57 protein-coding genes (2 of these 57 cut by a window edge) are annotated in these 57,671 nt (G+C 42.0%); 23 read left to right on the top strand and 34 right to left on the bottom strand.

What is annotated here, in order from left to right; genetic code table 11:
- The 4 genes from ACEYW6_RS02890 to ACEYW6_RS02875 form a co-directional block, all read right to left on the bottom strand.
- Nucleotides 1-195, bottom strand: the 5' end (the start) of a protein-coding gene (locus ACEYW6_RS02890; protein WP_412978547.1) for a PEP-CTERM sorting domain-containing protein. 453 nt of this gene lie to the left of the window's left edge; the window shows 195 of its 648 coding nt (coding positions 1-195); its start codon is at nt 193-195; its stop codon lies off the left edge, out of view.
- A 387-nt stretch (nt 196-582) separates the two neighbouring features.
- Nucleotides 583-2,235 (bottom strand): NAD(P)/FAD-dependent oxidoreductase, encoded by a 1,653-nt coding sequence (locus ACEYW6_RS02885; RefSeq protein ID WP_412978546.1) that lies wholly within the window; start codon nt 2,233-2,235, stop codon nt 583-585.
- Nucleotides 2,236-2,259: 24 nt separating this feature from the next.
- Nucleotides 2,260-3,285: a S66 peptidase family protein gene (locus ACEYW6_RS02880; protein ID WP_412978545.1), complete on the bottom strand. Its 1,026-nt coding sequence runs from the start codon at nt 3,283-3,285 to the stop codon at nt 2,260-2,262.
- A 115-nt stretch (nt 3,286-3,400) separates the two neighbouring features.
- Nucleotides 3,401-5,842, bottom strand: coding sequence for a dynamin family protein (locus ACEYW6_RS02875; protein WP_412978544.1), 2,442 nt, complete (start codon nt 5,840-5,842; stop codon nt 3,401-3,403).
- A 630-nt stretch (nt 5,843-6,472) separates the two neighbouring features.
- On the opposite strand from ACEYW6_RS02875, the gene ACEYW6_RS02870 reads away from it, so the two are divergent.
- On the top strand, nt 6,473-7,030 hold the full coding sequence (locus tag ACEYW6_RS02870; RefSeq protein ID WP_412978543.1) for an HPP family protein: 558 nt from the start codon (nt 6,473-6,475) through the stop codon (nt 7,028-7,030).
- Between the two features lie 150 nt (nt 7,031-7,180).
- Here ACEYW6_RS02870 and sppA read toward each other — a convergent pair whose 3' ends face one another.
- Both sppA and fni read right to left on the bottom strand, forming a co-directional pair.
- Nucleotides 7,181-9,016: a signal peptide peptidase SppA gene (gene sppA / locus ACEYW6_RS02865; RefSeq protein ID WP_412978542.1), complete on the bottom strand. Its 1,836-nt coding sequence runs from the start codon at nt 9,014-9,016 to the stop codon at nt 7,181-7,183.
- Between the two features lie 89 nt (nt 9,017-9,105).
- A complete protein-coding gene (gene fni / locus ACEYW6_RS02860) occupies nt 9,106-10,155 on the bottom strand; it encodes a type 2 isopentenyl-diphosphate Delta-isomerase (RefSeq protein ID WP_412978541.1) in 1,050 nt (349 codons plus the stop codon).
- 153 nt (nt 10,156-10,308) lie between these two features.
- Here fni and ACEYW6_RS02855 point away from each other — a divergent pair, with 153 nt between their 5' ends.
- Nucleotides 10,309-10,896 carry a Uma2 family endonuclease gene (locus tag ACEYW6_RS02855; RefSeq protein ID WP_412978540.1) on the top strand — a complete coding sequence of 196 codons (588 nt, stop codon included), beginning with the start codon at nt 10,309-10,311 and terminating at the stop codon, nt 10,894-10,896.
- A 54-nt stretch (nt 10,897-10,950) separates the two neighbouring features.
- Here ACEYW6_RS02855 and ACEYW6_RS02850 read toward each other — a convergent pair whose 3' ends face one another.
- From ACEYW6_RS02850 to ACEYW6_RS02835, 4 genes are all read right to left on the bottom strand, one after another.
- Nucleotides 10,951-11,331, bottom strand: coding sequence for a DUF6632 domain-containing protein (locus tag ACEYW6_RS02850; RefSeq protein ID WP_412978539.1), 381 nt, complete (start codon nt 11,329-11,331; stop codon nt 10,951-10,953).
- Between the two features lie 222 nt (nt 11,332-11,553).
- Complete coding sequence (locus tag ACEYW6_RS02845; protein WP_163929055.1) at nt 11,554-11,928, bottom strand: group I truncated hemoglobin; 375 nt, start codon at nt 11,926-11,928, stop codon at nt 11,554-11,556.
- Nucleotides 11,929-12,416: 488 nt separating this feature from the next.
- Entirely contained in the window at nt 12,417-12,809 is a 393-nt protein-coding gene (locus ACEYW6_RS02840; RefSeq protein WP_412978538.1) for a hypothetical protein, read from the bottom strand.
- A gap of 660 nt (nt 12,810-13,469) precedes the next feature.
- A complete protein-coding gene (locus ACEYW6_RS02835) occupies nt 13,470-13,727 on the bottom strand; it encodes a hypothetical protein (protein ID WP_412978537.1) in 258 nt (85 codons plus the stop codon).
- 204 nt (nt 13,728-13,931) lie between these two features.
- Between ACEYW6_RS02835 and ACEYW6_RS02830 the strand changes: the two genes are divergently transcribed.
- Nucleotides 13,932-16,814 (top strand): HEAT repeat domain-containing protein, encoded by a 2,883-nt coding sequence (locus ACEYW6_RS02830; RefSeq protein ID WP_412978536.1) that lies wholly within the window; start codon nt 13,932-13,934, stop codon nt 16,812-16,814.
- Between the two features lie 101 nt (nt 16,815-16,915).
- Here ACEYW6_RS02830 and ACEYW6_RS02825 read toward each other — a convergent pair whose 3' ends face one another.
- Complete coding sequence (locus ACEYW6_RS02825; protein ID WP_412978535.1) at nt 16,916-17,119, bottom strand: hypothetical protein; 204 nt, start codon at nt 17,117-17,119, stop codon at nt 16,916-16,918.
- 57 nt (nt 17,120-17,176) lie between these two features.
- On the opposite strand from ACEYW6_RS02825, the gene ACEYW6_RS02820 reads away from it, so the two are divergent.
- Nucleotides 17,177-17,827, top strand: a complete 651-nt coding sequence (locus ACEYW6_RS02820; RefSeq protein ID WP_412978534.1) for a transposase — start codon at nt 17,177-17,179, stop codon at nt 17,825-17,827.
- Nucleotides 17,828-17,931: 104 nt separating this feature from the next.
- Here the strand turns inward: ACEYW6_RS02820 and ACEYW6_RS02815 are convergent, their stop codons facing one another.
- On the bottom strand, nt 17,932-19,446 hold the full coding sequence (locus ACEYW6_RS02815) for a phenylacetate--CoA ligase family protein (RefSeq protein ID WP_412978533.1): 1,515 nt from the start codon (nt 19,444-19,446) through the stop codon (nt 17,932-17,934).
- 229 nt (nt 19,447-19,675) lie between these two features.
- On the opposite strand from ACEYW6_RS02815, the gene ACEYW6_RS02810 reads away from it, so the two are divergent.
- Together ACEYW6_RS02810 and ACEYW6_RS02805 are read left to right on the top strand one after the other, a co-directional pair.
- Nucleotides 19,676-21,376 (top strand): protein kinase domain-containing protein, encoded by a 1,701-nt coding sequence (locus tag ACEYW6_RS02810; RefSeq protein ID WP_412978532.1) that lies wholly within the window; start codon nt 19,676-19,678, stop codon nt 21,374-21,376.
- 50 nt (nt 21,377-21,426) lie between these two features.
- Nucleotides 21,427-23,613, top strand: a complete 2,187-nt coding sequence (locus ACEYW6_RS02805; RefSeq protein ID WP_412978531.1) for a protein kinase domain-containing protein — start codon at nt 21,427-21,429, stop codon at nt 23,611-23,613.
- A 236-nt stretch (nt 23,614-23,849) separates the two neighbouring features.
- Here ACEYW6_RS02805 and ACEYW6_RS02800 read toward each other — a convergent pair whose 3' ends face one another.
- Complete coding sequence (locus tag ACEYW6_RS02800) at nt 23,850-24,452, bottom strand: hypothetical protein (RefSeq protein WP_412978530.1); 603 nt, start codon at nt 24,450-24,452, stop codon at nt 23,850-23,852.
- 98 nt (nt 24,453-24,550) lie between these two features.
- Nucleotides 24,551-25,120: a DUF6658 family protein gene (locus ACEYW6_RS02795; RefSeq protein ID WP_412978529.1), complete on the bottom strand. Its 570-nt coding sequence runs from the start codon at nt 25,118-25,120 to the stop codon at nt 24,551-24,553.
- Between the two features lie 349 nt (nt 25,121-25,469).
- On the opposite strand from ACEYW6_RS02795, the gene ACEYW6_RS02790 reads away from it, so the two are divergent.
- Nucleotides 25,470-26,390 (top strand): lysylphosphatidylglycerol synthase domain-containing protein, encoded by a 921-nt coding sequence (locus ACEYW6_RS02790; RefSeq protein ID WP_412978528.1) that lies wholly within the window; start codon nt 25,470-25,472, stop codon nt 26,388-26,390.
- On the opposite strand, the gene ACEYW6_RS02785 is transcribed toward ACEYW6_RS02790, so the two are convergent.
- Nucleotides 26,385-27,722 (bottom strand): hypothetical protein, encoded by a 1,338-nt coding sequence (locus ACEYW6_RS02785; protein WP_412978527.1) that lies wholly within the window; start codon nt 27,720-27,722, stop codon nt 26,385-26,387. The two genes, ACEYW6_RS02790 and ACEYW6_RS02785, sit on opposite strands and share 6 nt — an antisense overlap.
- A 1,352-nt stretch (nt 27,723-29,074) precedes the next feature.
- Between ACEYW6_RS02785 and ndhL the strand changes: the two genes are divergently transcribed.
- The 4 genes from ndhL to ACEYW6_RS02765 all read left to right on the top strand — a co-directional run bounded on the left by ndhL (nt 29,075) and on the right by ACEYW6_RS02765 (nt 31,451).
- Nucleotides 29,075-29,287, top strand: coding sequence for an NAD(P)H-quinone oxidoreductase subunit L (gene ndhL / locus ACEYW6_RS02780; RefSeq protein ID WP_190727800.1), 213 nt, complete (start codon nt 29,075-29,077; stop codon nt 29,285-29,287).
- Between the two features lie 24 nt (nt 29,288-29,311).
- Nucleotides 29,312-29,623 carry a DUF3007 family protein gene (locus ACEYW6_RS02775; protein ID WP_190891582.1) on the top strand — a complete coding sequence of 104 codons (312 nt, stop codon included), beginning with the start codon at nt 29,312-29,314 and terminating at the stop codon, nt 29,621-29,623.
- Between the two features lie 92 nt (nt 29,624-29,715).
- Nucleotides 29,716-30,543: a tryptophan synthase subunit alpha gene (gene trpA / locus ACEYW6_RS02770; protein WP_412978526.1), complete on the top strand. Its 828-nt coding sequence runs from the start codon at nt 29,716-29,718 to the stop codon at nt 30,541-30,543.
- A gap of 242 nt (nt 30,544-30,785) precedes the next feature.
- Nucleotides 30,786-31,451, top strand: coding sequence for a heterocyst differentiation related protein (locus ACEYW6_RS02765; protein WP_412978525.1), 666 nt, complete (start codon nt 30,786-30,788; stop codon nt 31,449-31,451).
- Nucleotides 31,452-31,605: 154 nt separating this feature from the next.
- Here the strand turns inward: ACEYW6_RS02765 and ACEYW6_RS02760 are convergent, their stop codons facing one another.
- Nucleotides 31,606-33,510 carry a protein kinase domain-containing protein gene (locus tag ACEYW6_RS02760; protein ID WP_412978524.1) on the bottom strand — a complete coding sequence of 635 codons (1,905 nt, stop codon included), beginning with the start codon at nt 33,508-33,510 and terminating at the stop codon, nt 31,606-31,608.
- Nucleotides 33,511-33,673: 163 nt separating this feature from the next.
- Between ACEYW6_RS02760 and ACEYW6_RS02755 the strand changes: the two genes are divergently transcribed.
- Together ACEYW6_RS02755 and ACEYW6_RS02750 are read left to right on the top strand one after the other, a co-directional pair.
- The gene (locus tag ACEYW6_RS02755) at nt 33,674-34,162 is read left to right on the top strand and encodes a hypothetical protein (protein WP_412978523.1); all 489 of its coding nucleotides are present in this window, start codon (nt 33,674-33,676) and stop codon (nt 34,160-34,162) included.
- A 132-nt stretch (nt 34,163-34,294) separates the two neighbouring features.
- Complete coding sequence (locus ACEYW6_RS02750; RefSeq protein WP_190891592.1) at nt 34,295-34,603, top strand: hypothetical protein; 309 nt, start codon at nt 34,295-34,297, stop codon at nt 34,601-34,603.
- Between the two features lie 167 nt (nt 34,604-34,770).
- On the opposite strand, the gene ACEYW6_RS02745 is transcribed toward ACEYW6_RS02750, so the two are convergent.
- Entirely contained in the window at nt 34,771-34,980 is a 210-nt protein-coding gene (locus ACEYW6_RS02745) for a hypothetical protein (protein ID WP_190891594.1), read from the bottom strand.
- A 448-nt stretch (nt 34,981-35,428) separates the two neighbouring features.
- Here ACEYW6_RS02745 and ACEYW6_RS02740 point away from each other — a divergent pair, with 448 nt between their 5' ends.
- Both ACEYW6_RS02740 and trxA read left to right on the top strand, forming a co-directional pair.
- Nucleotides 35,429-35,740, top strand: a complete 312-nt coding sequence (locus ACEYW6_RS02740) for a hypothetical protein (RefSeq protein ID WP_412978522.1) — start codon at nt 35,429-35,431, stop codon at nt 35,738-35,740.
- A gap of 282 nt (nt 35,741-36,022) precedes the next feature.
- Nucleotides 36,023-36,361 (top strand): thioredoxin, encoded by a 339-nt coding sequence (gene trxA / locus ACEYW6_RS02735; RefSeq protein ID WP_412978521.1) that lies wholly within the window; start codon nt 36,023-36,025, stop codon nt 36,359-36,361.
- 193 nt (nt 36,362-36,554) lie between these two features.
- On the opposite strand, the gene ACEYW6_RS02730 is transcribed toward trxA, so the two are convergent.
- The 4 genes from ACEYW6_RS02730 to ACEYW6_RS02715 all read right to left on the bottom strand — a co-directional run bounded on the left by ACEYW6_RS02730 (nt 36,555) and on the right by ACEYW6_RS02715 (nt 41,088).
- Complete coding sequence (locus ACEYW6_RS02730; protein ID WP_412978520.1) at nt 36,555-37,079, bottom strand: dihydrofolate reductase family protein; 525 nt, start codon at nt 37,077-37,079, stop codon at nt 36,555-36,557.
- 140 nt (nt 37,080-37,219) lie between these two features.
- Nucleotides 37,220-37,474: a TIGR03643 family protein gene (locus ACEYW6_RS02725; RefSeq protein WP_196513697.1), complete on the bottom strand. Its 255-nt coding sequence runs from the start codon at nt 37,472-37,474 to the stop codon at nt 37,220-37,222.
- Between the two features lie 39 nt (nt 37,475-37,513).
- Nucleotides 37,514-39,313 carry an ABC transporter ATP-binding protein gene (locus ACEYW6_RS02720; protein WP_412978519.1) on the bottom strand — a complete coding sequence of 600 codons (1,800 nt, stop codon included), beginning with the start codon at nt 39,311-39,313 and terminating at the stop codon, nt 37,514-37,516.
- Entirely contained in the window at nt 39,310-41,088 is a 1,779-nt protein-coding gene (locus tag ACEYW6_RS02715; protein ID WP_412978518.1) for an ABC transporter ATP-binding protein, read from the bottom strand. Before ACEYW6_RS02715 ends, ACEYW6_RS02720 begins: the two co-directional genes overlap by 4 nt.
- Before the next feature lie 135 nt (nt 41,089-41,223).
- Between ACEYW6_RS02715 and ACEYW6_RS02710 the strand changes: the two genes are divergently transcribed.
- Complete coding sequence (locus ACEYW6_RS02710) at nt 41,224-41,409, top strand: hypothetical protein (protein WP_412978517.1); 186 nt, start codon at nt 41,224-41,226, stop codon at nt 41,407-41,409.
- A 22-nt stretch (nt 41,410-41,431) separates the two neighbouring features.
- Nucleotides 41,432-42,493: an L-histidine N(alpha)-methyltransferase gene (locus ACEYW6_RS02705; protein WP_412978516.1), complete on the top strand. Its 1,062-nt coding sequence runs from the start codon at nt 41,432-41,434 to the stop codon at nt 42,491-42,493.
- Nucleotides 42,494-43,069: 576 nt separating this feature from the next.
- Here the strand turns inward: ACEYW6_RS02705 and ACEYW6_RS02700 are convergent.
- The gene (locus ACEYW6_RS02700) at nt 43,070-43,282 is read right to left on the bottom strand and encodes a type II toxin-antitoxin system HicB family antitoxin (RefSeq protein WP_190891608.1); all 213 of its coding nucleotides are present in this window, start codon (nt 43,280-43,282) and stop codon (nt 43,070-43,072) included.
- Nucleotides 43,266-43,532 carry a type II toxin-antitoxin system HicA family toxin gene (locus ACEYW6_RS02695; protein ID WP_190891610.1) on the bottom strand — a complete coding sequence of 89 codons (267 nt, stop codon included), beginning with the start codon at nt 43,530-43,532 and terminating at the stop codon, nt 43,266-43,268. Before ACEYW6_RS02695 ends, ACEYW6_RS02700 begins: the two co-directional genes overlap by 17 nt.
- A gap of 487 nt (nt 43,533-44,019) precedes the next feature.
- Between ACEYW6_RS02695 and ACEYW6_RS02690 the strand changes: the two genes are divergently transcribed.
- A complete protein-coding gene (locus tag ACEYW6_RS02690) occupies nt 44,020-44,790 on the top strand; it encodes a pentapeptide repeat-containing protein (RefSeq protein ID WP_412978515.1) in 771 nt (256 codons plus the stop codon).
- A gap of 71 nt (nt 44,791-44,861) precedes the next feature.
- On the top strand, nt 44,862-45,485 hold the full coding sequence (locus tag ACEYW6_RS02685) for a TenA family protein (protein WP_412978514.1): 624 nt from the start codon (nt 44,862-44,864) through the stop codon (nt 45,483-45,485).
- A gap of 46 nt (nt 45,486-45,531) precedes the next feature.
- On the opposite strand, the gene ACEYW6_RS02680 is transcribed toward ACEYW6_RS02685, so the two are convergent.
- Nucleotides 45,532-45,957, bottom strand: coding sequence for a hypothetical protein (locus ACEYW6_RS02680; protein ID WP_412978513.1), 426 nt, complete (start codon nt 45,955-45,957; stop codon nt 45,532-45,534).
- A gap of 155 nt (nt 45,958-46,112) precedes the next feature.
- On the opposite strand from ACEYW6_RS02680, the gene ACEYW6_RS02675 reads away from it, so the two are divergent.
- The 4 genes from ACEYW6_RS02675 to ACEYW6_RS02660 all read left to right on the top strand — a co-directional run bounded on the left by ACEYW6_RS02675 (nt 46,113) and on the right by ACEYW6_RS02660 (nt 47,698).
- Nucleotides 46,113-46,454 (top strand): hypothetical protein, encoded by a 342-nt coding sequence (locus ACEYW6_RS02675; RefSeq protein ID WP_412978512.1) that lies wholly within the window; start codon nt 46,113-46,115, stop codon nt 46,452-46,454.
- Between the two features lie 246 nt (nt 46,455-46,700).
- Complete coding sequence (locus ACEYW6_RS02670) at nt 46,701-46,850, top strand: hypothetical protein (protein ID WP_412978511.1); 150 nt, start codon at nt 46,701-46,703, stop codon at nt 46,848-46,850.
- Nucleotides 46,851-47,061: 211 nt separating this feature from the next.
- Nucleotides 47,062-47,277 (top strand): hypothetical protein, encoded by a 216-nt coding sequence (locus tag ACEYW6_RS02665; protein ID WP_100899550.1) that lies wholly within the window; start codon nt 47,062-47,064, stop codon nt 47,275-47,277.
- Nucleotides 47,270-47,698: an aspartyl protease family protein gene (locus ACEYW6_RS02660; RefSeq protein WP_412978510.1), complete on the top strand. Its 429-nt coding sequence runs from the start codon at nt 47,270-47,272 to the stop codon at nt 47,696-47,698. The genes ACEYW6_RS02665 and ACEYW6_RS02660 overlap by 8 nt, the downstream gene beginning before the upstream one ends.
- 202 nt (nt 47,699-47,900) lie before the next feature.
- Here the strand turns inward: ACEYW6_RS02660 and ACEYW6_RS02655 are convergent, their stop codons facing one another.
- The 10 genes from ACEYW6_RS02655 to ACEYW6_RS02610 all read right to left on the bottom strand — a co-directional run.
- Nucleotides 47,901-48,236, bottom strand: coding sequence for a type II toxin-antitoxin system HicB family antitoxin (locus ACEYW6_RS02655; RefSeq protein WP_199346326.1), 336 nt, complete (start codon nt 48,234-48,236; stop codon nt 47,901-47,903).
- Nucleotides 48,236-48,496, bottom strand: coding sequence for a type II toxin-antitoxin system HicA family toxin (locus ACEYW6_RS02650; protein ID WP_334848410.1), 261 nt, complete (start codon nt 48,494-48,496; stop codon nt 48,236-48,238). Before ACEYW6_RS02650 ends, ACEYW6_RS02655 begins: the two co-directional genes overlap by 1 nt.
- A gap of 304 nt (nt 48,497-48,800) precedes the next feature.
- Complete coding sequence (locus ACEYW6_RS02645) at nt 48,801-48,959, bottom strand: hypothetical protein (RefSeq protein WP_412978653.1); 159 nt, start codon at nt 48,957-48,959, stop codon at nt 48,801-48,803.
- Nucleotides 48,960-49,093: 134 nt separating this feature from the next.
- Nucleotides 49,094-49,318 (bottom strand): addiction module protein, encoded by a 225-nt coding sequence (locus tag ACEYW6_RS02640; protein WP_412978509.1) that lies wholly within the window; start codon nt 49,316-49,318, stop codon nt 49,094-49,096.
- Nucleotides 49,319-49,480: 162 nt separating this feature from the next.
- Complete coding sequence (locus tag ACEYW6_RS02635) at nt 49,481-50,056, bottom strand: Uma2 family endonuclease (RefSeq protein ID WP_412978508.1); 576 nt, start codon at nt 50,054-50,056, stop codon at nt 49,481-49,483.
- A 204-nt stretch (nt 50,057-50,260) separates the two neighbouring features.
- Nucleotides 50,261-51,268, bottom strand: a complete 1,008-nt coding sequence (locus ACEYW6_RS02630) for a HEPN domain-containing protein (RefSeq protein ID WP_412978507.1) — start codon at nt 51,266-51,268, stop codon at nt 50,261-50,263.
- A gap of 161 nt (nt 51,269-51,429) precedes the next feature.
- Complete coding sequence (locus ACEYW6_RS02625) at nt 51,430-51,741, bottom strand: HigA family addiction module antitoxin (protein WP_412978506.1); 312 nt, start codon at nt 51,739-51,741, stop codon at nt 51,430-51,432.
- A gap of 51 nt (nt 51,742-51,792) precedes the next feature.
- Nucleotides 51,793-55,779, bottom strand: coding sequence for a magnesium chelatase subunit H (locus ACEYW6_RS02620; RefSeq protein ID WP_412978505.1), 3,987 nt, complete (start codon nt 55,777-55,779; stop codon nt 51,793-51,795).
- Between the two features lie 275 nt (nt 55,780-56,054).
- Nucleotides 56,055-57,359: an ABC transporter substrate-binding protein gene (locus ACEYW6_RS02615; RefSeq protein WP_412978504.1), complete on the bottom strand. Its 1,305-nt coding sequence runs from the start codon at nt 57,357-57,359 to the stop codon at nt 56,055-56,057.
- Nucleotides 57,360-57,369: 10 nt separating this feature from the next.
- On the bottom strand, nt 57,370-57,671 hold the end of the coding sequence (locus ACEYW6_RS02610) for a hypothetical protein (RefSeq protein ID WP_412978503.1). Its footprint extends 538 nt past the window's final position; the window shows 302 of its 840 coding nt (coding positions 539-840); its start codon lies beyond the right edge, outside the window; it ends in the stop codon at nt 57,370-57,372.

Genomic DNA, 57,671 nt, shown 5'->3' with positions numbered 1-57,671 from the left:
TGTGTCATTACCAGTATTTGGGCCGTCACAAGCTGTAGCTGAAACTCCTCCAAGTGAAATATCGGCCAGGCTACATATTGCTGAAGAAGTTTGTCCGCCACGGGGTGCAGCATATACTGGTGCAGCAATTGAAGCACAAGCGATTCCAGAAACTAATAAAACTGAAGCTGATATGAAAGAAAAATTCTTTTTCATTTTGGACTCTGCTTGAAACTTCGAACGAGATGTATTGTTATTGATGTAGGTAGTTACTAAATATTTACTTTGGAATAATAGTCCCTACTACGATACTTTGAATCTTATATGTATTTGTTTTTACATACCTGTAATTTGGTGTCATTTTTATCAGATATTTAAACAATTGCCGCTTATTTAATCCCCTGATAAAGTAGTGATTTTATCCTCAGTAAAAACTCTTAAACTTTACATAAACGGCACAACAAGATATCAGCAATGATTAAAATCCAGTAATAAATAACCTAGCCGATTGCTCTTAACTGTTTGTACTTCGTGCTAGGGCAGCTTACCGTAGGTATCCCATTGACTATTTCAGATTTGACGATGCCTACGGCGCTAAACTACTCAATTCCTCAAAATACTTAAAGCCACCCCCTCTGCTACCTTAATCCCATCAATACCAGCCGAGAGAATTCCCCCTGCGTATCCCGCGCCTTCACCAGCCGGATAAAGACCGACTGTATTTAAACTTTGATAATCCTCTTTGCGTTTAATCCGAATCGGTGATGACGTGCGGGTTTCCACCCCAGTCAATACGGCATCATCCATTGCAAATCCTTTAATTTGTTTGTCAAAAGCGGGAAGGGCTTCGCGGATGGCTGCGATCGCATAATCTGGTAAACTCTGACTCAAATCACCCAAATGTACCCCAGGTGTATAAGACGGCTTAACAGTGCCAAATGCTGTCGAGGGGCGATGGTTGAGAAAGTCACCCACCAACTGCCCTGGAGCTTCATAAGTTCCACCGCCCAACTCAAAAGCTTTTTCTTCCAAGCGCCGTTGAAAGTCAATTCCCGCCAAGGCATTTCCCGGATAATCTTCGGGTGTGATACCCACAACGATCGCACTGTTGGCATTGCGCTCATTGCGAGAGTATTGGCTCATCCCATTGGTGACAAGTCGCCCCGGTTCTGATGCGGCTGCAACTACCAAGCCCCCTGGACACATACAGAAACTATAGACGGAACGACCATTTTGGCAGTGGTGAACCAGTTTGTAATCAGCAGCACCTAAAAGCTTATGACCAGCCTGAGCGCCGAAACGACATTGGTCGATGAGAGTCTGGGGATGTTCGACCCGAAAGCCGATGGAAAATGGTTTCGGCTCAATGTAAACCCCACGATCAAATAGCATTTGGAAGGTATCGCGGGCGCTGTGACCCACCGCCAAAACTACATAATCGCTGGCGATATATTCCCCATTAGCGAGGGTGACTCCCCGCACCTGTCCATTTTCGATGTTGATATCTTCAACCCGACTTTCAAAGCGAATTTCGCCGCCGAGGGATTCGATTTTAGCCCGCATACTTTGGACAATTCCCACCAGTTTGAAGGTGCCGATATGCGGTTTGTTGATATAGAGAATTTCCGGTGAGGCTCCCGCATTGACGAGTTCGGTTAGTACCTTGCGCCCATAATGCTGAGGATCTTTGACTTGACTGTAAAGTTTGCCATCGGAAAATGTGCCCGCACCACCTTCGCCAAATTGGGCGTTAGATTCTGGGTTGAAGTCTGATTTTTTCTTCCAAAAGCCAAAGGTATCAGCAGTGCGATCGCGAACTTTTTTGCCACGTTCTAAAATGATGGGACGGAACCCCATTTGTGCGAGCATCAAACCCGCAAACAAGCCACAAGGCCCTGTACCAATTACGATGGGGCGAATCGCCAAATTACTAGGTGCTTGTGCTACTGGGCGATAACTCATGTCTGGCGTGGCCATTACATGGGGATCTTTTTTCAGGCGCTTGAGTAGATGAGTTTCCTGAGTTGTTTCTACATCGAGAATATAAACAAGAGTGATCTCTCCTTTCTTACGCGCATCGTAGCTACGCTTGAAGATAGAATAGCTGATCAATTCTTCGTCCGTGATTTGCAGCTTTTTGAGGATGGCAGACTTGATCTCATCTTCAGGATGATCAAGCGGGAGCTTTACTTCTGTTAGTCGTAACATGGCGAGGAGAAATTCATACTTGTCTATCAAAATCTTAATCAAAATCACTGTGGCGCTGCTGATTTTCGTGGCTCAAACCAGACTAACAGCCGCCTCTAACATTCGTATTGTCCCAAGTTCAGCATCTATTTCCACTTCCACACCGATTGGCAAGGTAAATTTATCTTTAATATGACCAATCATTGAACCATACCAAGCAGGAATACCTAAAGGAAGTATGTGGTCTTGCAATACTTGCATTAAAGTAAATGACGGTTCATCGCCAAGACTACAATTAGTGCATTGCCCAAAGATAAAGCCAGCAATTTGATTAAGTATCCCAGTAGTTTTTAACTGTGTCAGCATCCTATCTAGACGGTAAACATCCTCGCCAATTTCTTCCACAAACAGGATGCTTTTGTTCCAAGAAGGTAGGTAAGGTGAACCTACCATTGCTGATAGCACTGATAAGTTTCCACCCACAAGTTTACCTCTTGCCTTTCCCCGTGCTATTGTCTGCACCCGCACTTCGCTAGGGTTGAGATTTTGCATAGTCACAGTTTCAGCATTAAATAGGATGCGCTTGAAGTAATCCACTGTAAATTGATTCCAGGTAGACGTAGCAACTGGCCCATGAAAAGTAATCATTTGACTACGGGCATTAATTGCCAATAACAGCGTCGTAATATCGCTGTAACCCATGAGAATTTTCGGATGGGAGCGGATCAGCGAGTAGTTGAGTAAAGGTAAAATGCGATTACAACCCCAGCCACCACGCATGGCGATAATTGCTTTTATGGTGCGATCGCTAAACATCAAGTTTACATCCTGGGCGCGATCGCTATCTTTACCCGCTAAATAGCCGTAACGATCTAAAATATGCTTCCCCAGCTTGACTTTTAACCCTAATTGTAAAATTGATTGCTGCGCTGCTTCGATATCTTTAGCGTCAACGATACCCGCAGGCGCGATTAGTCCTACAGTATCGCCTAATTGCAGACGAGGCGGCTTGCGGATGGTGTTTGCGGGTAGTTTACCTTCAGCGGTAAGTGGTGATATCTGGGTGGCTAGAGTAGCGAGTCCACAAGTTGTGAGAAATTCCCGACGCTTGATAGTCATAACCATTAAGTTGGAGATTAGGATTCTAAAAAGTTAGATCCCCGACTTCTTTGAGAAGTCGGGGATCTAAACACTGCTAATTTTCACAAATCAAATCGGATTGTCATATGTAAAATTAAACCTCTTGTACCACATCTGAAATCACAAACCCATTATTAGCAAACTTACCATCAGTGTCAAACGAATCACCAATTACAGGCAAAAGATGGTCATATAATTGCATGGACTGCAAACAATTATTAATACTAGAAGCGGCTGAATTATATGCTGCAATATTTTCTTCGACAACATTCAATAATCGCCGATTATTTGCAATTTTTTCTTCAGCTTCTTGTTGCAGCGTTTTCTCTAAATAAGCACGCGCCTGTGGATATTGCTGCAAAATCTCATCTGCTTGCTGATCTGCCATTGGCAATAACTGAGTTTTCAGGGTTTGGTTGATGGTTTGACGGAAAGATTTACGAATAGTTTGAGAAACTTTGGGTTCAAAATCTAATTTCAATAATTGCCTAATTGCTGGTTCTGCTTCCACGATACTTTCAGCGTCATAACCTTGAGAAGTTTGTAATAAAGTTTGGCGAAATTGATATATAGAAAAAGTGCCTTCATCATAAAATCTCGGACTTTCTCGCACGAAGCGATCGCACTCTACGCTAGCTGCACTCACCAATGCTTGAGTAACTTGTTTTTCTATAGTTCTGATCTCTTGTTCAATGCCGCCATCATGATCTAATAAACGATACAACTGGCGATAATATTCGGACTTGCGAATCTTTTCAATTAACCGCTGGAAATAATTTGCAACTACTTGCTGAGAAGATTCAACTAAAATATCTTCTAATTGATTTGCTAAGTAATAAAATGCCTCCACTAAAATAGCAATTAAAGGTGCGGTAGCGTTGCGAGGATGGCTGATAGTTGCACGCCGATAAGCATAAGCTACAGAAAAAGTATCTAGCAATTCATCTAGACGGCGAATCATGCGTGATTGCAATTGCCTAAAATCTGCTTCAAAAGCATCACAAGAATTATTAATTACATGGTTAACTTCTTCTGTGATATGCTCACTAAATTCTCTACCAATTTGCTGGAGTTGCTGATTTAGGTGTTGCACTTCTTGTGCCTTCATCATCTCAATCTCTTGAGGCTGACTATCTAAATTACGTTGTACACTCTGATAATGTTTTTTCAGTTTAATACAAACATCTTCCAAATCATCAGCAAGATTTTTAAATAATTGTGGACGCTTTTCTTGTGTTAAATAGCGAGTAATAGCTGTGCGAAATTCCTCAGTCCCACTATCTTGAATTAGCTGTTCTATAAGTTCATTGCCCGAATCTCCCAAAATCCGCACATAATTTTGATTTGGAGTTTCATAGCCGTTAACAGAGACACGGAATTTAGTAGAAGATAGTTTTCCTGAATTTACGCAGTAGTTGTTAAACGCATAGACAAATTGTGGTGTTTCTTCTTTACCTTCTAAACCTTTAATACTTTCTGCAAAAACAGAATCTAAACCAAATCTATCTCGTTGGCTTGTCTGTTTAATTTGACTACCGTAAAATCCTAATAATCCACTGGTTTTATAAACCTTATTTGAATTGCTAAATTGCCCACTAATTAAGTTATCTAATCGTTGCCGTAGTTCTGTATTATACCAAGTTTCATCGATGCGATTGAAGATATAAAAAACGCGATCGCGTACTCCCCCATTCTCCCGCATTAATTCCAAAAGTTCTGTTTCTTCTTTTGTCATGTCACCCGCCGAAGCAGGTTTTAGCACACATACCACCGCTGAAGTATCAGGATGTTGAATTTTGGCATAAGTTAGCTGTGCATCTTTCTCTACTGGTGCATCGATACCAGGCGTGTCAATAATTACATTGCCATCTTGTAGCAGAGGATGATTACAGTAATATTCTATTCGCTTCAATACTGCACTATTACTACCACGGCGGGCATATCCAGCTGCTTCTTTGAGATTGGAAAAGTTAAATTGTTCCATTGAATATGTAGCATTATTAACCGTGTTGATGCGATCGCTATTTGCTATATATCCCTCTAGCAACAACATTAACGCCTTCGCCTGCTTTGCACGTTCTGATTTACTCTCACCACCCTCTTGCTGAATAATAGTTTCAGAACCTTGACGTAGCAAGTTAATTACCTCAGCTTGGTTAATATTAGTTACTGTTTTAAATCCTAGCTGCTGACACAAATAAACTGCTTGTTCCCGAATTTCTGCTTCACTTAAAAACGTCAAAACAACACGTTCTTTATCTATTTCTGCATACTCGATTTTGCATTCTGTACCTGTAGCGTGTCCCTCTGCACTGTAGAGTAATTCTCTCTCCAATAATGCATTAATTAGCATTGACTTTCCGGCACTAAACGCACCCGCAAACACAATCTCAAACTTGGGAGAAATCGCCTTGCTTAAGGAAGTTTGTACAGGTGTAATATCTTGGGAACGTAGCGTTGGTTCTTGTTGTAAAAGTTGTAATATAGACTCAACTTGCTCTTTCAAATTTTTGCACTGAAGCGGTAAATCTGACATGTTCAGCATCCTGACAATATTTATGTATATGTTAGTTACATTTGTTGTATTGATGGTTCAGTAGTATTTCTGAGATATTTGATGTGATTTAGTTACTGGATAATCACTTAACCCACAAAGATCGTGTCTGCTTAAAAACTTATTAGGCTGACGCGAAGATAAGTCTGATTACGAAGTTGGCGAGGCCAACTCATCCGCCTTGGTGCAGTTAGTGAGCAAGAAGAAATCAAACAAAGAGTAATTTCAACTAAGCTAATCGTCAGTCATTTTACCGAATGATTAGCTTGCAGTAAGGCCTACCCTACGGGAACGCTTCTCTACGAGAGGCTACGCCAACGCGAACAGCCCTACTTTTATGCCAATACGGTTCAGTAAAACGCTACTTGTACAAAATCGTGGGTTTTTGAGACGCGATAAATCGCCGTCTCTACAAGTGTTTTGGTCTTATCTGAAATGTATTGACTTTTATGCAACTTAAATTGACCCGTTTAGCCTGATTTTTAATAAAACAAAAAATCTGTATATTTGAATACTTTTTAGAGGTTTTTTTGGCAAATGTCATGGTATTGTAACTTTAGCAAAGCCTTGCTTAGTCAATTCAGGGAGTCATGATTATCGAGTGGTTCATTCATGATCGACAGTAAAAAAGTTCGGTTGAAATTAAAAAATTATTGGTTTAAAACCTTTGGCAGATGGCGATCCTGTCCGCTAACCTGTCCAATAGACAGACCTCATCATCGACATGTTTTTTGGAGTTGGATCGGTAGTTTCTTAGCCATAACTGCAACGTCTTACCTTGCTGTAAAAACTAATTCTCCTTTGCTGATGGCTCCTTTTGGTGCTACAAGTGTCTTGATCTTTGGTGTGCCTGACAGTCCTTTGGCTCAACCTCGGAATGTCATTGGGGGTAATCTTTTAGCTGCGATCGTGAGTCTGATAATTCTGCATTTTCTCGGTTCTTCTCCCTTGGCAATGGGAATGGCTGTTTCTACTGCGATTGGAATCATGCAGCTTACCGGAACTCTACACCCACCTTCGGGTGCTGTTGCATTAGTCGTCATGATGACGAAACCGGACTGGCAATTTCTACTAACACCTGCCTTTGAGGGATCGATGATTTTAGTGCTATGCGCTGTGATCTTCAATAATTTAGCGGAAGAAAGGACGTATCCAACACACTGGTTATAGCCAGCAGAGCATCCTTAAGCATCGGACAAAGAACAGTAAGTTGATCGCAGTTCAAATGATTTACGGTTGCTTTGGACTTGGACGTTTCCTCAGTATGATAATACCCTTGCGATCGCACTGACAATGCCCTTGCGATCGCAGCATAAAAAGCTACTCAATCTTCAAGTTGAAAGGTAAGCGAGCATAAACCCCCTGTGGATCGTTCATCTTTTGCAGAATCTCTACTTCCTGTTGCAATTTCTGAAATTCAGTGGTGAGGGGATTGGATTGTTTGAGTTGCGTCCCCTCAATTCCTAAAGCAGTCCGCGCCTCTTCAGTTGCACGCCCAAAAAAGCGTTCTCCGAAACTGCTAGTGCGAGGATATTCTTGCACTTCCCAGTCTTCTCCTAGTTTCGCCTCCTTGACAGCATATGCGATCGCAGTATTCAAGCCGCCAATTTCATCAACCAAACCAATTTCCTTGGCCGCCACACCCGACCAAACCCGTCCTTGGGCAATTTCTGCTACTTTTTGTTCTGGGAGTTTCCGACCTTGAGAAACTTTATTCAGAAACATATTATAAATCCGGTTAACACTGCGCTGATAAAGTGCCAACTCTTGGGGCGACTTCGGACGCGAAACTGTTTGACTATCAGCATAGGTTCCGGTTTTAACCGAATCCCAGGTGATGCCATTATCATTCGCCAGCTTTTCGCCATTAAACAACACCCCAAACACACCTATTGAACCTGTAATGGTATTTGGTTCTGCAAAAATACGGTTTGAGTCGCTAGCAATCCAATAACCACCAGAGGCGGCCATGTCACCCATTGACACTACAACTGGTTTCGCCTCACGAGTTAATTTCACTTCTCGCTGCATGACTTCAGATGCGGTAGCGCTACCACCAGGACTATTAATCCGTAGTACAACAGCTTTCACATCCTTATCTTGTCGTAGTCTGTTGAAGATTTTGGCAAAGCGATCGCCTCCTACTTGCCCATCTTCACCTTTACCATCGACAATCTCGCCCTCAGCATAAACTACGGCAATTTGATTTTTTGAGCTACGTTCTACACCCAAAGATTTGCCGGGAACTTGGGCATAGTTATTCAGGCTAATTTGTCGGAATGTTTTGTCTTCTTTATCGCTATCTGTCAACTTTTTGAGGTCAGTTACCACTTCATCAGGGTATTGTACTTGATCAACTAAACCGCTGGTTTTGGCTTGTGCGGCTTCCAGTAGCGCCTGATTATCTGCGATCGCTTGCAACTGGTTAGGTTCAAGTTTCCGACTTGCGCCCACAGTAGTGCGCCACTCTCCCCAAAGATCATCTAACAATTTCTGAGTTTGTTCGCGGTTTTCTGGACTCAACTTTGTGAGGAGAAACGGTTCAACAGCCCCTTTAAATTTCCCCACTCGCACAACTTGGACACCAATGCCATATTTCTGTAATGCTCCCGCCAAGAACATTGGTTGTGAACTCAAACCGTTGACTTCCATCATTCCTAGAGGATTAAGTACAATGGAATCTGCCACTGAACTAACGTAATATTCCTTTTCACTCCAATCACTGCCATAGGCGACAATCTTTTTCCCAGTAGCGCGAAACTCCTCCAGCGCTTTCCGAATTTCTTTCAGGGAGGCATAGCCGACATTACTAGCTTGGCTTGTGCTTGTTGCATCCAGGTAAATCCCGACAATTCGCGGATCGCGTCGCGCTTTTTCCAAAGTTTCCACAACTTTGCGGAGTGATATTCTTTCTTCATCCACACCTGATATTGTGTTTTGAAACAGTTCACCTGAACTAGGTTCGCTATCAGTAATTTTCATCGACAAGTCAAAAACCAGCATTGACTTATCTTTCACATTTGGCCCAGTATCTTTAGAGGAGCTAGCAGCCAATATCAGCAAGAATAGTCCAGTGGTTCCCAGACCACCGAAAATAATTAGTCCTAGTAAGGTGCCAACTAAACTAGCAAAAGTTTGTTTGATAAAATTACGCATTAGTTATTAGTTATTAGTTATTGGGTATTGGGTATTGGGCATTGGTTATAACCAAAGGACTAATGACTAATGACCAATGACCTGTTTACTTATTCTATGCGCTGTAAACTACCAGAGTGCTGTAACTGATACAAGGTGGCGTTGCCAGTGCAGAATAAGACTGTGGTGATTTCGGCAATTAATACTTCAGCCAGTTCAGCAACTGCTGTTTCTGATGTTGCTGCTGCTTGCAAAAAAGGCATTGCTAAACCAGCTATATCTGCTCCCAAAGCGATCGCAGCCGCGACATCCAATCCATGACGCAAACCTCCTGAAGCAATTAAAGGCACATTTGGAGCGATCGCTCTAATAGTTGTAATGCACTCTGCCGTCGGTAAACCCCAATCGGCAAAAGTCTTCCCTAAGCGACGTTGTAAGGGATTTTCTGCCCGTTCACTTTCCACCTTTGCCCAAGAAGTACCCCCCGCACCAGCCACATCAATTGCTGCTACTCCAGCGTCAATGAGTTTGTTAGCGATCGCTGCTGAAATGCCGTTACCAACTTCCTTCGCAATCACTGGCACTGGCATTTTACTGCACAACTCAGATATTTTGTCAATCAAACCCCGAAAATTAGTATCACCTTTGGGTTGAATGCACTCTTGTAGAGGGTTAATGTGTAAAATCAGGGCATCAGCCTCTAGGATATCAACTACGCGCAGACATTCATCTAAACCGTACTTATAGTTAAGTTGCACAGCGCCTAAGTTTGCAAATAGCAGAACATCGGGCGCATACTTGCGGACAGCAAAAGTATCAGCTACCTGAGGTTTTTCTACTGCTACTCGCTGGGAACCGACACCCATTGCAATTTTGTAGCGTTGCGCGACTTGGGCCAAACGTTGGTTAATCATTGCGGCTTGTTCTGTTCCGCCAGTCATGGAAGAAATTAACAAGGGTGCGCCAAGGTGTTTTCCCAGGAAAGTTGTACTGATATCAATATCGTTGTGGTTGAGTTCGGGTAAGCAAGAATGGGTAAAACGATAGCGTTCCAATCCATTGGTGATTTGATGAGACTGAACATCTTCCTCTAAGCAGATCCGAATGTGATCGGCTTTGCGATTTTGAGTTTGTGCAGAGATGTTGGTGGGGGCGTTCACTGGTGGGTATGGCTAAAAGTATTGGCTTGCGATCGCTATTGTTACATTGTCTGCAACCGTATTTTTATAACAAAAATATTTATTTTCCCTATCTTTAGGGTACGTTACGCTATTGATAACATATCCATTCCCTCATTTTATGAGTTAATTAATATGGTTTTACAAACAGAAAAGCGCTACTACACCCCAGAAGAATATTTGGAATTAGAAGAGAAGGCTGAATATAAAAATGAATACAGAGACGGAGAAATTATACCTATGACAGGGGGGACAACTAACCATAATAAGATTGCAGGTAATTTTTATAAAAGGTTTCCCCTGACTGTGCAAGGACAAGATTATGAGATTTACATAGGGGATGTGAAATTATCAATACCTCGTTATCGCCTTTATACTTATCCTGATATTATAGTCATCAAAGGTAAGCCTATTTACGAGGGAACAGGTACAACAATTATTACGAATCCTTTATTAATTGTTGAAGTCTTATCAACTTCAACTAAAAATTATGACAAAACAGATAAGTTTAAATATTATCGTTCAATTCCAGGTTTTCAAGAATATATTATGATTGACCAATATAGTTTTGCTGTGGAACAATTTGCAAAGCAAGCAGAAAGTCAATGGATTTTTAAAGAGTATGAAGGTGAAGATGCAGTTTTAGTATTAGATTCTATCGAATTTCAAATTACCTTGCGTGATATTTACGAGCGAGTTAATTTTGAGTTGATTGAGGAATAAAGCCCCTTCTTACATTCGAAAGGGGGAAAATTCAAATGATTTGTTATGCCGCGCTCATTCATGCACTGACACTACTTCGCGTGACGCTAGGAAACCAAGGACAATTGCCACCAAGATCAATGCTGGAATGTCGCCAACAAGGTGTCCATGTTCCGCAGGGTCAATCACTGCCTGTACAGCCATGATCAGTGCGTGAACAAAACTCGACCAGACGGTGAACCAGATTAAACTGAGATGCGCTTCTGGTTTTCGAGAAGCCCGTAGTAAAAATACACCGAGCGTCCCATAAATGCCGACGATCATCTGTTCGTATTCGTGTTGACCTGGTTGCCATGACCAGCCCGATGGCCAGATATTCATCAACGGATAGATCAGGAGAAAAGCAATTCCAACAACAACAAGGGCGATTGGCAAGTACCGATGCTGCTCATCCATTACTTCAACCTCACACTATTTTTCCAGGGTAGTTTCTACTAATGGAATACCTATTTTTAATAGTATTCTCACTAGTGACACTTCAACTTAGGAGTGTTAGGAATCTTGATGTTTTTTGTGGTTTAAAGCTGATTCAACACTGAATTGTCTGCAAAGCAATGGGCATCATTCACCCTGAATAATGCCTATTTGTTGCTCATTACAGTCTCAGTTCTGACAAGCTTACCGATTTAAGACGTCGTTCCGATGAGCAGTAGAGCCTACAATTTGCACTACCTCGTCAATTAAGGTTTGGGGAACTTCCATCTCAACCAGTGTCGCAACTAAATCTTCTGCGATCGCATTAAAATGACTATCGGTTAAGCCCATCTCAGCCACTAATTCTTTATGCGCTTCTCTCATAGTACGACCATTCCAGTGCTGGGCACCACCAAAAGCATAGATCATAAAGTCTTTTTGATGCTGCTTCTGTTGCTGCATATTTGTATGAGCAAAAAAGTTTTGAACCCGCTTATCCGCTAGAACCTTTTCATAAAACTTTTCTACAGCTATATCAACTGCTGCTGCGCCACCAAGCTTGTCATACAGTGTACTCATTGAAAATTAATTACTCCACAATTGCATTGACTTCAAATTTGATACGAGGCAGATGGGAGAATCTGAAATTTCAAATTATTTAAAAGATTGGAGCATAAACAAATCAGCAATTTATCTGCTTTGATAGCTCACTTCATTAGAACAAGGGCGATGCCTAACTATTAATTATACGGAAAGGTTCCATATAATCTTTTTATTAATTACGACAAATAGAGGATTACAGCCTCTTTCTGTCATATATATATACATAAATTTTTAGCATAACACCCTATGCAACAGCGTCTAAAAAAGCTGCTCGAACAAGTACAAGATGTTATCCGTCTTAACCACCATTCTTAGGAAACAGAAAAAACTTATATTTACTGGATTAGACGCTATATTCTTTTTTATGATAATCACCATCTTCAAGGATGCAATGCCTGCGGCAGGCTACGCCTACGCAAAATATGGGCATCATTCACCCTGTAATGATGCCTACTTGTTGCTCATTAAGCTGTTTGTGTAGCAGCCGCTTTTGAGTCTGTGGTGGATTTTAACCGGGTGATAGTGGCTTTACGAATGCGATCGCTCTTGCGTACTCCGCCTGTCATTTCATATTCCCGGCTGTCTTTGCCATACTTCAACACCACACCACTGACTAAGCGCTCAGAGGTTTCGCGGATAGTCTTTTCAAGGGTTTCTATTTGTTCCTTTGCTGAGTCAATGGCAGTTAGCATCATATTATACTCGTCAATCTGGTTGCGGAGTTGCCCGGTTAACTCGGTTAAATGGTTTAAACTGATCGAATCACCAAAGTCGAGGCTGGAATTAATCGATTTAAATCCGATTACTCTCTGTTCGGTTTTTTCTAGCACGGTAGAGCTTCTTTTTTGGCGTGGCATCAATGCAGACTTTTTACTAAACTTTATCTTTCTAGAGTGTCTCAATGGGACAGTATAGTGGTTCAGTAAAACTTGCAAAATAAGGTGTTTTTTGTAATAAGATTGGATTGCTGGTTCAGTAATTACACGACAATAGGCTCTTGTTCTGAACGAATAAGCTCGTGTTCTGAACGAATAAGCTCGTGTTCTGAACGAATAAGCTTGTGTTTTGAACGAATAGGCTCGTGTTCTGAACGAATAGGCTCGTATTCTGAACGAATAAGCTCGTGTTCTGAACGAATAAGCTCGTGTTCTGAACGAATAAGCTCGTGTTGTGGACGAACAAGAGAGACGCGATAAATCGCCGTCTCTACAAAGCATTAATTTTGATCAAAAAAACCGATGCGAACCGAATTGCACGCAATCGAGAAACGTGTCACAAATAGACCATATTGTAGAGACGCGATTCATCGCGTCTAATTTTGATCAAAAAACCCGATGCAAATCAAATTGCACGCAATCGAGAAACGTGTCACAAATAGACCATATTGTAGAGACGCGATTCATCGCGTCTTAAACCAAGGATGTATTGCAATCATTATTTCATGCAATTAAACCGGATTCCTGTAACAACCAATATAGCCACAGCCCCTCTTTGCAAGCAAAAAGAGGCTGATGATACTATTGATCCTCAGAACGGCGATGTTTGGGTAACAAGCTCTTCTTGGGTTTTTTATTTTGCAAACTGCTAGCTTGTTTCAGTACTGGAATACACTGGTTAATCATCCAGATTAAAACCTCAATTGGTGAGTCTCCTTGCTGAATGCGGTTTTCGGCATTTACGCCAATTAGCATTGTTTGCAGAATTAGCAAGAAAGCGTAGGCGTAGCCCGTCGTAGACATCGCTTTTTGACTTGCGTTTTGAGGCTTGTTTTTCATTTCCTACCACCTGAATGAGTTGTTGAATACAGCATCTCTTTGGGGTAGTGAACGCAATCAAGGCGGATAAAATCTCGTTAGAATCAGGAATACATGGGTTTGGGGTGGTAAATTCAATTAGGGGTAGCCCCAAACTTTTTGGGATTTGTCTTCGACTGTCATGCCAAAAAAGACTTACGGTGATCAGATAAAAGCACGGGTGATTTGGCAGACTTGCAAGGAAAGAGTGTAGAAAATTATCTGTTGCAAGCTTGGCTGAAGAATGCTTTAGAAGTGGTGCGTGTAAAAGAAGAACAGGAAAACGCTTTAGCAGATTTATTCAATAATAATCATGTGTGGTTGTTGTTGGATGCAGCAGATGAAATGTCTTCACCCCAACCATTAACTGAGATTTCTCAGCAGTTGACGGGATGGGTGAAAAATGCGCGGGTTGTGCTGACTTGTCGTGTGAATGTTTGGGAAGCAAACGCCAACGCTTTAGAAAATTTTGAGACGTATCGGTTACTCAATTTTGAATATCCGAAACAAGTGCAAGAGTTTATTGGGCGTTGGTTTCACAACAAGGATGCAGACAAAGGGGAAAGATTACGGAAGGAATTAGATAAAGCTGAACGTCAGCGCATCCAAGATTTAGTTAAAAATCCTTTGCGGTTAGCGCTGTTGTGTAGCACTTGGCAAGGTTCAGATAAAGGTTTACCGGAAACTAAAGCCGGACTTTATCAGCAGTTTGTGGAAGAGGTTTACAAGTGGAAAGAAAACCGCTTCCCTACCACCGAACAGCAGCAAGAGGAATTAAACGCAGCGTTGGGACGTTTGGCAAAACGGGCAATTGATCAAGAAGCGTCACGGTTTCGGCTACGACATAAGTTGGTGCGTGAGGAATTAGGTGATGCAAAACAGCAAAATTCTTTATTTTCGTTAGCGTTAAAGTTGGGATGGCTAAATGAAGTTGGACTGGCTGCGGAATCACCAAAAGAGAAAGTTTACGCTTTTTACCACACCACATTTGAGGAATATTTTGCAGCGTTGGCAGTTGATGATTGGCACGAGTTTCTGAATCATGTTCCCGACAACCCCGCGCTAGGCGTTTATCGTATTTTTGCACCGCAGTGGAAAGAGGTGATTGTGCTGTGGTTGGGACGTGAGGATGTGGGGAGAGAGGAGAAGGAAGAGTTTATTCAGACGTTGGTGGAATTTGATGATGGGTGCGGAGAATGCAGAGCTATTGATAGAGTCAGAAGGGGATTTTATGAGTTTCGCGCTTATTTTCTCGCTGCTGCGGGAGTTGATGAGTGGAAAAATTCTGTCAACGCAGATGCTATTGTGGCGGAAATCGTTCAATGGGACTGTGGTGAGTTTAAAGTCGAACAAAATGAGCGGGTAGAATTTCTCATACCAATCACACAGGGAGCAAACACAGCAATACCTCAGACAAATCGCATAAAAGCGATAGCTGCCTTGGTAGAGTTAATCAACAAACCACAACTGGATGATTCTACCCGATGGCAAGCAGCATTTAGCTTAGGGCAAATTGGCTCTGGCAACCAAAAAGCGATTGATGCTTTGGTGGAGTTAATCGGCAATCCACAACTGGATGATTCTACCCGAAGGCGAGCGGCATCAAGCTTAGGGCAAATTGGCTCTGGTAATCAAAAAGCGATCGCTGCCTTGGTGGAGTTAATCGGTAAACCACAACTGGATGATGATACCCGATTGCAAGCAGCAGAAAGCTTAGAGCAGATTGACCCTGGGAACCAAAAAGCGATCGCTGCCTTAATCGAGTTAATCGGCAAACCACAATTGGATGATTCTACCCGATGGCAATCGGCAAAAAGCTTAGTGGAAATTGGCTCTGGCAACCAAAAAGCGATTGATGCTTTGGTGGAGTTAATTGGCAAATCACAACTGAATTATTTTAGCCAAATAAAAGTGGCAGAAAGCTTAAAGCAAATTAGCTCTGGCAACCAAAAAGCGATTGATGCTTTAGTGGAGTTAATCGGCAAACCACAACTGGATAATTTTAACCGAACCCTAGCGGCATCTAGCTTAAGAGAAATTGGCTCTGGCAACCAAAAAGCGATTGATGCTTTGGTGGAGTTAATCAGCAAACCACAACTGGATGATTCTATCCGAAGGCAAGCGGCAGAAAGCTTAGGGCAAATTGACTCTGGCAACCAAAAAGCGATTGATGCTTTGGTGGAGTTAATCAGAAAACCACAACTGGATGATTCTATCCGAAGGCAAGCGGCAGAAAGCTTAGGGCAAATTGACCCAGCCAACCAAAAAGCGATTGATGCTTTGGTGGAGTCAATTGTAAAACCACAACTGGATGATGATACCCGATGGCAAGCGGCATCTAGCTTAGGGCAAATTGGCTCTGGCAACCAGAAAGCAATTGATGCTTTGGTGGAGTTAATCGGTAAACCACAACTGGATGATTATACCCGATGGCAAGCGGCATCTAGCTTAGGGCAAATTGGCTCTGGCAACCAAAAAGCGATTGATGCTTTGGTGGAATTAATCGGCAAACCACAACTGAATGATTCTATCCGATGGCAAGCGGCAGAAAGCTTAGGGCAAATTGACCCTGGCAATCAAAAAGCAATTGATGCTTTAGTTAAGTTAATTGGCAAACCACAACCGGATGATTTTACCCAATGGCAAACGGCAGAAAGCTTAGGGCAAATTGACCCTGGCAATCAAAAAGCGATTGATGCTTTAGTTGAGTTAATTGGCAAACCACAGCTGGATGATTCTATCCGAAGGCTAGCGGTATCTACCTTAAGGCAAATTGGCTCTGGCAACCAAAAAGCAATTGATGCTTTGGTAGAGTTAATCCGCAAACCACAACTGGATGATTCTACCCGATGGCAAGCGGCATCTAGCTTAGAGAAAATTATGTTAAGGGAACAGATGCTGAGTGTTGTCACTATGTTGAAGGATTATTTATCACCTGAAACTTACAAAAATGACTTTGAGCAATTTGATAATTGCTACAAAGTTATCTGGGAGTGCGCCCAAAGTATGCCCTATAAGGCTTTTTATCAAGCTTGGCATCAACAAGAGAAAGTGAAAGATGGAGAGTAGGAAAGAAAAATACTTCCTCCAGCCAAAACATAAGCGAAATGTAGAAGCAGCAATCCCTTGTAAAGACGCGATTCATCGCATCTCGTAAGCGTCTCGTAAATCTATCGCGTCCAATCTTTCCGCAATCTAGGGAATGCGATCGCACCTAATAAAACAGATATTGTGAACAGAATGGGAATGCGTAGGCGTAGCCCGCCGCAGGCATCGTTTTTGCGATCGCCCCTTGTAGAGACGCGATTTATCGCGTCTTCTTCCTTCCCGTCATTTACATAGCGCCAATAATTCCGAGTTTTTTGGATTGGCAATTACATCAATGCAAAGCAATAATTGCATAAATTTTTGTATCAATCAAAGATGTAATCATGAATCATTCCGATCCTCAACCAGAAAACAACAAACCTAAATACAAAGGTAAATATCGAGTTGACTCAACCCGTTTGCCAGCATGGAGTTATGCCAGCAATGCCGGATATTTCGTTACTATTTGCACCGACGATAAAAAATGCTTTTTTGGTGAGGTTGTGCAGGGTGAAATGCAGCGATCGCCAATTGGAGAAATTGCTCATAAATTGTGGTGTGAGATTCCTAATCATTTTTCTAATTGCCAGATGTATTCATTTTGCGTCATGCCTAATCATATTCATGGGATTTTGGTTATTAATCAAATACGAGAAGAAGACGTGATGAATCCACGAACACAGGAAGAAGACGCGATGAATCCACAAACACAGGAAGAAGACGCGATGAATCGCGTCTCTACAAGGGGGGATATTCAACGGGGTGGGGTTACTGGGTTATTTAATCCTATGTTGTCTAAAAATTCCCTTTCTAAAATTATTAGGTGGTACAAAGGACGATGTACATTTGAAATTAATCAAATATATGAAAGTTTTGGATGGCAAGAAAGGTTTCATGACAACATAATTCGTGATGAATTTGCCCTCGATCAAATTAGACAATATATTATCAATAACCCAATCAATTGGGAAAACGATGCCTACGGCGGGGCATAGCCCATCGCGAACAACCACCCCATCCCCCTTTGTAGAGACGCGATTCATCGCGTCTTCTTGCTAATTCATCGCGTCTTTCTGTATTTGATTCATCGCGCCTAGTACTATTTACGCGTATAACGATGCTTCACCCCAATGGGAAAATATTCTGCATCCCCCATAGACGCTAATGTAACCTGTGGTGTTTGATACTCTACCGGAACATAATTAGCAAACTCGCTATTTAGACGTAGCAGTTGTGAAAGAATAGAAGATGCGATCGCAAGTCTTCGATCTTCACTACCCTCTACCCCTGCTCCTAACTCCACAACCACAGATAAAAATCGATTCTTGTCAGCATCTTCCTTCACCTGCAACACGAATTTACCCGTCACCCATTCTTGAATTCCTGGTTGCTCTAATCCCACCGTTACATTTTCGGGATAGATATTTGCGCCAAAGTAGGAAACTGTAAAGTTAGAACGACCGAAGACATAAACGAAAGGTAGCTGATGAATACCTCTAGATGATTCTTGAGTGTCAGAACGGAGATTTTCGAGCGGGTTAAATCCCCATTCTGCTAAAAATTGCAGCATGGCATCATAACTAATTATCCCGCCAGTATCTAAAATGTCATAACGCACTAAGGGAATGCCGTTATCTCCCGAAAATAGCAATCCGCCATCTTGAACTTCAAAAAAGCGATTGCAAGGATCGTATTGTACTAGCGTGGGTAAACGCGATTCCCCAAATAAAGCTCTAGCGGCATCGGGATTTTCTGCCAAAAAACGGCGAATGCAGATACTTAACGGTGTTTCATTACCTAAAACTCCCGCATCCGCAGTGCCGTAAAGTGATGCAAAATCATAACAAGGATTTTGTGAACCAACTCTTTCGCCAACTAAACTCCGCCATTCTTCACTAAATACTTCTCCCGCCATAACTAACTTAATCTGATATTGCTGCCACTCCACACCACGGGCGATACCAGTATCAATGACATCTTTTAAAAATGGCGGGTATCCCAATAACACCACTTGTTCAAATGCTGAACCTAATTCTTGGACAACTCGCAAGATTTCTTCTTTATTGTTACCAGGAGTAATTACAGTGATGGGATAACCTTTGCTAGCAAGATAACGACAGCAATTAGTAGTAAACATCCCACCTACCCAAGTGCCCAAAGTGAAACAAATCACAGCTAGGGTACGTCTGGTATCTGCATAGAAACTATCATGAAAAATCTGTTCAAAGCGTGTGGCAATTTGGAGTTCATCTGTGAAAAAACGAGGCCAAAATGTCGGTTTTCCACTGGAACCGGAAGAAGCAGCTATCATGTCGCACGCTTCTAATTGTCCGTTGTGGCACAAGTCAGCTAAGGGATAACGCAGTATATAATTTTGTTTAGCGATCGCTGGGAGTTTCTGAAACTCCTCCAAGGTTTGAATAGTCGCGGGATTAATTTCCCTTTCTGCTAAAAAAGCCTTGTAAGCTGGCACATTAGCCGCCACATCGTGAAATAAACTCAACGCTGCCGAAGTTTGAGTGTTGAGATGCCGTTGCAGTAGCGTTTCTAGGGGGGTAGACAAAAAATCTTCAAATGCTTTAATTACTTGCTGCTGTCTTGATTTGCGGTTCATGACGCTTGTTGTTTATCCTGAAGTAGAACCAACACCGTTAAAATAATTTGTAATTCGTAATTCGTAATTCGTAATGACGCTCTCTACGAGACGCTAGAAGCGTAGCTTGCAACTCTTACAGAGTAAGCGGACTCGCTACCGCTGCGCTAACGTAATTCGTAGGATATCCGAAAATGAGGGTATGCGCGTTGTAGTTACTCAATAAAACCTTAATTTATCCTTCAGCACCATGCAGCTCTATTGCAGTAAACAACACACAAATAATGGTAGTAACCGCTTTTGTACCCATTGTGGTGAGCCATTACCTCTTGGTGTGGGACAGGTTGTGGATAATCGCTATCAAATTATCCGTCATCTAGGGCAGGGCGGCTTTGGACGCACCTATTTGGCTGAGGATATAAGTCAATCCCATCGAACCTGTGTGCTGAAGGAATTTGCACCCCAAGTTCAAGAACATCAAGATTTACAAAAAGCTAAAGAGTTATTTGAGCGAGAAGCCAATGTTCTCAAAAAACTCCAGCATCCACAAATTCCGCGTTTTCACGCCTCGCTACAAGTGAAAATAGGCACTAAAGATTTTTTCTTTCTGGTGCAAGATTATGTGGATGGTGACAATTACTACCAATTATTAGAACAGCGTGAAAATCAAGGAAAAACCTTCAGTGAAGAGGAAATAATCACTTTACTGCAACAAATTTTACCTGTGTTATCCTACATCCACTCACGAGATGTAGTTCACCGTGATATTTCTCCCGACAATTTAATTTGGCGACGTTCTGATAATCTGCCAGTGCTGATTGATTTTGGTGGTGTCAAGCAATTGCCGGCTTCTCAAGGTTTTTGGCGGACTAAGCTGGCTGAAAATAACACTTTGCTAGGTAAAAAAGGCTACGCTCCAGAGGAACAACTACGGCAGGGTAAAGCATTTTTTAGTAGTGATTTATATTCTTTAGCGGTGACATCACTGGTGTTACTCACAGGACAAGAACCGCAAAAATTATACGACAGCTATCAGGGAATTTGGGGTTGGGGAAAGGAAATCCGAGTGAGTCCGCAACTGGAAGCGGTGTTAAAAAAGATGCTGGCTTATAAACCGAGCGATCGCTACCAACGAGCCGAGCAAATCCTCAAAGATTTACCATCGTCAACTGCTAGTAAATCCGCAGGTAATTATATTACCACCAAGATAAAAACTATGGTCGTTGCTCCAGGAAGACAACGCGCCAGCGCTATTGTGAGTAGATTCCAGAACAAAACGCAAGCGATTGCTAAACCAATATCTTTACCTATTTGGATTCGTCCTTTTGTGATGAGTTTAGGGGGGACAGCTTTAGTTGTCTTAACCGGCGCAGGTGCTTGGGCGGTAGTAAATGCGGTGATTCGGAGCGTAACTTCAATTACTATACCTTCAGTTTCATTACCGCAAATTCCCCAGTTTCCAAATCCGATCGGTAAACCAGTCAGCGACAAAGGAAAAAATAGCAACCTCCAGGAAATTATCAGTCGTCGTCAAGAGCTAGAAATTACTGAAGGATTTTTTATACCCTTTGTAGATAATTTATTTTATACAAAAAAACCGGAATTAAAGGGACGTAGCCTCACATCTAAACCTGAAGACGCGGGTTTACGAGATGAATGGTCTGGTATCGCTGATGATTTGTTGGATAAACTAGAACAGGCCAACCTCAGTACAGCAGTTCGTCGCAGATTGGGGAACTATAGTCAAAAAGATTACGATACATGGAGACGACTTGCGCGATCAGGGCAGTTTGGAAACTATACAATTGATCAGCTGACCAAAGACACAAATGAAAAATTTGATCGGTTGTTTCCTGATCAGCAGCGTGGGAAACTGAACCAACAGACTTTTGGTCAAATTTGGTATGCGATCGCAGCTGATCAAGTCAGTAAAGTACAATCTGGCAAGTAACGGGACTGGGCACTGGGGAAGAATAACTAATAACTAATGACTAATAACTAATGACTAAAATATATTGTTCTAAAGGACATGAAAATTCCCCCGGTAGTCGCTTTTGTCTCCAGTGCGGTGAAAAATTGTTGGATACACCCATAAGTTATAGTATCCAACCGGGACTAACTTTAGGCGATCGCTATGTGATTGTACGTCAAATTGGTCAGGGTGGCTTTGGACGCACTTATTTAGCTGAAGATGTCAACCGTTTCCGCGAACTTTGTGTTTTAAAGGAATTTTCCCCCCAAGTTCAAACCGCTTACGTTGTTCAAAAAGCTGAAGAACTGTTTGAGAGAGAAGCAAGTGTTCTTTATAAACTGCAACATCCCCAAATTCCCCGCTTCCGGGAACTGCTTCGCATGAACTTAGGGGGCAAAGAATATCTGTTTTTGGTACAAGATTATGTAGAAGGGGAAACTTACAACTCGTTGTTAGATGCTCGGATAAAGCAAGGTTTGCGCTTTACAGAGGCAGAAGTACGCCAATTGTTGCAGCAAATTTTGCCAGTGTTGGAGTATATCCATTCACTAGGTGTTATTCATCGAGATATTTCTCCCGATAACTTAATGCTTCGCACTGTTGACAAACTGCCAGTGTTGATTGATTTTGGTGGTGTCAAACAAGTAGTAGCAACCGTTGCTTCCCAATATTACCAACCCGGCATAGTTGCATCATCCCCATCACCAACCCTATTGGGTAAGATAGGATTTGCGCCCCCAGAACAGATGCAAACTGGGTTAGTATCTCCCCACAGCGACTTGTATGCAATGGCCGCAACAATGTTGGTTTTACTGACAGGAAAACAACCCCAAGAATTAATTGATACGTACAATCTTACCTGGCAGTGGCAACGGGAAGTTAGCCTGAGTCAAACTTTGGCACAGGTATTAGATAAAATGCTATCTGCTAGACCTAGCGATCGCTATCAATCAGCCCATCAAGTACTCCAAGCCCTTAACCAGCCCCCAGCTAACTTTCCCCCAACTCAATATCCCGCCCCGCCACAACCACAACCCACATCCGCTACCGTTGCCGTCTCTCCACCTCCACCATCCCCCTCATCTCCCTCATATTCCCCATCCCTTCAGCCTACAAGCTGGTGGACACCAACAAAAACCTTCCTAGTAGCGGCTGTACTATTTAGCACAATCGGATTAATTTGGTGGGGAGTCAATAGCAACCGCGATATTGGGGAAGTCGAACCTAATCCTACAGCTAGCCCAATTCCAACCAGTGACCAGCCAACCGATCCTTTAGCGCAATATTCACCAGCCGAACGGCAGCGTAAAGAAAGATTAAGCGATCGCCGTCAACAGTTGGCTATTGACTCTAACTTCTATGTGAACTTGGTGAATCAAGTTTTTTGGGACAGAAATCCTAGTTTACGGGGACGCACTCTCAGTAATGGCCCTGAAGATGAGGGTTTGCGGGCAGAATGGGATAAAACAGCCTCAGAATTGCTAGAAAAACTAGCACCACTGAGTTCCAATACACGCCGACAGTTGGGAACTTACACAACTGCTGAACGCGATCGCTGGAAAGTGGAAGTCAATAAAATTAACGTTGGTAGTCGTTCTTTGTATGATTTAGGAGATGCGGCTTTCTTACGTGTATTCCCTGAGCAGCGGGGTAAAAATTTCCAAGAGCAGCCCATTGGACAAGTTTGGTACGGATTTGTTAGCGATAAACTCAGTGCTATCCTCGCCGGTAGCGCTTTCCAGAAAATTGTCTTTGATCCGGGGGCTACTGGTAAAACAGTCAGCGGTACTCTCCAACCTGGTGGTGGTAAAGTATTCATTGCTGGACTTGCCAAAGAGCAATCTCTAGACTTGAAGCTACAAGCAAATTCCCAAGTTTTGTTATCAGTCTATTCACCCTCTGGCAAAATTCGATTTTTAGAAGATTCTACCCAGCGTAGCTTGTCAACGAAATTACCAGAAAACGGATTTTACGAGTTTGTCGTGGTTTCTACAGCATCAAAAGCAGTAGATTATCAACTCAGCATTACAGCAGAAAATCCCACTCCTGCCCCATCGCCAACACCAACACCAACGCCCACGGAAACACCCACGCCCACAGAAACACCTACCCCAACTCCCATCTCAACGCCCACACCGACACCAACTCCTACACCAACTCCTATAGAAACCGCTACTCCTACACCGACACCAACGCAGGAGACAACGCCGCAGTAGGAAAATACGAAGGTAGAGATTACAGAGTTGCAGGGGAACGTTACCAATCTGTTTTATTCTTAGAGCAGACAAACCACAAACAGAAATAGCGTCTTTAAAATTCGTAATTATTTAACTGAAGAATTGAACCCCACCTAAAACTTATAAAAGCCTGCGTAGGCAGGCTTTTTTTAGGTAGGCCCCAGACTTGAGTCTGTGGGCGCTTTCAGGTTTTGCAAAAGATTGAATGACTAATTTCAATCAACGTCTCTAACTGTTCTCTTTACTGCCTTGCCTGCGTCCTCAGCTGTGCGCTGAACATTTTTACCAGCATCTTCAGCCCCACGCTGAACATTTTTTGTCAAGTCTTCGGCAGCATTTTGGGTATTACCCTTAATATTTTCAATTCCGCGCTGAGTACCCTTAACTACGCCTTCTCGCAATTCATCAGCGGAACTGCCAACATCTTCACCCAGGTTTTTCACTCTTTCACCAAAGGGTGTACCTTGTTTGTAATTTCGGCCATATTGCTCTGGGCTGTCAATTCCCTTCTGCTCAATATTTCTTTGAGCATTTTTTGCCAGCGCATCAGCTCTGTCATTAGCTGCCTTTTCATCTAATCTTCCTCTGGGTTCTACATCACTAAAGTTATTCATTCCACCAGCGGGAGAAGAGAGAGGATAATCTTTTGTAGGATCATATCGTTTGGAATAAGGTGATTGATCCTGAGGCTGTGGTGGCTGTGTTGCTACTCCCGGAGCACCACAAGCTTGTGTCAGGAATAAAAATATTCCTGCTAAAAAAACAGTTAAAACTTTCAAGGGACGAATATTTTTCAGCCAAGTACTTACTTTTTTCATGCTTCTACTCCTTGCATTTTTGTGACTAAGTTAAACTTCAACCAAGATGGCATTTGGAATTAATTTTGTATTCCAAGTATTCAGACAAAATAAGGATTTTATCTGCCTACTGCTGGATTTCTTTGTAATTCAGGTCTAGCACTAGCTTCATCTGCCTTATCTTTCAAAAAGCCAGAAGCTTCTTCAACAGCCTCTTTTACAGTTTCAATCCGATCTTGAACCCGATCTCCAACATTTGGTTCATTCTGAATCAAACCACCGGGTTCAGGCTGACGGAAGTCTTTATCTGTGATGAATGGCAACTCTGCTTCTTTGTTGATTCGACCTGCTGGTGTCTCAGCACCAGGATAGAGTATCTTGGATTCTCTATCTGCTGTAGCAATCAACAATTCCGAACTTGGTTGTAAGCTAGCTTGGTCGCGTCCCTGATTGGCTTTTGGGTTTGCTATTTTCGGATCGGTAGACATTCTATAGTTGGTATACTTGTCTCCACCATTCTTATAAGGATTGTTTGCTCCGCCAGCTTGTACAGCAGGATTTTGTGGATTTGCACCTTGAGCATTTGCCCCACTACAAGCAGTGCTACCTATCAACAAGAGTCCAGCTAAAAAGATAGTTAATATCTGGCGCAATCTTATTTTTTTCAAGAATACTCTCACAGCGTTCACGTAGTCCTCCTTACCAAAATCCAAAATATTAATAAGTTAAGCTTTTGCTGAATCATTGAATTGGTCAGCAAGTTATTGTGCTTGTTTTGGTTCGCTCAGTTTCGATAACCTCTATTAAGGATATGAATAATAAAATGACCTGTACCTCTAGCGCAGGCTACATTTTAATTAGTACATAAATAATATTTTTATCTAACTCTAGAGAGATATAAAATAAAATAATATGCTTTTCGGAAAAAGCACTACATCAACCTGTTTGATACTTGCAAAGCTTTGGATAGGTAGCTGATGTACTGTAATATTTGAGGCATTCAGCCCTTGTTGCTCTAACCGTTAAATTACTAAATTCATGAAGCAATTTTTACGCTGGATAATTTTGGGCGGAACGCTGTTTTTTTTAGCGAAAGCTCTGAAGGATAATTGGATTGAAGTGACTGCTATCCGCATTGATGGGGTAGGATGGGCAATTATAGCGATCGCTACAGGCATCACTTTACTAGCACATACTTGGGCAGGCTGGATTTGGACTTGGATTCTGCAAGAGTTAAATCAACCTATATCATCTTCCCAATTCATCCAGGTTTACCTAAAAACAAACATAGCAAAGTATTTACCAGGTAATATCTGGCATCACTACGGGCGAATTGTAGCCGCCAAAAATGCCAATGTTTCTGCTGGTGCAGCCACCTTAAGCGTTTTGCTAGAACCGCTACTCATGCTAGCGGCTGCTTTAATCATCATTGTCCTATGCAGTAGCCAATTTGCGGCAGCTAACACTACCCTTGTTCAGCAAATATTACAATTGCTGATTTTAGCTGTAATTCTTTGTGCGATTCATCCCTGGTTTTTAAACCCAGTTATTCGCTTTTTGTACAAATTGAAAGCAAAAAAGTCTGTTACCAACACTCAACCAACCGTTCCTTTCAGTCTTAAAAGCTACCCTGTACGACCTTTGTTAGGAGAATTGGGCTTTATGGGATTGCGTGGAACTGGGTTTATATTAACTATGTTCGCCCTGGGTTCGTTGAATGTGAATCAAATTCCTTTGTTATTAGGGGCTTTTAGCTGCGCTTGGTTGTTGGGATTTGTTATTCCGGGTGCGCCTGGTGGGTTAGGTGTGTTTGAAGCGACTGCATATGAACTTTTGCGACACCACTTTCCATCTGCCCTAGTATTTAGTGCGATCGCTCTATATCGCCTCATTAGTATTGTAGCTGAAACTGCGGGTGCTGCTTTCGCTTGGTTAGATGAACGTCTTGCTAAATCATGAATCAGGCGACACTAATTTGTGTCTATCTACCTTCATCTGTGAAAAAACACGATAACCATCAAGATTCAACTGCGGATTACTGTTTTGTTCTTCTTCCATCTTAATCAAGTTATATTCTACGTTTTCTGCATAAATTGCAAATGTAATATTAAAAATTTCGATAAAATTTATTATCCCCTTGCATTCCTCTTCTGGATACTTTTCGTAAAAACGAATCAGATGAGCAATCTTAATCTCTAAATGCTTCCGAGAGTTTTTCGAGATAAAAATAATTTTTAGCAATATAATTACTAATGTTAGAGAATGACCTTGATTAAGTAATAAGATAAATAATGACGAAGGTTCTTTTCCATTTTCTATTGTCAAGCAATCAATTACTCGATTACAAGTTCTCAAGAACAATTCTTTAGTAACAATTTCTTGATTGTAATCTGTTTTCCATAAGGATAATGTATCGGCAAACTTCTGTCTCCAACTCTCTACTGATTCTTGTTTTTCTACAGAAAAAAATAGATATTTTTCGATATTTATTTTAAATTCTTCAAGAGTTTGATTTTGAGTTTGCTTGATAAATATATGGGCAATGTTCTCATGGCTAAACATCCCTCTTTTCAATACAATTGCTTTTATTAAACGCAGAGCATGATCTCCCAAAATACTGGGATTTGTGTAGCGTGTTGTACTTGAGATAGCAGATTGAGAACGAGCAATATACATTGCCAGTTCAAACTTAAATTTGTCTTTTATCTGTTGAGAGAGCTTTCTGGCAGCCTCTTGTTGCTCTTTTGAATTATTCTGGTCAACAGATTGATCAACTAATAGATAAGAAGTGTAGCGATTAGCCCAATGACCTTTAAATGATTCCTCATATTTAGCAGCAAATAATTTTAGTTGTTGGTAGTCTTTGCTGTTTATGAAATTCTCTAGCCAGCTTTTACAAATATTTATCGCTGGAAAATTATTGGTTTTTACTTTCAGGTTTTCACTAGTAAATAAATTAACTAACTCTTGGATATATTTGTCTTTTCGATTGGTTTTCCAAGTATTAATTATTATGTAGATACACCGTTTAAGAGTATTACAGAATTCCTGTTCGTTATCATCTAAAAAAATGCTGTATATTCCAGGTATGGAATAAGAATCTTGTGAATCAAGACCGTCTATAAATAAACCTTTGAATTCCCGTAAAACATCCTCTGGTGGCAATTTTTTGGCAATTTCCACGAAGAAGCTGTAAACCTCATCTTGTGCAATTTGCACATTTAATTGTCTAGAGTTAGACGTAACACAATCGGGATCTTCCTGACTAATTGATAAACTATTAGCGTTCATTCTAGTTATCAGGATAAAAAGGCTTCCTGTTCATATTATTACCAGCTTAACCTTGGTGAACAGTAGTATCAATCTATTCTTCAGAGATTCAGTAATCTTTTTACACAAATTTGATTAACTAAGACTATAAATAAAGTATTAATCACAAGTTGTTTAATACTTTATCAAAAAGCGCAGTGAAATTACTTATAGCGGTTCTCGTTTACGTGAGGTACAGCCGTAGGCGCACGGCATACCCACACATGTCAACTTAAGCTAAAAGCCTTTTCAAATCTCGTTCAAATCTCGTTTCCAGCCTCTGGGCTGGAAATGCAACTTAAAAGCGGCTCTGCCGCCAGCAAGGGAGGCGGCAGCCCCAAGGACGGCATTCCCAGTCTCCGGCTGGGAACGAGACAATATCTAAAAGCTGCTTTTAGACTGGCTTTCACGTTAAGTTGACACCTAATGGGCATACCGTGCCCCTACACCTTGCGATATAATGTTGTACCGCATCTAAATTGGAACCGCTATAGTTTTAACAATCAGAGCCAATACAAAACTATATGGGCGAGTTGATTTACCATTAAATACAACCCGCCCATACGTTATATAGGAGCCTTTTGGCATTTTCAATTTTTAATGGGGGTGGAGGGACTTGAACCCACACGACCTATTACGGTCAACGGATTTTCATTCTCCCGCAGTTTTCACTGCTACCTGATGGCTTTAGCAAAACCAGGTTTTGAGAATTGGACTCTCCCTTTACCCTCGTCTTAACGTTAGGGTAGCTCCCGTCGGGTCTCTGCACCTTCCCTCAATTTTGGATTTTGGATTGAAGACTAATCACAAATCTAAAATCACAAATCTAAAATTTTTGGGCTTGGCTCAGGATTGCCATGTCTGTCGCCAGATTTAGGTTTCCCTGAGTTTGAGAGCTTCCACTTGAGGGATTTCTCCTTCAAGGCTCAGTTATCTAAGTCCGTAGCGTCTACCATTCCGCCACACCCCCGTAGGTTTTTTGCAACTAGTATAACTAGTTATTTTTTGGAGGCAGCAAATACCTCCTCATCTATTCCACCATCAATTGTGTCTTTTGTCCAACTAGATTGAAAATATTTTTTCCAGATTGTGGAATTGTTTTCCAGAGTTGCAAGTTTTCCTTGTTTCCTCGTGATCAATCTGAATGAGTTTTCGATCTTGTGTGACTAGAGCACTAGTTTGCTAGTGAGTTCATGATTATAGCATAATATCACCTTTTATCAGTCAATCTGGATATAGACGAGAAAGTTATGTTAAAAGCGTCATGCCTATACTTTCCTGAGTCTGGCTCTTCAGCCTATGATGGAAAACAGATGCTTAAGACTTGAAAGTTTATGATTGTCGCCCTGCTGTATCTGATTTTGGCTGGAGCTTACCTTCTGGTAATCCCGATTGCTGTCTTACTGTACCTGAAGCAGCGTTGGTATGTAGCTACCTCCATCGAGCGTACCTTTATGTACTTTTTGGTGTTCTTCTTCTTTCCGGGTTTATTGGTTCTATCGCCGTTTCTAAATTTTCGACCGCAACGGCGGCAAATTGAAGTTTAACTAGATTGGTAGGTCATAACTCTCATGCGACGGATTGACGCTATTGGAATTGGCTTAGGCGTTTTTATTGCTGGCGGCTTGGCATATGTAGGATTGCAGCTAGTTGGTTTGGATAATCAGCAAGCTGGTATATGGAGCCAAGTCTTACTAATCAGTGGGTTAGTTGGCTGGTTAGCCACCTACTTTTTCCGCGCGGTGGGACAAAAAATGACCTACCACCAACAGCGGGAACAGTATGAGCAAGACTTTCTGCAAAAGCGGTTAGATGAGCTTACTCCCGAAGAACTAGCACGAATTCAAGCCCAAATAGAACAAGAAGAGCAATCTCAGGTGTAAAGTTATCATTGGTCAGTTGTCGTTTGTCCTGTGTTTGTTACAAATGACCAACGACTAATGACCAATGACCAATGACTAATGACTAATGACTAATGACTGCGATTTCTGATTGCTTTGAAACCCTTGGGCACAATGGTGAGTGCGCTCTAATTCCCTTTATTACTGCTGGCGATCCAGATTTAGAAACAACAGCAAAAGCCTTACAGGTTCTAGATCGTAGTGGAGCCGACATTATAGAACTGGGCATACCCTACTCCGATCCTCTGGCTGATGGCCCAGTAATTCAAGCTGCTGCTACCCGCGCCTTGCAAAGAGGTACGAAATTAGAGCAGGTGCTGGAAATGTTGCAAGGGATTACTCCCAAATTGCGATCGCCGATTATTTTATTTACCTACTACAACCCAATTTTGCACCGGGGGATTGAAAAATTTCTTCAGCAAATTGCTGCTGCTGGGGTTGCAGGATTGGTAATACCTGATTTGCCCTTAGAGGAAGCAGCAGGATTGCTCCAAGCAGCTAGTGAGATGGGAATTGATGTAATCTTGTTGATCGCTCCCACCAGTTCTGCTGAACGGATCGAAGCGATCGCTCATTCTTCTCAAGGATTTATTTATTTAGTCAGCGTCACAGGGGTTACAGGGGTGCGATCGCAACTGGAAAACCGCGTGTCCGATTTACTCAAACAAATTCGTGGTGTTACTGAGAAACCCATCGGTGTAGGCTTTGGCATCTCCGAAGCGGCACAAGCCCGTCAGGTAAAGGAATGGGGCGCAGATGCTGCGATCGTGGGCAGTGCTTTTGTGAAACGGTTAGCAGAAGGTACCCCAGAGCAGGGACTAAATGCGATCGCTGAATTTTGCCAAAGTCTCAAGGCTGCCATCAAGACCAACAACAGCAGCACAAATACTCCTCTTGATTAGAGGGGTAAAGTAGATTAAAAAAGTATAACAGTGTAGTTTTTCTATCCTTGCTTGGTAGACAATTTGACCTTTATAGTCTTGAATATTAACATCAGATATCAAGATGTAAAAAAACTAGCTGATATAGTCGCTTATAGTTTGAGTATTATGTGAAATCAAGTAGGCATAATTTATGAGTGTGAGTGTGAGAGTGAGTCAGTCACAAATGATTATAGTTACGTCGCAATTGAGGAGCACAGGCGATGAGTGAGAGTATGGCGTTTATCGGCGGGGTTGCCGTAGCTGGGCTGGCGGCTCTCGTATTGCTCAAAGGAACAAATACCCCTTTACAGCCTAACTTTGCTGTTGCTCCGCAAATGCCAGGGACTGTAGTAGCGCCGGGAATGCAGCCACAAATGTATCCCTATGGCCCTTATGGGCAACCAATGTATCCCAATCCTAATCAGCCGGCAGTTGCTCCCAATACTGACCAGCGTCTGGAAATGGAGAAGCTGAACACGCAGATGCAGTTGGAGCGTTTAAAAAACGACAATGAACAGCTGAAGTTGCAAAATCAACAACTCCAAGGCCAAGTTCAAAATTTCAATACTCAGCAGCAGTGGCAACAAGCCCAGCAGTATAACCAACAAAAATCAGCAGCACTCCAGCCGCAAAATCCTTCTTGGTGGTCTTCACCCATGCTTTGGGCTGTGGGAGGCGCAACTCTTACTATTGGTGGTGGTGTTGTAGTCGCTGGTGTATTGGCTTTATTCTCACCACGGCAGCGTCCAGCGCGTACTGTACAAGTGATTCACCCCTACCAAGGAAATACGCCGCCCTTGGTTCCAGTCCGTCGTGCTGAGTTTTTGCCTGCTTCGCGGATGGAAGCAAGACGAGTTGAAGCCCAAGAGTACGACGAAATGCACTAATAGGGAAAATCAAACCACAGATAAAAACCTATTTAAAATCTTGTTTCCAGGTTATACCTGGAAATTTTTTGTTGGACTGCTGCTGTGAATTTAAGAAGCGGCAGTCCTCATTGTAGGCATTACCAGCTCTAGCTGGTAACGAGGTAAGCAGTGTTTAAAAGCCACTTTCTGGAGTTTCTGTAGCATTAGGACTCTCTGTAGTAGCAGGTTGGTTAGTATTAGGAAGTTCTTCTTGGGTAGCCTTTTGATTACCTTGATTTTCTGGTTTAGGTAGTGCCTGTTTTGCCAGATTTTCGGCTGCTTGTTTAAATAATGGTTCTATTTTGTTTCGCCAGTATTTAGTATTAGGCAATTTTTCTGGATGGTTTCTATAATCTAAAACTTTATCCCATTTACCATCATCTATTGCTTTATTGATCTCATTAGATAACGCCTCTGCCTTAGCCCAATCTTCCTGCCACTGGGCAATCATTTTGCCTGTCTCTTGAATACCAGAAGCAGCATTTGCTGGAATCGATCTTAAAAGTGCGATCGCTCCAACTATATCTCCTGATTCATACTTCTGTCTTGCTTGTTCTATAATATTGGCACTGTTATCACTAGGCTGCGATCGTTCTGTTTTCCCAGCGTCGGAAGTTGAACCATTTGGCTTTTCTGGTAATGGAGTTACTACATCCCTAGATTTTGGTTTTGCCTTGGGAGTTGGTCGAGTAGCAATCAGGGTACTATCATTTACTGTCTTAATTGCAATACCTTTTTCGCGCAGGCAAGAAGCCCATTCTCCATTATTGGTTATTACATCCGAGTGCGCCCAAGCCAAACGCCCAGAGTTAAGTTTAACTTCTATCCAACCCCGTTTTGTCCGTTTACCAGTCACCTCAAATTTAGTATTATCACCAACTGTTCGCACAATATTATCAGAATTTATCGAACTAGGTTCAGAACGAATATTAGAATTTCCGACGACAACAGCCGAGCATTTATTTGCTAAGGCAGTATCGTTACCTGTAAGATTAAAAGCTAAATTTTTCACATTTGGATATATATTTGCTACCAAGGCAGCTGCACCACCCGCCAATAAGATGCCAATTAATATCGGCCATGGGTCGGATTTACTAGAGTCTTTACGCGCAGGTTTAGCGGGGACAGGATTTGCTGGTGCAACTGCAACAGTTTGCAGCCGAGATACTTGAGGTCGGGATTTGGCAGATTCTTGAGGCGTGGAAAATGCTGGTACAGGATTAATCGCGTCTTTACATGCTTGCAGTGCTTCCGTGGCATTTTGGTAGCGGTCTTTGAAGTGATAACGTACCATCTTGGACAACACTGCTGCCAGTCGATAGTTCACGGTTACTGATTGCTGCCAGATGATTTCGCCCGTGTCCGGGTCTTCTTGCAATTCTGTTGGCGATAATCCTGTTAATGCTTGAATGGCGATGATGCCGAGGGAATAGATATCACTGTTGGGGCGGGGTTTACCTTGCCCTTGTTCTGTAGGCATGTAGCCAGGAGTGCCAATAACTACTGTGGCAGAGGGTTGTGCGCCCACTGTTACCAGTTGTGTACGTAACTGCTTTACTGCCCCAAAGTCTACTAAAACCAACTTATTATCTGAGGCGCGACGGATGATATTATCCGGTTTGATGTCGCGGTGAATCACGCCTTGGCGGTGGACAAATTCGAGAATTTCCAGAACTTCCTGTAACAGTTGAATTACTTGCCTTTCACTCCAGCGCTTACCAGGTATAAGTTCCTCAGCTAGGGTATGTCCTTCAATATATTCTTGTACTAAATAAAATTCTTGGTTTTCGTCAAAGTACGCTAGCAGCCTGGGTATTTGGTCATGGTTGCCCAATTTTTCTAAAGTTTCGGCTTCGCTGTTGAACAGGCGTTTAGCAGTATCAAAAACTCTGGGGTCAGTTCCGGGTTTAAGGTGCTTGACAACGCAAATGGGATTACCGGGCCGCCTAGTATCTTGGGCAATGTAGGTTTGACCAAATCCTCCCATTGCGAGGACTCGAATTACTTGGTAACGATGGTCTAGTAGCTTGCCTATCATGTTCACTCCCCAGAGTTATTACCTAATTTTCCAGCTGGTAATAAATATCTCCAAATTTTCTTCAATGAAATCCGCTATCTTGAGAAAAGATTTAGATTAAAAACGCAGCTTTTTAATAAACGCAGACTGTTTATTTTTCTTTTAGTGCCCCTGTTTACTACCAATGCCACCTAAAATAACAAACTCAGTTGCATGGCAGCAGGCTGAAATCCTCATGCAACCTGCTTTCATTCGCGTTATCGACAATATCCGCAAGTCCCTTGATGAATCTTCCTGGACGGGAACTTACCACGATGTCCTGATTTGGCCGCCTAGCACCACTGATGAAATCAAAGCATTGGTGACTGAGTTGTTGCAAGGAATGGAAACTGCAACACCCCAAGAAGCAGATGAAATCAGAGAAACTCTTGCTCGTTTGCCAATGCCCCATCCAGGATATCATCTACGTTTGCAGCGTCAACAGCAAGAAGCTAGTATCGATTTATGGGAATTGTGTTATCAAGTGTGTTTTATTGAATACACCCCAGAGAAGGAAGTTGCTGTTATTGATACTAGTTTAATTGATGAAGTGGGTGAAGTGGATTGGCTGCATTTGGATGCTAAGGCAAAGGAGTTAGTTGAGCAGGCGTTTGCTAGTTTACCAGAGAGTTGAAGCCCTGAGAATAGAATTATGGGGCTACACAAACTAAACCCACCTGAAGGACAAGAAATTTAAGCTGAAGCAACTCTTTAGTTAGCTTCTACGAAAAAGTAACAGATAAATCGAGGAATAGATGTATCAATCATGTTAAACCTGATATTCAGCGGTTGTATCAAAATAAAACCCTTGGTGGTTTCAACAGCCTTTTTCCTGGCTGTACAGACTGCTGTCAATGCCGAACAACCCCTTCCTAGTTTGACTCCAGCACAAGCTCAACATTTATCCCGTGACTTAATTCCATATAATTCTCAAGACTTTTTTAGGCAAGGCAAAAGTTCGATTGAGAGAGAAATTCAAATTCTTAGGCAAAGGCAAGTGCGCCCAATTAAACCTGTTCTTAAGATTGATTCAGTACCGCAGAAAAAAAGACCATATACCCAACAGAAACCCTAACATCTTACTCTAAGTAAGAATCACCATACTTTTATGACACCTTAGATCGCTAATTCTTGAGCTATAGCACCTAAGCTACACTCTCAGGCATCAGAACCACTATACTCTGGTTCCTATAAACAGAGTTTTTGTGCTTTCAATAAACTTTGCAACACAAATTTACAATCTTAATCGTCTAGCAAACTCATCAACGCTTGGATTTCAACGTCTTGCGGCTCTGATAATTGAGACTGTAACTTTAATAATTCTTTCTGTAATGCTTCCGCTACATGAAGCATGTTAGATTCTTGTGCAATTTTTAGCTGATTTTCTTTAATTTTGATTTGTTTAAGCAAGTTGTTTTCAACATGATTTGAATTGTAATGTTGAGCAATCATAGCTTTATATTTATTATCAATCTATGGAATGCAATTAAATTTACTACCTATGTAGTATTCCACACTTTTAGCATTTTTTAAATATCTGATGATTTAATCTTCATTTAGGGTAATTTTTAGATAATATACATAGGGTTTAAGAATGATTACCGCAAAAACTTAGACTCAAAGCGGTAAAGTACCTAAAGGGAGAGGCTAGCGCCTTCGCAAAGCGTCTCATAGATAAGGGAATTTTCCCCATGAGCGATCGCTGTTAGTGTAGCTTTAGGGAATCAGATGCTCCTGCGTCGCTATCGAACGTCACCCGGAGGGCTTTCCGCAGGCTACCACTGAGACATAGAGAACACGGTGAAATAAAAGTTTGAGTTTTTGCGTAAGTCCTCACACATTAACTTGTCTGTTACTTCACGAGCCTTGTAGATATTTTAAACAATTTTTTGTGGATAGTATGAACTTAAAGTCAATAAAAAAAGACATTTTTACCTTTGTAAAAATTATATCTACAGTGCTTATAACAAGTGCAATTGGATTGGAATCGTGGAATATTTATGCAGTAATAAATAATACTTATTTACCAAGCAGCCTGAATCCCATTTTTTGGATTGAGCGTTTTGCTATGGCAAGCCATTTTATCGAAGGCATCATAGCAGCTTTTTATGCACCTTCAAGAAAAAAGATACCAATAAAGTATGCTACTTATACTTTTTTTGTAGGCACAATTGGGTTATTAGAACTATTTGAGCGAGAGAATGATTATTGAAGTTTCCACGCCTTGAAGGTATGAGATTTTTTGATTAGGTAGCTTGGTAGGGTGCTTAACGCACCTTGCGTAACTGGGATAACACGAAAGACTGATGACTGATGAAGGTTGACGGTTAACAGTCATCAGTCAACAGTTAACGGCGACGAGGCGGCTATCCCGGCCACCCCAAAAAGCAAGTGGGCTTCCCGCCGCCTTGGTGAATCTGACAGCCAGAAAGGGGTATAGTTTGTATAGTTAGCTTTTTGCTGAAATTTTGGTTTGACACCAAGGGATTAAAAAATGTCTACAGAGACTCAACTAGTTGCTTACGTTCAAGAAAGTGAATTTGATACTGTTTTAACTGAAAGTGAAGAGAAAGTCGTTGTTGTCGATTTTACTGCTACTTGGTGTGGGCCTTGCCGCTTGGTCAGTCCGTTAATGGATCAACTTGCCGAGGAATACAAAGGTCGCGCCAAAGTTGTTAAGGTAGATGTTGACAGCAACAAGCCAATTTTCAAGAAATTTGGTCTTCGCAGTATTCCAGCAGTTTTAATTTTCAAAGATGGTAATTTAGAAGAAACTATCGTCGGTGTTTCTCCTTATGAAGACTTCAGCAACGCTGTTCTGAAGCTTCTTTAGCTAATTCGTAATTCGTAATTCGTAATTCGTAATTCGTAATTAAAAAGGGTTTGATATCAAGCCCGGCTAATCATCTATCATTAAAATTTTCTGGAGTCAATCATAATGATAAGTGTTCAACTGAACATGATATGATTCCCCTGGCTCAATGATGGCAGTCGCGTTATTATGAATTATGAATTTTTTAACCCTTCTATTTTCGCCTATAGTGTGCTTGGAGTAAGCCACTGGAATATTGTTTTGAGTTAATCAGCTCTAACTTTTGTTCAGGGCTAGACGGTGGGAAAAGTTGTATACCGCTACCTAAGATAATTGGAATAGTTGAAATAATATATTCGTCAATCAAGCTGTGCTGAAGAAACGAATTGATTAATGCTCCGCCACCAACGAGCCAGATGTTTGCAAAACCTTGAGCCTCTATATTTGCTAAGACCTGCTTCACTGTGTCAGAAACAAACACAACGTCCTCGCGGTCAGATTGGAGATGGCGTTGGGTGAAAACGAAGGATTTCTTCTCCGGATAAGGCCATTGATCAAAACTAAGCCCTACTTCATATGTCTTGCTGCCCAAGACGATAGCATCAATCGATTCGTAGAAAGCAGTGTAACCGTAGTCTTCCCCTTCTATGTCAAAGATTGATAGCCAATCAATTCCTCCATCGCTGCGAGCAATGTAGCCATCCAAACTAGCTGCAATGTAGAGTGTAACTTTCGTCATGATGTTGCTGAATGTGGTAGTTTTCACTCAATTGGTACAAGCGATGCCTGCGGCAATGGAAAGCGCGATCGCAGGCTTATTCCTTCTAGAGCATTTTAGCTTCTAATAGTTCTGAACCATATTTTGATTGAAAACATCAATCACGTTTTTTGATTCTGCGATTTAAAGCGACCTGCAATAAATTCTCGCTTAGATAAATGCTTTGTACTGCGTTTGGTAACTCGCTCTCGCCACATCTGGAAACTAGATTCTTTCATTTCGCGCCTCATTAAGGCAATTACCTGTTTTTCCAGCAACCCAAACTGAGCCTCAATGGCATCAAAAGATGTTCTATCTTCCCACGCCATTTCAATGATGCGATCGACGGTTTGTGAATCGAGGTTAGGTAGCTTCATTCCTTTTCTGGCAATTGATAAATTAGAGCTATATATATTTTACTTTCCGTTTTGAAGAACCATTGTGTCTGCTGCACCCAGTTGCAGGGCATAAAGGTTCGCATATACACCTTGCTGATTGATCAGTTCGGCGTGAGTACCCTGCTCGACAATTTCTCCCTGCTGAATTACTAATACCTGATCTGCCTGAGTAACTGTACTGAGACGGTGGGCAATTACGAAGCTGGTACGACCTTGCAGCAAACGAGCGATCGCAGTTTGTACTAGCGCTTCTGTACGCGTGTCAATGCTGCTGGTGGCTTCATCGAGAATTAGAATTCGGGGGTTAATCAACACCGCACGGGCAATACTGATTAGTTGTCGCTGTCCCTGGCTCAAGGGCGCTCCTCGTTCACCCAATTGAGTTGTATAACCTTGTGGCAGTGAGGTAATGAACTCATGCACATTTGCCAACTGTGCAGCCTCTTCGATATCAGCTTGGGTAGCATGGGCAGCGCCAAAGGCTATGTTTTCGGCGACGGTGCCAGTGAACAGAATATTGTCTTGCAGGACGATGCCAATTTGTCGTCGCAGACTTGCTTGAGTAACGCTACGCACATCAATATCATCAATTTTCACTGCACCGCCAGATACATCATAAAAGCGCAAAATTAAGTTAATAATTGTACTTTTTCCAGAACCGGTCGGCCCTACTAATGCAACCATCTGCCCTGGATAGGCGTGCAAATTCACTCCTTTGAGAACCAATTGATCTGGGTTGTAGCCAAACTTAACATTCTCAAATGTCACCTCGCCCTGAATGGGCGGCATTTCTGTCGCATCGGGTGCGTCTTGGAGTTGTGATGGTTCATCTAGCAATAGAAAGATTCGCTCTAATCCGGCAAAGGCAGATTGAGCTTGGGTGTAAAACTGGCTGAGAATTTGAATCGGGCGGAAGAACTGCTGTACGTAAAGTAAAAAGGATGTCACCACACCCACTGTTGCAGCTCCGGTGACCGCAAGATAGCCACCATAGGCCAGCACGCCTGCTGTTGCGAGTGTGTTGAGAAAATCGATGGAGGGCAAAAAGGCAGAAGTAATTGCCACAGCCTCGACGTTGGCATCACGATTGGCAGCGTTGAGAGTGTCAAATTCTTCAATATTCATCTGTACACGATTAAATGCCTGTGCTTCTCGGACGCTGCCAATATCTTCTTCTAACTTGGCGGAAAGCTCCCCAATGGTTTGTCGGGTGACACGAAATCTGGCTCTTGCCCAACGTGCAAACAAGCTTGTGGTAAAAATCATCAGTGGTACAACCAGATTGCTCAACAAACCGAGTTGCAGGTTGATTGAGAGCATCGCAATGATGATGCCGATCAAACTGAAAGTGTTGCCCAGCATTTGCGCGATCGTCAGACCAAATGCCTGATTTACAGTATTGACATCATTCAGCAGGCGGCTCATTAAATCGCCCGCTTCGCTGCGATCAAAAAAGCTGAGGGGCAAACTTTGGATTTTAATGAAAATATCTTGTCTCAGTTGAGCCAGCAATCGCTGCATAATCCAGCCGACTCGAATAATTTGACCCCGGATTGCTAAAACGCCAAGTCCGTAGTTTAGTGCTAGTAACCCTAATAACAGTAGCAGTCCTTGCAAATTTCCTTGTGCAATCAGACGATCAATCGACCAACCGAGGAAAAATGGCCCAATTGCCTGGGTGACAGCACCAATAAATACTAATGTCAGGGCGATGGGAATTTCTTTGCGATAGAGTCGCAGATATTGCAAAAAGCGTCGCAGGGTGGAAATTTGCTGACTCGCCTGCTCAGATGCAACAATGGGAACTGTGCTTCTCATTTTTTCTCCTTCGGCTTTACTTGAGATTCCAAAATCACACCGTAGAGCGGGCTGGTTTGCATCAATTCCTCGTGGGTGCCTTGTGCCACCAATCGTCCTTTATCCATGAGAAAAATGCGATCGGCATTCTTTACAGTGCTAATGCGTTGAGCTACTACAAAAGTTGTACAAGCTTTTTGGCGCATTAAGCCATCTAGTTCGGCTTGAATCTGGGCAGCTGTTTGGGCATCTACAGCCGAGGTACTATCGTCCAAAATTAGAATACTGTAATCGGTCAGTAGGGTACGAGCGATCGCAATTCGTTGTTTTTGCCCACCAGATAAGCCCACACCCCGTTCACCTACAATCGTCTCGTAGCCATTGGGTAAACCGATAATAAAATCGTGCATTTGGGCAGTTTTTGCAACCTGAATCACCTCATCTAGAGTTGCATCGGGTTTGGCGTAGGCAATATTTTCGCGGATTGTGCCAGAGAAGAGGGTGGTTTCCTGAAATACAATACCAATCCGCGATCTGAGGCTTTTGAGGGTGAAACCTTTGACATCTCGTCCGTCAATGCGAACTGCTCCCCCTGTGACATCGTAAAAGCGGGCAAGCAAGTTCATAATTGTGCTTTTCCCGGAACCAGTCATCCCTAAAACGGCGATTAGCTCTTTAGGCTTTGTTTCAAAGGAAACTTCTTTGAGAGTTTCGGTGCTGGCTCCTGGATAGCGAAAGGAAACATTTTCAAAGGTGATTCTACCAACACAGGTGTCAAATGGGACAGCACCAGGGCAATCACGAATTTCTACCTCCGCATCTACAACTTCGTAGACACGTTCGGCGGAAGCAGCTGATTGAGCGATCGCGGGTGCAGCAAATCCAATCAACAAAATTGGTTGGAGAATCAAGGCTAGGTAGGAGTTAAACGCCACCAGTTCGCCAATGGAGAACCGATTTCCAATCACTTGCGCTCCCCCGTAGCCGAAAACTGCCAGTGTTACCAAGTTACTCACCAAAAAGATAAACGGGAAGGTATTATGGATGGCGCTAATGGTCTTCATGTTTGCCCTGACTAGACCATCATTTAGGGTCGTGTAACGCGACCTTTCGGTTGATTCCCGTACAAACGCTTTCACCACCCGTATTCCTAGTAAGTTCTCTTGCAATACAGCATTAAGGTCGCTTAGTTGCTCTTGTACTTGCCGAAAAAGTTTGTTATTCCGAGTGACGAATTGTGCCATCAACCATGCAGCGATAGGCACTGATGTTAGGGTAATCAGTGCTAGTTCCCAGTTCATCACCAGCAAAATTACCGAAATACTCACCAATGTTACAAGTGAACCAATGACCTGAATTAAGCTAGTGCCAACAAAGGTACGGATCTGCTCAATATCGCTGGTGACACGGGTTAACAGTTGGGAAGTCTGCGCTTGGTCATGATAACTGAAACTGAGATTTTGAATTTTGCTGAAAATTTTGTTTCGCAAGTCATAGGCTACACCCTGAGACACTGCTTCTGCTAGATAGCTTTGTCCAAAGTTAAATACACCACGAGCGATCGCGGCGAGTACCATCCAGGCGGCGCTGTATAGCACAATTTGTAAGTTTTGTTTGATGATGCCCTGATCAATTCCCCACCGAAATAGTTGTGGGGTAACTGCGTTTGCGATCGTCAACAACAACAGGCTGACTAATGCTCCCAGCGAAGTCCATCGGTAAGTGCTTAAACTCTTAAGCACGCGCTGGATTGACTGTATCGACGAAGTTTCCTGGAGTTCTGGTTGCTGAACCACTGGAATTTACCCCTGTATCTTTGGAAAATTATCTCGCACTTTGATTGTAAAAAACCAATTGGCCAGTTGAGAGTGCTCCATATCTCTGTTAAGCTCATCCCACACCTAAAAGGGGATGGAATTTCACGTTGACTGATGACTGTTAACCGTCAACCGTCAACCGTCATCAGTCAACAGTTAACGGCGGCGGGGCGGCTATCCCGGACACCCCAAAAAGCAAGTAGGCTTCCTGCCGTCTTGGTGAAAACTCCGAATTTTGGGACAACGGTATGGGAAAATACCTATTTGGCAAGCATTGCGGCTAATCCATTTAAATATTGAAGAAAACCAAAGAACAAGAATAATGGCTCCAAATTTTCATAGCAATTCCCAACTTCCCTCGGATATGTCAACTGCTATCAATTGCACAGCAAAGCCAAGTTCTGAGTTCTACTCTATTTTTTCTGAAGAAGAAGTTTTAGGGATAATCCATGCATTAGAAGTTAGGCGAGAAATCCCTCTAAAGTATTCTTATAAAGGTAGAGGTGCAAAAATCTGGGACGATTTTTATCTAAAATACATTATTCCTACATGGTATCGAACATCGAATGTAGAAATTGACCTTTTAAAGGACAACTTTAAATACTTGAATGACAATATTCAAAGTGGTAAAAAAGTAAATATTGTAGACGTTGGTGCAGGAAATTCATATCCTGTGAAAAATTTTATTCAAAAACTTAATAAATTGGGAAAGGTTAATAAATATCTTGCTTTAGATATTAGCGAGGAATTGCTTCATTTATCTAGAAATAATTTTACAAAATGGTTTCCTCTTGTCGAGTTCATCAGTTCCACAATTGATATAGAAAATAGTTGTGTACCCAAAGAATTATTTCAAAATGAAACTAGTATTGAAATTGACGACACAGCAAAAATCTTTTTTCACTTAGGTGTTACCATCGGTAATCATCAAAATAGAGATGAGGTACTAAAAAACTTTAGAGATAGCATGGGAAAAAATGACTTTTTGGTGTTCACCAATGAAACTGGTTCTAACTCTAAATGGGATGGAAACGTCAGAGGTGGCTGCAAGTATCACGTAGAAGAAATATATGGATGGGTTAAAAGCAAGATTGGGATTAAGTCTGAAGATTGTGAATTGGTAAGAAAGTATGATTTAAAAACAGATAGTATAGTTGCTAATATGAAACTTCTTCATAATTACACTATAAACTTCAGTCGGATGGGGATAGATAAGAAGATTGAAATCTCTGAAGGTGAAGAAATTACTATTTGGCGACATCATAAGTATGAAATCCCTAAACTTTTGCAAGAACTAGAACGTTCTGGACTGCAACTTCTTCACTATAGTACTGATAAATACAAATCACATATTATGGTGATTTGTAAGGTTGCCAGTAACTAACCTTTTTAATTAGACTTCCTCTGTCATCTGCAAATCAGTAAACCTAAAGCACATTGGTTATAACTCAATACGGTTCAATTAAGCGCTACTGGTATAAAATTTTGGGTTTTCGAGACGCGATAAATCGCCGTCTCTACAATTTTTTTTGGTCTTATCTGAACTGTATTGGGTTATAACTTATACCGTTTCTTGGTGAAGCTGGATATATTTACCTTCCGGCTACGGTGTACACACAAGTCTTTTAACATTGCCCCACAAGCTTTTGATCCACCCAACCCCCCGATAAATTGGGGGGCAAAAGCCCTTCAAAGTCCCCCTTAAAAAGGGGGATTTAGGGGGATCTTCAATGATTTTGATTTTATACAAAGATGTGTGTACACCGTAGCCGATGCCTTGGAGGGACTACAGGGGGTCTTTTTATGTGCGTCTTCATACAGAATTGGTATTACATACAATGATGGCAGCCAATAGAATTTTCTAGGTCTTTTAGCGAAAACTTTTCTCGTCCGAATCTCAAATGGTGTCAAATATTTCTGATGATGCTTAAAAATCAGTTTGACTGAGCTTGTGTATCAATTAAATGTACATCAAACGCGGTCTAGGCTGAGGAATTGAACGCCCTAAATCCTTAGCCGTTTCTATCCATTCCTGCATAACTAATTCTACATTATGCAGGGCTTCTTGATAAGTATCACCGTCAGCAGCGCAGCCGGGTAATTCTGGTACTTCAGCAATAAAGGCTTGATCTAATTCACTCCAGTAGAGAATAATTTCATAGCGAAACATCATTTTTACTTCCTAGCTTATACTTGAGAATTACTGCACGAATTTGTTTAATTTGATAGCTTTTGGCTTTTCCCTTCTTATGTTGCAGATTCAATATTTCCTCAACATCGGCTTTGATAAAAATACGATGATCGCCACGAATCCGTTCATCAAAGCCTAGTGTATATAAGAGTTGCCACAGTTGGGCGAAAGGGATGTCTGTATCAGAAGTCCCAGAGAGGATCTTTTCTAAGAGTTTGTCTTGCTGACTCACGTTTTTATGGCTGTCTTAATGCTTCTATAGTCTCATATTTATTTAAAATCAGGGTATACAGGAGCAAAAAGAGAGATGTGTTACTGAGTCAAAGCATCAAACGTAGACGCATAGCGGCTTGTCGTTAGACATCGCTTCTTTGTAAAATCAAAAAATGCATCTGTGTATATTTGACTTAAAGCACAGCTGTGCGCCCCTACGAGAATATATGTTCATCTGTGGTTAATGATTTTTTCTGTACCTTATCTGTGCGGTAACTGCTATATGTCTAATTATCAAAAAGTACTATAGCAAGGCTAAAGCCTGACTCCTGAGGAACAAAAAATTAGAAGATAGTAAACTTGCACAACCAATGAGTGTTTACTCAAATTTACAAGTGATATAGGCAACTACAGAGGGCAAACTGTTTAGATTGCTCATATCATAGGCTGAGGTATAAATCCATCTCAGTTAACGTTGAATATTGAGTAATAAATATTACACGAATATGAAGAACCAAATTTTAGCCATAGCTGCCTTTTTAACCACGATTAGTTTGACAACAAGCGTACAAGCAGCAAATTCTGAACATGTTAGACAGTTATTGGCTACCAAACAATGTCAAAACTGTGATTTGACTAGTGCAGGTTTAGTGATGGCTGACTTATCTGGAGCCAATTTGAGCGGTGCTAATCTCACAGGTGCTAACCTCAGCCGGGCAAACTTGAGCGGCGCAGATTTGCGGGGTGCAAACTTGAGTGGTGCTAGTTTATTTGGTGTTAACCTGAGCCAAGCTAAATTTAGTGGGGCAAATTTGGCGGGTGCTGATTTGAGAAATGCCTATTTAGCAAATGCAGAACTGGCTGGTGCTTACTTGAATGGGACTAACTTCCAAGGTGCAGTTGGTATACCATCACAGATTGCTTCACCAGAAGAATTTTATACTTTGGGTGTAGCAGAAGCACAAAAAGGCAACCAACAGCAAGCAATTAATTATTTTAATCAAGCGATCGCTATTAAACCAGAATATGCGGGTGCTTATTTAGCTCGTGGTGTTGCTCGTTACCAAGTATTAGATAGACAAGGTGCATTCCAAGATGCCCAAGTTGCTGAAAAATTGTTTACATCCCAAAACAACAGCCTTGGAACGCAAACAGCCCAAGCTTTTATTAAAGAACTGCAAACGCCCGTAAATGAAAAGGTAAGTACTGGTAGCCCCAGTTTTGTTGACTTTTTAGGAAGTCTAGGCTCAGTATTGCTCCAGTTCTTCCCTTTTTAAGAGTTTCCTTTTTGAGGGAGAGAGTTGAAAGAACAAAGGGATAATAGCAGATGACAAATGACAAATAACAAATGACTTTATCTCAGGAATTATGGGCTGCAAATCAAGACTTAGCCCAAGCTTGCCTAGAGCATCCTTTCGTTCAAGGCATTGGCGATGGTACTCTTGAGCAGGTGAAATTTGCTTACTACGTAGGGCAAGATGCTTTTTTCTTAGAAGCTTTTGCCCGTGCGTACAGCATCGCCGCAGCTAAAGCACCAGACTGGTTAGGTTTCACCACATTTCATAACTTAGCTAGTGGAGTTTTAGAAGAACTACGGTTACATAGTGGCTATGCTTCCCAGTGGGGAGTCAATTTGCATTCCGTGGAACCAGGAGCCGCCACCCGCCGCTATACTGACTTTTTGTTAGCAACTGCTTGGGGTGGAGATGTGGGTTTAACTGCTGCGGCGATGTCTCCCTGTATGCGTTTGTATGCCTTTTTGGGAGAACAGTTAGCTGGTAACGGCATTCCTAATCATCAATATGCAGACTGGATTCGTACTTATAGCAGCACAGACTTTCAACCACTAACACAACAATTAGAAAGTTTGGTTGACAATTATGCCGCTACTAATTCTGTTGTGTATTCAACCTACCGTTATGCTATGTTTTGCGAGCGTGACTTTTTTCAGGCTTCGTGGATTTTGGAGTAGCACAGCTAGCTGTGCTACCTTACGAACTTAAAGAATTAAAATAAACTTAGACATTACTCAAGCTGCCTTTGCCGTTAGTTGCAGTTTGGGTAGGTTTTATAGTTGGAACCGCAACAACTGAAGGAGCTTGTGAAATAGATTTTTTACTTGCACTCCGCTTTCTAATTGAGCCGCCTGCCTTTGAATACTCCATGCTATTTCTGCCGTAGATAGTAGCAACTCCAGTAAGCATCCTTTCAGACAGTTCCGAGAGTGCGTTGTCCATCTGAGTTATGGTCTTACGAGATTCATCAAGATTGGACAGAAGCGTATTATGAGCTTCTAGCATGGCACGGGTGTTATCGATAAGGCGGGTGTAAGCTTCAATGCTTAGTCCGTGCCCTAAATCCAGATTCTCGTTAATGGATTTAAGCAGGGCAAGACGGCGTTGAGCTTTGTCTACAGCAGCAGAACCGCGAGTTCTTAGAGACATGGGAGATATTTCTGGAATAGTTCTATTTCAACATACTGGGATGTCTTTCTACGTGATAAGAGTAGTTTTGTGGATTTAATTACAACGCAATAATTGGGAGTTAATCTGTGTTTATACCCATCTGTATATTGTTTCAGGGTAAACACAATTAGCAAATGCGATCGCCAAACAAGCAAATGCGATCGCTAAACAAGCAAATGCGATCGCTAAACAAGCAAATGCGATCGCTAAACAAGCAAATGCGATCGCCAAACAAGCAAATGCGATCGCCAAACAAGCAAATGCGATCGCCAAACAAGCAAATGCGATCGCCAAACAAGCAAATGCGATCGCCAAACAAGCAAATGCGATCGCCAAACAAGCAAATGCTGTCGCCGAATAAGCAAATGCGATCGCCGAATAAGCAAATGCGATCGCTCAACAAGCAAATGCGATCGCCAAACAAGCAAATGCGATCGCCTTGGCTAGTCAACGATGGCAATCTCCTGAATCAATAGTCAGTGAAGCTGTTAGGCTATATCTCGAAACCCAATTGCTAGAAACAGTGAAGTGAAGTACACCCGTAGGGGCACGGCACTGCCGTGCCCCTACACCTCGTGATGTAATGTTGTACTGCATCTGAATGGGAACCGCTATAATGCTGTGTCTGACCCATTAATTGGCTTATTTGCAGGAACACCTGATTTGGCTACAAACTCAGAAGATATTCTCCAACAAGAGATTACTGAAAAATCTGGTTGGACGTGGAAAAAACCTTAGCAGTAGCTGATACGGGTTTTGTTGTAGCATTGTTGAACCGTTCAGATGCAATGCACAGCGTTGTTTCAACATTATATATACAACAAAAACAAATTTTGTTACCACAAACAGTATTAGCAGAATTAGATTATTAAGAGTGTGCGATCGCAATGGTTATTCTGATAAACAAGCAGATATCAAGCCTGTCTACGTTTATTTATAAAATTAAAGATTATTAGCTGCTTGAATTGTCTCACCTGTAAGTCGCAGACGTGATTATTCTAGTTGTAGCTTGGGGTAAACGCAGTTAAACCCAACGAATAAACTATGATCAAGAAGCAGACTTGATTTACTAGAGTGCTTTGCATGGTTTCAGCAGAATTAATCTCCACTTTGCGAGAACTTAGTCGAGCAGATAAGTTTTATATTATGCAGGTTTTAATCTCAGAGTTAGCCCAACAGGAAACCGAGCTGATTAAGCCCGATCAGTCCTATCCTGTGTGGTCGCCTTATGATGCAGTTGAAGCAGCAGATACTATGTTAAAAGTGCTAGAAGCTGCTAAAACTCAAGACCATGCGTAACGCACAACGGTATTCCTTTATCCCGATTGATGTTGCATTGGGCGAAGCCAGTTTCCGCCCCTATCTACCCCTTACTTTGATCTACCAGCAAAGTTCTGCGATCGCATCCGGTTTGTTGGATACTGGAGCAAGCGTAAATGTGCTTCCTTATTCGGTAGGAGTTGAGCTTGGGTATGTGTGGGAACAGCAGACAACTCTATTGAGTTTGACAGGTAATTTAGCTCAATACGAGGCGCGTGTCGTGGTTCTTCAAGCAGTAGTTGGGCAATTTGAAGCTGTACAACTTGTATTTGCATGGACACAGGCTACAAACGTACCTTTGATTTTGGGGCAAGTTAACTTCTTTATGGAGTTTGATGTTTGTTTCTACCGTTCACATTTACAGTTTGAGATCAGCCCTAAATCGTTAGCCTCAGAGTAGTGGACGGAAACCTTTGTGGGGGTCATTCTAAAGAGCGATCGCCTTACAGAAAACTTCAGAAATAAAGCGATCGTCTGTTGTGTATGTTGCGTAGGCGTAGCCCGTCGTAGACATCGCACTTCGTATTTTAAACTTAAATATTTCCATAAAAATGCCGAAGGTAAATGCACTTTAGCGAAAAAAATATTTAGAATGATTGGCTCTAAGTGTTGATTACTTTATCCGCAGCACCAGTTAAGATTTCATCCATCCAAGCATTTATGCTTTTACCAGCCTTTTTAGCAGCAATAAATATTTTGCGGTGGTGTTCTGGAGTTGTGCGGAATGGAAGTTTACCAGAGAATGGTTTATCAGGCTCCTCTCCTAGTTCTTCACAGAAAGCAAGATAATCATCAACAGAAATTTGAAATTCTTGACGCGCTTCGTCTACAGTTTTTGCCTTAAAGGTAATTACGTCATTAATATCTAGGACTTGGCCAAAAAGTATTCCAGCTTCTACATCTACTTCTATACTAGCTGTGTATCCTTTATAAGTCATCATATTTCAATTCCTGCCTTAATTAAAAATTCTCTAACAGATTTGACTGCTCCTTTATCTGTCTCATTTTGAGGATGCGGTTCGTGAAAAACAGCTTTCAAATCATTTAATTTCACACGAACCCGCGAACCTCTACCTTGAGTAATATCAGCACCGAGAGCTATAAATAAACTTTCAATATCTTTCCAAAGAATATTAGATGGTACAGGATTTGTAAAAATTAACTCTAAAATCTGACGTTGTTTGTTATTGAGATCCATTTAACTAATACAATTGCAGCCATCTTACAGTTAAGTTGAATATAACCACAGATATAATGATATCATATTATGATATCGTTGAAAATATAGAAGCGTAGGCGTAGCTGGGGTATAGTACATCTGCAAAATTTCCCAAAGTGCGATCGCCTATTGCAAAAGAGTGAGCGATCGCCTTCCAGAAAACCTCAAAAACTAAGCGATCGCCTGTTGTGGAAGAGTAAGTGCGATCGCCTTTCAGAAAATCTCAGAAACAAAGCGTATACGCATAGCAGCTTGTCGCTAGACATCGCTCGTAATTATAGTGTTAGGTTCGCGTCTGCCACGATTTTGGATCTCTGCGACCATGAAAAATTGCTGTTACTATTACTCGACTCGACACAATCCGATAGTACACAGCATAGGGAAATCGTCGCACTACTGCTCGTCGAATATCAGCGTAGACAATTACATAGGATTCTGGCATCTGAGAAATTCGATTCACCGTTTCGTCTACACAGTCTAAAAACTCGTCACCCAGACCGGGTTTCTAGCTCTCGTACCAACTGTGCGCCTCATTGAGTTCTTCTCGAACCTCTGGGCGAAATACCAGGAAATAATTCATTGCTGTCCCTTAATTGATGCTTTGATTTCCTCCCAAGTCAGCACATTATCTGGATTTGAATCGTAGTCAGCAGTTCGACGATCAAGCTCTCGCTTTTGTGCATCGGTTAAATCAGGATAAACTTGCTCTGCTGCGATGCTATCCCAAATTGCTTGTACAATACGGATTCTATCTTCAATACTGAGAGTTGCGATTTCGTTCAAAGTAGCTGTGATATCCATATTGATTAACTTGGAGTGAGGAAGCAACTGGTACACCTTAAATATAGCGGACAAGATTTTGTCTATCAAATCAAACGCTGCATTTGCTTTGATGCCCAACAGTGCGATCGCCTTGCAGAAAACCTCAACAATAAAGCGATCGCACTTCGTATGTTAATCATTTCACCAGATATCTTCAAAATCAAGCACAAACCCAGGCAGTATATCTTCTGCTGATAAACTAGCAGGAGATTGCAGCACTTCAACATCTTTACCAGAGCGGTAAATTTCTACTTGCCGAGTTTCTAAATCAATTAACCAACCTAATCTAGCACCATTGTGTCGGTACTCTTGCATTTTATTTTGTAGCCTTTTTAAACAATCAGTATCAGAACGCAATTCCACTACAAAATCAGGACATACAGGTGGAAATCTCTCTTTTTGCTCCTGTGTGAGAGAATGCCATCTGTCACGTCTTAACCAAGATGCGTCAGGAGAACGAACTGCCCCATTTGGAAAAATAAACCCAACCGAAGAGCCAAAAGCTATACCTAGTGACTCATCACGATTCCAGACTCCAAGTTGAGCAGTTAAATTAGCATTGCGGTTGCTGGTTAAACCTCCGACTAGAGGCATTAGTAGCAATGTGCCATCAGCATTACGTTCAAATCTAATTAATTCATTTATCTGACATAACTGGAAGAATTGCTCATCTGTTATTTGAAGAACAGGAGCAAAGTTGATAGTTAACGCATCCATAGAAAAATTTCAACTTGAATATTCCCATAAAATTTAATATAGAAGCGATCACTGATTCCATGATGGCATTGCAGGTGATCGCCTTGTAGAAAACCTCAAAAACAAGGCGATCGCTTGTTGTGGAAGAGTGGAGGGTTAGCGTAGCTTACTGGAGGCTTTCAACCGTCCACTACAACTAAATTGTTAGGCCGCCTATTCTGTATTTTAGAAATTAAAACCATTTATATGGTTGTTTTCAATTATATTGTTGTTTCCAAATTGCTTATCAATATAGTCTACGAGCTTTCGAGCCTCCGCCACTAATTCTTCTATATTCTTCTGAGTAAGTGTTATTTCTTCTCCGTCCTTTGACTTCCCGTTACGATGCACAAAATCATGTCTCTTCTTAATTGCTTTAAAAAGCTCCTTCAAATCTTCTGGAAATTCTATATCAAAAGTGTCTTTGTACATTGGTTTAACCTTTTCCAGGTTATGCCACACTTGTGATGAAAGATATTTCTTAACTTCATCATCAATCTTATCAACCTTAACAAATAACTCATTTAAAGAGAATTTATATTTTGCAAATTCTGGATTCGACTCAACAAATTTTCTAATCAGTACACGATCCTTTAGAACGGTATTAATAAAAGCATCTGATAAAAAAGTCTCTAAAGCGGTAATCGCATTGATATAGAGCAATCTAAACAAATATTGCTGTACCTCATCCTTATCAAGTGTTATCATTTGATGTAAAGGTTCTAATTTGTTGGCAGTTACTTCAGCGTGAAGTAAAGCTTCAATTTTTTCTAAATCTTTTTGAAAAGTTTTATGAAAATCAGTATTAGATAGAATTATTGAAGAATAGTATTCATCATAATCATTAGGCGGGTAGAAGTCAGCTTCTAGTATTTCGTACTCAGATATCTCCCAATTTGCGTCTTCTTTAACGGCTTTGCCGTGGATCTCTGCTAAAATCGAGGTTCCTAGAATTGATGTTTCCTCATCTGGCGTAGCATCTAAATAAATATCAGCAGAAAAACTGATTTTTTTAGGTTCTATAAACCAAGCCTCAGCAATTTCGTAGGTATCAAGTCCCCAACCTATTGAACCGCTATTAGATATTAAACCTGTTATTGTATCATCATTCATTAACTCTGAAGCCACATCAGAACCAGTATTTGCAAGCAATTCATCAATAATTTCTATTGCTAGTGGGTCTAAATTTGTCATTAATCTTGTTTTTTTATTTAGTTAGCAAATCGCTTCAATATTTAAAATAAACGCCTGTAAAACATCTTCTACTGACAAAGTAACAAGCGATTTCAACACTTCAACTTCTTGTCATTGCTGATAAATCTCCACTTGCCAAAAATAATTATTCACAATTTCTTCTAAACCAATGTCATGACTTGCTCGTATTCTTCTTTATGGCTTTGCAAAGCATCCCAAAGATCAACTTTTTGCTGAAGATTAAGCCAAAGTCTTGGCCCATTTCCTAAAGCTTTACCAAGACGTATTGCTATATCTACTGTAATTGCTCTTTGACCATTAATAATTTCTTCAATTGTTTGATTATATACGCCTAAAATTTCTGCAAAATTTGCGGTATTAATATCTAAATCATCTAAAATATCTGCAATTACTTCGCCAGGATGTATTGGTCTTACTAATCTATCATCAGTAATATCTTGCCAATTATCCATAATTCACCTTATCTCATTGTTAAGGCAGGCATAAAGCCTGCCCATGTAATTCTAGTCTATCCCTTCAATCCGGTCTTCAACTTCTTGGTACAACTCGCGCAGACGATCTAAATTATCCTCGCTAGTCTCCCAATAACCGCGTCCATTCACTTCCAACAAAGTTGATACAATCTTGCGGAAAGAATGGGGATTAAGGTTCAACAACCGTTTCTGCATTTCTTCATCTTTGATGAAGGTTTCGTTAGTATCCTCGTAAATCCAGTTATCCACAGCGCCGGCTGTCGCACTCCAACCTGTTGTATTCACCAATCGCTTGGAGAGTTCGCGCACACCTTCGTAACCGTGAGACAGCATCCCCTCGTACCATTTGGGATTTAATAATTTGGTACGCGCATCCAAACGCACGGTTTCTGATAATGTCCGCACTTGGGCGTTAGCTGTGGTTGTATCTGCAATATAAGATGCTGGTTTTTTACCATCACCCCGCAGACTTGCCACCAGCTTAGTGGGATCTGAATCAAAGTAATGAGAAACGTCCGTTAAGCTAATCTCGGAAGAATCCAAATTTTGGAAAGTTGCATCAGCAGTTTTCAATGTACTTTCAAAAATCTGCCGGGATTCATCCATAATTCCGGGGTTATCGGAATTGAAGGAAAAGGATTTCCGGTTGAGATACATTTCTTGCAACTCGGCTTCGCTATCCCAAGTGCTGTTTTCTACCGCCAAGTTGATATTTGACGAATAGGAACCAGAAGCGTTGGAGAAAACGCGCGTTGCTGCTTGACGCAGATTAATCCCCATTTCTTCAGCTTGTTGCAAAGCGTGTTTGCGAACAAAGTTCATTTCTAAGGGTTCATCTGCCTCGGCTGCCATCTTCACGCCTTGGTCTAGCAGGTTCATTTGATTGATGAACAAGTCGCGGAATACACCAGAACAGTTGATTACCACATCAATTCTGGGTCTTCCCAACTCTTCTAGAGATATCAATTCCAACTTGTTCACCCGTCCCAAGGCATCTGGAACTGGACGCACGCCAACCATCCACATAATTTGCGCTAGGGATTCGCCGTAAGTTTTGATGTTATCGGTTCCCCAGAGGACGCAGGCGATGGTTTCTGGCCATTTTCCTTCATTTTCTGCCTTGTTACGGATCAAAAGCCTGTCTACAACGATTTTGGCTGATTGGACTGCTGCTGTTGTTGGGATGGATTGGGGGTCAAGTGCATGGATATTCTTACCCGTGGGCAATACATCCGGGTTGCGGATGGGATCGCCACCAGGGCCGGGTAGGACGTACTCGCCTTCTAAGCCTTTGAGTAATGCTCCGAGTTCGTTGTCTGCACAAACTTGTTGCAGGCAGAATTCCAAATACTCAAATAGGGGTTTTAGGGCTGTGGTGTCAACTTTGGGATAGCCGAGTTTATGTAATGCTTCCACCCAAGGTTCTTTTTTGCCCATGTTGAAGAAATTCAACCGGGAAACTAGAGAAACTCGTCCTTCCGCGTCGATTTGCTCTTGCACAAGGGCGGTAACTGCTGCACGGGTTGCCAAGGTGATATCTTGCAATAACTGGACATCTTCTAAAATGCCTCTGTCGTTATTTTGGTAAATATCGTCAATTTTACGCCCAATGCTGTTGGCGATAATTCCGGGCAAGCCTTGAAGTTCTTCTTCTTGACGATCTAGACTAGCAATGTTGACTAGAGTTGCGATCGCTTCTTCTGCACTTGGCGGTTTACCAATGACGTGCAAACCACAAGGCAACAACCGCGACTCGATTTCCATCAACTTGCGATAGACGTTGCCAACAATATTATCCCGCTCATCGGTACTCATATCTCTGGCATCGGTTTCTGGCAGGTCAATATCCTTATCCAGATTCACGATCCGGCATTTATCCATGATGCTGTTAACAATGGAAACACCGCGTCCACTATCTTTCAAGGTTTGGTAGGAAGCAATTAATTCGCTGAGTTCCTTCAAACCTTTATACAAACCAGCATTTTCTGCCGGCGGTGTCAAGTAAGAAATTGTTTCGGCATAACTCCGGCGTTTGGCAATTGTCGCTTCACTTGGATTATTCGCTGCGTAGTAATACAAATTGGGAATTGAGCCAATCAAGTTATCTGGATAACAATCACCAGACATCCCCATCTGTTTACCCGGCATGAATTCCAAGGAACCGTGTGTACCAAAGTGCAGTACAGCATCAGCTTTCCAAACTTGCTCTAGGTAAGTGTAGTAGGCAGCAAAACCGTGGTGAGGACTAGCTGAACGGGAGAACAACAGCCGCATCGGGTCGCCTTCGTAACCGAATGTAGGTTGGACGCCGATGAAAACGTTACCGAATTGCTTACCATAAATTAGCAGATTTTGCCCGTCACTGTTGAGATGTCCGGGAGGTGGGCCCCAGTTTTCCTCTAAACGTTGAGAGTAAGGGGTTAGCGCCTCATACTCAGGAACCGACATTTTGTAAGCAACGTTCAGTTCCGGGCTGTTGTACTGCGCTTGAGCGTCATGGATGACTTCTTGCATCAACGCTTCGGCGGATTCTGGCAATTCTGGTAAGTCGTAGCCGTTATTTTTGAGGGCTTTCATCACCTCGTAGATGGAACCGAATACATCCAAGTACGCTGCGGTTCCCACGTTGCCTTTATCTGGCGGGAAGCTGAAAACAGTGATGGCGACTTTTTTATCAAGCTTCGGCTTGCGGCGGAGATTAGCCCATTTTAAGGCGCGTTCGGCTACAGCTTCAACCCGATCGCGCAGTGCGATCGCTTTCCCTGTAGTCCCATCTCTACCCGATAAGATAATCGGTTCAATTGCTCCATCCAATTCAGGAATTGCAATTTGCAAAGCTACTTGAATTGGATGTAACCCTAAATCGCTATCCATCCACTCTTCTGTGGTTTGGAAGACTAAGGGTAACGCCACCATATAAGGACGGTTTAAGCGTTTGAGTGACTCAATTGCCTTGGGATGATCTTGTCTGGCTGGCCCACCCACTAAAGCAAAACCAGTCAGCGATATCACTGCATCTACTAACTGGATGTTAGTAGTTGGTTCGTAGAAGTAGGCATCCACAGGCTTGGAGAAATCCAAACCACCAGCAAACACAGGTAGTACGCGTGCGCCTAGTGCTTCCAACTCTTGCACCATCGCTACATAATGGGCATCATCCCCTGTAACTAGGTGAGTGCGTTGCAATACCAACCCAACACAAGGAGCTAGGGGATCTTTGAGATCACTAGAAATATCCTTACGAGCTGTGTACCAATTAAGGTACTCTCTGACATCTTCAAACATACTGGGAGCCAAAGGATGCCAAATCCCTAAATCGGGATAAACCACCGGCTGTTCATATGTAGAAGGTGCAAAATTTTGTTTCTCTAAACCTTTAAATACATATTTATCAGCTAGCATCAGCAAGAAGTTTTCCAGATTTTCTGGTGAACCACCTAGCCAATACTGAAAACTGAGCATGAAATTTCGCGCGTCTTGTGCTTTATCCATTGGTAGGAACTTCAGCACTTGCGGCAGCGTTCGCAAAAGCTTCAGCATCCCATCTTGGAATCCAGCACCGGATTTTTCTTTGCGTTTCCGCATGAATTGGGCGATTACACTCTTTGACTGACCCAACTGTGCCAAGGAAAAGCTGCCCATTTTATTCAGGCGCATTACTTCTGGCATGGAGGGAAAGACAACGGAAACGTCCAGATGATCGCGGTGTGGTTCTACTGCTGCTACTACTTTCTGTGCTAAGTCTTCGATGAAAATGAGGGAAGCGATGAAGATATTCGCATTCTCAATTTCTCGTTTGAACTCTTCGTAGTTCTCTGGGTCGCGGAGTTCCTCAATCAAGTACCCGCTGATTTCAATCGCCAAGTTGGGATTGCTCGCGTTAATCGTGCGAACCGCTTGCGACAATGCACTCTGGTACTGGGACTCAAGCACGACATAGACCACCTTGATTAAACTACGTCCGCGTAAGTTATCAGGCGCAATGTGTCTAATGGTGGACTTGACGTGTGTGAACATGCTTCTTCGGCTCCTTTGATGCGTGTTCTCTCTGGAAGTTCCTAGCGGCATCATCAGCCACAGGTAACTTGTGATCTTTTAGGCAATATCTGTTTTTTATCAGAAAACGCTTGCCCAGTAGGCATTTTATCGCCTATATGACACAAATCGATATAAAAAACGAAATATTTCTTTGTAATTGTTGACTGTGTTTAAAAGTATTCGCTCACCTATTTGTAAATTTTTCTTTACATAGCAGAGGGCGATCGCTCGGTGTAAACACAAAACCACTGGAATTACAATTGGGACGCACTCCAACGATCGCAATTTTGGCATGGTGGCGATCGCTCCCTTGAAATTGAATGACTCCCGTTGCGCCTGTAACTGAAAATTGAGCCATTGCAAGTGTTTTCTGAATGCCGATGCGGGTGGAATTTGGTGTCAAGGCTTTGCTTAATACCAATACTGCGTCGTAGCTGGTGGCAGTTCGCCAGGTAATATTCAGTAGGATCGATTTTCCAGAGGGTTTGAGCTTGGTGGACAAACCCAGAGTTAATATCGTTTATGGGATGCCATGCGATCGCAAATACCAAGCGTTGGATTTCCTTTAGCGACAAACCTTTATCTGATTTGAGTAAGTCAGAGTTGTAGAGACTATCACCCGCAACAATCCAAGATTGGTTGACATTCGACTGAATTACTTGTGAGGCATTGGGAATCGCATTATACAATCCTACTCCTGCATCTGGGATGAGAACAATCGCCGTTGCACCTTGGGCTTTTGCTTGATTTAATGAGGCTTTAGCATCAAAGCGATCGCTGGCAAGATTGAAAGCTGGTTGGTGGTCAATAACATCACCCGGAAACGATTTTGCTGCTTGGCGAAATGCGTTTGATAGAGATTCGGCATACTCACTACCCTGACTGTAAAAAATAGCAACTTGGCTCTGTTGTAGTTGAGAGAACAAATAGGTTGCCATATTTTGGGCGGTAATGCGATCGCTGGAGAAAGTACGGAAGAAAAAAGGACTTGTGAGATTATCTGAGGTGCTGGTTGCAGAAATTAAAACTACCCGTGCTTGGGTATAAATTGGTAGAGCCTGTTTGGTAGCTTCGCTGCTGTAATGACCCAAAACAGCCAGTAAATCTGGATATTTCACCAACTTTTGGGCAACTTTGCGGGCATTATTTCCAGCTTTGCTATCGTCACGATTATTATCATCAGCGATAATCATCCGTAAGGGTTGACCGTTTTTCAGTGCCTGAGTCTGAGCTTGAGCAGCACCCCTGAGTATTTCTAGACCTATGGTAGTACGACGTTCTAGGGGAACCGCAACTGCGATCGTCCGAATCTGCGCTGCTGGAAATTGAATTTGAATTTTGGCATTGTTGAGGTAAATTAAAGTTTCTGGATCTGAATCCTGATTGAAAGCAATTTCAAATAGACGTACAGCTTCCGAATAATTTCTGATCCGATACTGTTCAATAGCTAATTGCTTTGTTTGTGGAGGATGACCATTTCCCCAAAAGCTTTCGGGAATTAGGCTTTCTTCACCACAACTGAGATGATCGTCTTCGATATAATCGCAAATCTGAGGCAATGTTATCTTTTCATAAACCCATTTGGCACTGCTGGGCATCAAAGGTGAGTTGATGATGCTGCAAAAGCTCAATTGCACCTTCCATCAAACCACCGAGTGGGAAAATAACTGCACCATTCCCACTCAGGGTATTTAATCCTTCTGGTTGTTCTCGACTGGTCAAAATCACACAACTCGAATGATTTGTTTGCACTACCGATCGCAGAAAACCAGCGTAGGATTCGTATTCTAAACGATATTGCCCCGCGCGTAGGCGTAGCCCCTCGCAGACATCACCACCCAAAATCCGATCCCAACCATCAAAAATTAGCA

Source organism: Nostoc sp. UIC 10607 (assembly GCF_047228265.1).
GTDB lineage: Bacteria > Cyanobacteriota > Cyanobacteriia > Cyanobacteriales > Nostocaceae > Nostoc > Nostoc foliaceum_A.
This window is presented reverse-complemented; position numbering and strand designations above follow the sequence as displayed.

Excerpts from the sequence above, each read along its gene's own strand:
- ACEYW6_RS02840 (WP_412978538.1), bottom strand. The coding sequence starts at position 12,809 with ATGCCACGCCAAAAAAGAAGCTCTACCGTGCTAGAAAAAACCGAACAG.
- ndhL (WP_190727800.1), top strand. The coding sequence starts at position 29,075 with ATGATTGTCGCCCTGCTGTATCTGATTTTGGCTGGAGCTTACCTTCTG.
- ACEYW6_RS02640 (WP_412978509.1), bottom strand. The coding sequence starts at position 49,318 with ATGGATATCACAGCTACTTTGAACGAAATCGCAACTCTCAGTATTGAA.
- ACEYW6_RS02625 (WP_412978506.1), bottom strand. The coding sequence starts at position 51,741 with ATGGATAATTGGCAAGATATTACTGATGATAGATTAGTAAGACCAATA.
- ACEYW6_RS02620 (WP_412978505.1), bottom strand. The coding sequence starts at position 55,779 with ATGTTCACACACGTCAAGTCCACCATTAGACACATTGCGCCTGATAAC.
- ACEYW6_RS02635 (WP_412978508.1), bottom strand. The coding sequence starts at position 50,056 with ATGGATGCGTTAACTATCAACTTTGCTCCTGTTCTTCAAATAACAGAT.
- ACEYW6_RS02800 (WP_412978530.1), bottom strand. The coding sequence starts at position 24,452 with ATGAAAAAAGTAAGTACTTGGCTGAAAAATATTCGTCCCTTGAAAGTT.
- ACEYW6_RS02845 (WP_163929055.1), bottom strand. The coding sequence starts at position 11,928 with ATGAGTACACTGTATGACAAGCTTGGTGGCGCAGCAGCAGTTGATATA.
- ACEYW6_RS02650 (WP_334848410.1), bottom strand. The coding sequence starts at position 48,496 with ATGGATCTCAATAACAAACAACGTCAGATTTTAGAGTTAATTTTTACA.
- ACEYW6_RS02660 (WP_412978510.1), top strand. The coding sequence starts at position 47,270 with ATGCGTAACGCACAACGGTATTCCTTTATCCCGATTGATGTTGCATTG.
- ACEYW6_RS02815 (WP_412978533.1), bottom strand. The coding sequence starts at position 19,446 with ATGAACCGCAAATCAAGACAGCAGCAAGTAATTAAAGCATTTGAAGAT.
- ACEYW6_RS02785 (WP_412978527.1), bottom strand. The coding sequence starts at position 27,722 with ATGAACGCTAATAGTTTATCAATTAGTCAGGAAGATCCCGATTGTGTT.
- ACEYW6_RS02725 (WP_196513697.1), bottom strand. The coding sequence starts at position 37,474 with ATGAAGCTACCTAACCTCGATTCACAAACCGTCGATCGCATCATTGAA.
- ACEYW6_RS02690 (WP_412978515.1), top strand. The coding sequence starts at position 44,020 with ATGAAGAACCAAATTTTAGCCATAGCTGCCTTTTTAACCACGATTAGT.
- ACEYW6_RS02680 (WP_412978513.1), bottom strand. The coding sequence starts at position 45,957 with ATGTCTCTAAGAACTCGCGGTTCTGCTGCTGTAGACAAAGCTCAACGC.
- ACEYW6_RS02790 (WP_412978528.1), top strand. The coding sequence starts at position 25,470 with ATGAAGCAATTTTTACGCTGGATAATTTTGGGCGGAACGCTGTTTTTT.
- ACEYW6_RS02685 (WP_412978514.1), top strand. The coding sequence starts at position 44,862 with ATGACTTTATCTCAGGAATTATGGGCTGCAAATCAAGACTTAGCCCAA.
- trxA (WP_412978521.1), top strand. The coding sequence starts at position 36,023 with ATGTCTACAGAGACTCAACTAGTTGCTTACGTTCAAGAAAGTGAATTT.
- ACEYW6_RS02740 (WP_412978522.1), top strand. The coding sequence starts at position 35,429 with ATGAACTTAAAGTCAATAAAAAAAGACATTTTTACCTTTGTAAAAATT.
- ACEYW6_RS02765 (WP_412978525.1), top strand. The coding sequence starts at position 30,786 with ATGAGTGAGAGTATGGCGTTTATCGGCGGGGTTGCCGTAGCTGGGCTG.
- ACEYW6_RS02630 (WP_412978507.1), bottom strand. The coding sequence starts at position 51,268 with ATGACAAATTTAGACCCACTAGCAATAGAAATTATTGATGAATTGCTT.
- ACEYW6_RS02775 (WP_190891582.1), top strand. The coding sequence starts at position 29,312 with ATGCGACGGATTGACGCTATTGGAATTGGCTTAGGCGTTTTTATTGCT.
- ACEYW6_RS02820 (WP_412978534.1), top strand. The coding sequence starts at position 17,177 with ATGAATCATTCCGATCCTCAACCAGAAAACAACAAACCTAAATACAAA.
- trpA (WP_412978526.1), top strand. The coding sequence starts at position 29,716 with ATGACTGCGATTTCTGATTGCTTTGAAACCCTTGGGCACAATGGTGAG.
- ACEYW6_RS02720 (WP_412978519.1), bottom strand. The coding sequence starts at position 39,313 with ATGAGAAGCACAGTTCCCATTGTTGCATCTGAGCAGGCGAGTCAGCAA.
- ACEYW6_RS02850 (WP_412978539.1), bottom strand. The coding sequence starts at position 11,331 with ATGGATGAGCAGCATCGGTACTTGCCAATCGCCCTTGTTGTTGTTGGA.
- sppA (WP_412978542.1), bottom strand. The coding sequence starts at position 9,016 with ATGCGTAATTTTATCAAACAAACTTTTGCTAGTTTAGTTGGCACCTTA.
- ACEYW6_RS02875 (WP_412978544.1), bottom strand. The coding sequence starts at position 5,842 with ATGTCAGATTTACCGCTTCAGTGCAAAAATTTGAAAGAGCAAGTTGAG.
- ACEYW6_RS02655 (WP_199346326.1), bottom strand. The coding sequence starts at position 48,236 with ATGACTTATAAAGGATACACAGCTAGTATAGAAGTAGATGTAGAAGCT.
- ACEYW6_RS02700 (WP_190891608.1), bottom strand. The coding sequence starts at position 43,282 with ATGATGTTTCGCTATGAAATTATTCTCTACTGGAGTGAATTAGATCAA.
- ACEYW6_RS02805 (WP_412978531.1), top strand. The coding sequence starts at position 21,427 with ATGACTAAAATATATTGTTCTAAAGGACATGAAAATTCCCCCGGTAGT.
- ACEYW6_RS02710 (WP_412978517.1), top strand. The coding sequence starts at position 41,224 with ATGACTGTTAACCGTCAACCGTCAACCGTCATCAGTCAACAGTTAACG.
- ACEYW6_RS02665 (WP_100899550.1), top strand. The coding sequence starts at position 47,062 with ATGGTTTCAGCAGAATTAATCTCCACTTTGCGAGAACTTAGTCGAGCA.
- ACEYW6_RS02750 (WP_190891592.1), top strand. The coding sequence starts at position 34,295 with ATGTTAAACCTGATATTCAGCGGTTGTATCAAAATAAAACCCTTGGTG.
- ACEYW6_RS02645 (WP_412978653.1), bottom strand. The coding sequence starts at position 48,959 with ATGCCAGAATCCTATGTAATTGTCTACGCTGATATTCGACGAGCAGTA.
- ACEYW6_RS02675 (WP_412978512.1), top strand. The coding sequence starts at position 46,113 with ATGCGATCGCCAAACAAGCAAATGCGATCGCTAAACAAGCAAATGCGA.
- ACEYW6_RS02760 (WP_412978524.1), bottom strand. The coding sequence starts at position 33,510 with ATGATAGGCAAGCTACTAGACCATCGTTACCAAGTAATTCGAGTCCTC.
- ACEYW6_RS02755 (WP_412978523.1), top strand. The coding sequence starts at position 33,674 with ATGCCACCTAAAATAACAAACTCAGTTGCATGGCAGCAGGCTGAAATC.
- ACEYW6_RS02880 (WP_412978545.1), bottom strand. The coding sequence starts at position 3,285 with ATGACTATCAAGCGTCGGGAATTTCTCACAACTTGTGGACTCGCTACT.
- ACEYW6_RS02855 (WP_412978540.1), top strand. The coding sequence starts at position 10,309 with ATGGTTTTACAAACAGAAAAGCGCTACTACACCCCAGAAGAATATTTG.
- ACEYW6_RS02730 (WP_412978520.1), bottom strand. The coding sequence starts at position 37,079 with ATGACGAAAGTTACACTCTACATTGCAGCTAGTTTGGATGGCTACATT.
- ACEYW6_RS02705 (WP_412978516.1), top strand. The coding sequence starts at position 41,432 with ATGGCTCCAAATTTTCATAGCAATTCCCAACTTCCCTCGGATATGTCA.
- ACEYW6_RS02810 (WP_412978532.1), top strand. The coding sequence starts at position 19,676 with ATGCAGCTCTATTGCAGTAAACAACACACAAATAATGGTAGTAACCGC.
- ACEYW6_RS02870 (WP_412978543.1), top strand. The coding sequence starts at position 6,473 with ATGATCGACAGTAAAAAAGTTCGGTTGAAATTAAAAAATTATTGGTTT.
- ACEYW6_RS02835 (WP_412978537.1), bottom strand. The coding sequence starts at position 13,727 with ATGAAAAACAAGCCTCAAAACGCAAGTCAAAAAGCGATGTCTACGACG.
- ACEYW6_RS02745 (WP_190891594.1), bottom strand. The coding sequence starts at position 34,980 with ATGATTGCTCAACATTACAATTCAAATCATGTTGAAAACAACTTGCTT.